Source organism: Chitinophaga sedimenti (assembly GCF_023156195.1).
GTDB classification, from domain to species: domain Bacteria; phylum Bacteroidota; class Bacteroidia; order Chitinophagales; family Chitinophagaceae; genus Chitinophaga; species Chitinophaga sedimenti.
Genome location: NZ_JAKUKA010000001.1, coordinates 4,581,697 through 4,639,367 on the forward strand (window position 1 = coordinate 4,581,697; position 57,671 = coordinate 4,639,367).

Annotated in this window: 52 protein-coding genes and 3 pseudogenes (2 of these 55 only partly in view); 17 read left to right on the forward strand and 38 right to left on the reverse strand. The window is 49.7% G+C overall.

Annotated features, from left to right (window positions below):
* Positions 1-396: the start of a c-type cytochrome gene (locus MKQ70_RS26175; RefSeq protein WP_308199188.1), read on the reverse strand. It extends 483 nt beyond the left edge of the window; the window shows 396 of its 879 coding nt (coding positions 1-396); the start codon lies at positions 394-396; its stop codon lies beyond the left edge, outside the window.
* A 528-nt stretch (positions 397-924) separates the two neighbouring features.
* Here MKQ70_RS26175 and purN point away from each other — a divergent pair.
* Positions 925-1,497: a phosphoribosylglycinamide formyltransferase gene (purN, locus tag MKQ70_RS26180; protein WP_248075472.1), complete on the forward strand. Its 573-nt coding sequence runs from the start codon at positions 925-927 to the stop codon at positions 1,495-1,497.
* A 319-nt stretch (positions 1,498-1,816) separates the two neighbouring features.
* Positions 1,817-2,203, forward strand: coding sequence for a hypothetical protein (locus MKQ70_RS26185; RefSeq protein ID WP_248075475.1), 387 nt, complete (start codon positions 1,817-1,819; stop codon positions 2,201-2,203).
* 358 nt (positions 2,204-2,561) lie between these two features.
* Here MKQ70_RS26185 and MKQ70_RS26190 read toward each other — a convergent pair whose 3' ends face one another.
* From MKQ70_RS26190 to MKQ70_RS26205, 4 genes are read right to left on the reverse strand one after another with little or no spacing between them, the layout of a single operon-like run.
* Positions 2,562-2,903 (reverse strand): hypothetical protein, encoded by a 342-nt coding sequence (locus MKQ70_RS26190; RefSeq protein ID WP_248075477.1) that lies wholly within the window; start codon positions 2,901-2,903, stop codon positions 2,562-2,564.
* 20 nt (positions 2,904-2,923) lie between these two features.
* The gene (locus tag MKQ70_RS26195) at positions 2,924-3,079 is read right to left on the reverse strand and encodes a hypothetical protein (protein ID WP_248075479.1); all 156 of its coding nucleotides are present in this window, start codon (positions 3,077-3,079) and stop codon (positions 2,924-2,926) included.
* A gap of 2 nt (positions 3,080-3,081) precedes the next feature.
* Entirely contained in the window at positions 3,082-4,338 is a 1,257-nt protein-coding gene (locus MKQ70_RS26200; protein ID WP_248075481.1) for a TonB-dependent receptor plug domain-containing protein, read from the reverse strand.
* A gap of 10 nt (positions 4,339-4,348) precedes the next feature.
* The gene (locus MKQ70_RS26205) at positions 4,349-4,813 is read right to left on the reverse strand and encodes a carboxypeptidase-like regulatory domain-containing protein (protein WP_248075483.1); all 465 of its coding nucleotides are present in this window, start codon (positions 4,811-4,813) and stop codon (positions 4,349-4,351) included.
* Positions 4,814-5,264: 451 nt separating this feature from the next.
* On the opposite strand from MKQ70_RS26205, the gene MKQ70_RS26210 reads away from it, so the two are divergent.
* Positions 5,265-5,705 carry an SCO family protein gene (locus MKQ70_RS26210; RefSeq protein ID WP_248081671.1) on the forward strand — a complete coding sequence of 147 codons (441 nt, stop codon included), beginning with the start codon at positions 5,265-5,267 and terminating at the stop codon, positions 5,703-5,705.
* A gap of 6 nt (positions 5,706-5,711) precedes the next feature.
* The gene (locus MKQ70_RS26215; RefSeq protein ID WP_248075485.1) at positions 5,712-6,101 is read left to right on the forward strand and encodes a hypothetical protein; all 390 of its coding nucleotides are present in this window, start codon (positions 5,712-5,714) and stop codon (positions 6,099-6,101) included.
* Between the two features lie 73 nt (positions 6,102-6,174).
* Here MKQ70_RS26215 and MKQ70_RS39615 read toward each other — a convergent pair whose 3' ends face one another.
* The 5 genes from MKQ70_RS39615 to MKQ70_RS26235 all read right to left on the reverse strand — a co-directional run bounded on the left by MKQ70_RS39615 (position 6,175) and on the right by MKQ70_RS26235 (position 11,294).
* Positions 6,175-6,750, reverse strand: coding sequence for a M3 family metallopeptidase (locus MKQ70_RS39615; RefSeq protein WP_282456730.1), 576 nt, complete (start codon positions 6,748-6,750; stop codon positions 6,175-6,177).
* The gene (locus tag MKQ70_RS39620; protein ID WP_282456731.1) at positions 6,747-7,892 is read right to left on the reverse strand and encodes a M3 family metallopeptidase; all 1,146 of its coding nucleotides are present in this window, start codon (positions 7,890-7,892) and stop codon (positions 6,747-6,749) included. Before MKQ70_RS39620 ends, MKQ70_RS39615 begins: the two co-directional genes overlap by 4 nt.
* A gap of 93 nt (positions 7,893-7,985) precedes the next feature.
* A complete protein-coding gene (locus MKQ70_RS26225; protein ID WP_248075486.1) occupies positions 7,986-8,633 on the reverse strand; it encodes a DUF5606 family protein in 648 nt (215 codons plus the stop codon).
* Between the two features lie 227 nt (positions 8,634-8,860).
* A complete protein-coding gene (locus MKQ70_RS26230; RefSeq protein WP_248075488.1) occupies positions 8,861-9,082 on the reverse strand; it encodes a flagellar hook assembly protein FlgD in 222 nt (73 codons plus the stop codon).
* A gap of 1 nt (position 9,083) precedes the next feature.
* Positions 9,084-11,294 (reverse strand): lamin tail domain-containing protein, encoded by a 2,211-nt coding sequence (locus MKQ70_RS26235; protein WP_248075490.1) that lies wholly within the window; start codon positions 11,292-11,294, stop codon positions 9,084-9,086.
* A gap of 136 nt (positions 11,295-11,430) precedes the next feature.
* Between MKQ70_RS26235 and MKQ70_RS26240 the strand changes: the two genes are divergently transcribed.
* The gene (locus MKQ70_RS26240; RefSeq protein ID WP_248075492.1) at positions 11,431-12,423 is read left to right on the forward strand and encodes an aspartate-semialdehyde dehydrogenase; all 993 of its coding nucleotides are present in this window, start codon (positions 11,431-11,433) and stop codon (positions 12,421-12,423) included.
* A gap of 351 nt (positions 12,424-12,774) precedes the next feature.
* Complete coding sequence (locus tag MKQ70_RS26245; protein ID WP_248075494.1) at positions 12,775-13,026, forward strand: hypothetical protein; 252 nt, start codon at positions 12,775-12,777, stop codon at positions 13,024-13,026.
* A gap of 200 nt (positions 13,027-13,226) precedes the next feature.
* Here the strand turns inward: MKQ70_RS26245 and MKQ70_RS26250 are convergent, their stop codons facing one another.
* From MKQ70_RS26250 to uvrB, 4 genes and pseudogenes are all read right to left on the reverse strand, one after another.
* Positions 13,227-13,886, reverse strand: a complete 660-nt coding sequence (locus MKQ70_RS26250; protein WP_248075496.1) for a DUF2461 domain-containing protein — start codon at positions 13,884-13,886, stop codon at positions 13,227-13,229.
* A 206-nt stretch (positions 13,887-14,092) separates the two neighbouring features.
* Positions 14,093-15,142 (reverse strand): porin, encoded by a 1,050-nt coding sequence (locus MKQ70_RS26255; protein ID WP_248075497.1) that lies wholly within the window; start codon positions 15,140-15,142, stop codon positions 14,093-14,095.
* A 284-nt stretch (positions 15,143-15,426) separates the two neighbouring features.
* Positions 15,427-16,652, reverse strand: a pseudogene (locus MKQ70_RS42735) (ammonium transporter).
* A 599-nt stretch (positions 16,653-17,251) separates the two neighbouring features.
* Entirely contained in the window at positions 17,252-19,309 is a 2,058-nt protein-coding gene (gene uvrB, locus MKQ70_RS26270; RefSeq protein WP_248075502.1) for an excinuclease ABC subunit UvrB, read from the reverse strand.
* Between the two features lie 110 nt (positions 19,310-19,419).
* Here uvrB and MKQ70_RS26275 point away from each other — a divergent pair, with 110 nt between their 5' ends.
* On the forward strand, positions 19,420-20,130 hold the full coding sequence (locus tag MKQ70_RS26275) for a S1/P1 nuclease (protein ID WP_248075504.1): 711 nt from the start codon (positions 19,420-19,422) through the stop codon (positions 20,128-20,130).
* 176 nt (positions 20,131-20,306) lie between these two features.
* Here MKQ70_RS26275 and MKQ70_RS26280 read toward each other — a convergent pair whose 3' ends face one another.
* The 4 genes from MKQ70_RS26280 to MKQ70_RS26295 are packed head-to-tail and all read right to left on the reverse strand — an operon-like array spanning position 20,307 to position 22,700.
* Complete coding sequence (locus MKQ70_RS26280; RefSeq protein WP_248075513.1) at positions 20,307-20,963, reverse strand: PfkB family carbohydrate kinase; 657 nt, start codon at positions 20,961-20,963, stop codon at positions 20,307-20,309.
* Positions 20,960-21,229 (reverse strand): carbohydrate kinase family protein, encoded by a 270-nt coding sequence (locus MKQ70_RS26285; protein WP_248075515.1) that lies wholly within the window; start codon positions 21,227-21,229, stop codon positions 20,960-20,962. The genes MKQ70_RS26280 and MKQ70_RS26285 overlap by 4 nt, the downstream gene beginning before the upstream one ends.
* 57 nt (positions 21,230-21,286) lie before the next feature.
* The gene (locus MKQ70_RS26290) at positions 21,287-21,775 is read right to left on the reverse strand and encodes an MATE family efflux transporter (protein ID WP_248081673.1); all 489 of its coding nucleotides are present in this window, start codon (positions 21,773-21,775) and stop codon (positions 21,287-21,289) included.
* Positions 21,663-22,700 carry an MATE family efflux transporter gene (locus MKQ70_RS26295; RefSeq protein WP_248075516.1) on the reverse strand — a complete coding sequence of 346 codons (1,038 nt, stop codon included), beginning with the start codon at positions 22,698-22,700 and terminating at the stop codon, positions 21,663-21,665. Before MKQ70_RS26295 ends, MKQ70_RS26290 begins: the two co-directional genes overlap by 113 nt.
* Before the next feature lie 465 nt (positions 22,701-23,165).
* On the opposite strand from MKQ70_RS26295, the gene MKQ70_RS26300 reads away from it, so the two are divergent.
* Positions 23,166-23,642: a hypothetical protein gene (locus MKQ70_RS26300; RefSeq protein ID WP_248075517.1), complete on the forward strand. Its 477-nt coding sequence runs from the start codon at positions 23,166-23,168 to the stop codon at positions 23,640-23,642.
* A 163-nt stretch (positions 23,643-23,805) separates the two neighbouring features.
* Here MKQ70_RS26300 and MKQ70_RS41520 read toward each other — a convergent pair whose 3' ends face one another.
* From MKQ70_RS41520 to MKQ70_RS26335, 7 genes are all read right to left on the reverse strand, one after another.
* Entirely contained in the window at positions 23,806-24,459 is a 654-nt protein-coding gene (locus tag MKQ70_RS41520; RefSeq protein WP_248075518.1) for an OmpA family protein, read from the reverse strand.
* Positions 24,456-25,478, reverse strand: coding sequence for a TolB family protein (locus MKQ70_RS26310; RefSeq protein ID WP_248075519.1), 1,023 nt, complete (start codon positions 25,476-25,478; stop codon positions 24,456-24,458). The genes MKQ70_RS41520 and MKQ70_RS26310 overlap by 4 nt, the downstream gene beginning before the upstream one ends.
* Positions 25,418-25,795 carry a hypothetical protein gene (locus MKQ70_RS26315; protein ID WP_248075520.1) on the reverse strand — a complete coding sequence of 126 codons (378 nt, stop codon included), beginning with the start codon at positions 25,793-25,795 and terminating at the stop codon, positions 25,418-25,420. Before MKQ70_RS26315 ends, MKQ70_RS26310 begins: the two co-directional genes overlap by 61 nt.
* Before the next feature lie 50 nt (positions 25,796-25,845).
* On the reverse strand, positions 25,846-26,856 hold the full coding sequence (locus MKQ70_RS26320) for a PorP/SprF family type IX secretion system membrane protein (protein WP_248075525.1): 1,011 nt from the start codon (positions 26,854-26,856) through the stop codon (positions 25,846-25,848).
* 100 nt (positions 26,857-26,956) lie between these two features.
* A complete protein-coding gene (locus MKQ70_RS26325; RefSeq protein WP_248075527.1) occupies positions 26,957-27,316 on the reverse strand; it encodes a T9SS type B sorting domain-containing protein in 360 nt (119 codons plus the stop codon).
* Complete coding sequence (locus MKQ70_RS26330; RefSeq protein ID WP_248075529.1) at positions 27,313-32,304, reverse strand: immunoglobulin domain-containing protein; 4,992 nt, start codon at positions 32,302-32,304, stop codon at positions 27,313-27,315. The genes MKQ70_RS26325 and MKQ70_RS26330 overlap by 4 nt, the downstream gene beginning before the upstream one ends.
* On the reverse strand, positions 32,241-34,613 hold the full coding sequence (locus tag MKQ70_RS26335; protein ID WP_248075531.1) for an immunoglobulin domain-containing protein: 2,373 nt from the start codon (positions 34,611-34,613) through the stop codon (positions 32,241-32,243). The genes MKQ70_RS26330 and MKQ70_RS26335 overlap by 64 nt, the downstream gene beginning before the upstream one ends.
* Before the next feature lie 771 nt (positions 34,614-35,384).
* Here MKQ70_RS26335 and MKQ70_RS26340 point away from each other — a divergent pair.
* The 3 genes from MKQ70_RS26340 (at position 35,385) to MKQ70_RS26350 (ending at position 39,079) form a co-directional block, all read left to right on the forward strand.
* Positions 35,385-37,973, forward strand: coding sequence for an NACHT domain-containing protein (locus MKQ70_RS26340; protein ID WP_248075533.1), 2,589 nt, complete (start codon positions 35,385-35,387; stop codon positions 37,971-37,973).
* A 195-nt stretch (positions 37,974-38,168) separates the two neighbouring features.
* Positions 38,169-38,813, forward strand: a complete 645-nt coding sequence (locus MKQ70_RS26345) for a hypothetical protein (protein ID WP_248075535.1) — start codon at positions 38,169-38,171, stop codon at positions 38,811-38,813.
* Complete coding sequence (locus MKQ70_RS26350; RefSeq protein WP_248075537.1) at positions 38,813-39,079, forward strand: hypothetical protein; 267 nt, start codon at positions 38,813-38,815, stop codon at positions 39,077-39,079. The genes MKQ70_RS26345 and MKQ70_RS26350 overlap by 1 nt, the downstream gene beginning before the upstream one ends.
* Here MKQ70_RS26350 and MKQ70_RS26355 read toward each other — a convergent pair.
* Both MKQ70_RS26355 and MKQ70_RS26360 read right to left on the reverse strand, forming a co-directional pair.
* Complete coding sequence (locus tag MKQ70_RS26355) at positions 39,076-39,549, reverse strand: OmpA family protein (protein ID WP_248075539.1); 474 nt, start codon at positions 39,547-39,549, stop codon at positions 39,076-39,078. The two genes, MKQ70_RS26350 and MKQ70_RS26355, sit on opposite strands and share 4 nt — an antisense overlap.
* 5 nt (positions 39,550-39,554) lie before the next feature.
* A complete protein-coding gene (locus tag MKQ70_RS26360; protein WP_248075541.1) occupies positions 39,555-40,664 on the reverse strand; it encodes an OmpA family protein in 1,110 nt (369 codons plus the stop codon).
* Positions 40,665-40,779: 115 nt separating this feature from the next.
* On the opposite strand from MKQ70_RS26360, the pseudogene MKQ70_RS26365 reads away from it, so the two are divergent.
* Positions 40,780-41,304: pseudogene (locus MKQ70_RS26365) on the forward strand (SDR family NAD(P)-dependent oxidoreductase); the annotation flags it as partial.
* An 86-nt stretch (positions 41,305-41,390) separates the two neighbouring features.
* The gene (locus tag MKQ70_RS42740) at positions 41,391-41,531 is read left to right on the forward strand and encodes an SDR family oxidoreductase (RefSeq protein ID WP_372490038.1); all 141 of its coding nucleotides are present in this window, start codon (positions 41,391-41,393) and stop codon (positions 41,529-41,531) included.
* Between the two features lie 734 nt (positions 41,532-42,265).
* Here MKQ70_RS42740 and MKQ70_RS26370 read toward each other — a convergent pair.
* From MKQ70_RS26370 to MKQ70_RS26400, 7 genes and pseudogenes are all read right to left on the reverse strand, one after another.
* Positions 42,266-43,867, reverse strand: a complete 1,602-nt coding sequence (locus MKQ70_RS26370; RefSeq protein WP_248075543.1) for a RagB/SusD family nutrient uptake outer membrane protein — start codon at positions 43,865-43,867, stop codon at positions 42,266-42,268.
* Positions 43,868-43,887: 20 nt separating this feature from the next.
* A complete protein-coding gene (locus MKQ70_RS26375) occupies positions 43,888-46,059 on the reverse strand; it encodes a SusC/RagA family TonB-linked outer membrane protein (RefSeq protein WP_248075545.1) in 2,172 nt (723 codons plus the stop codon).
* Positions 45,960-46,457, reverse strand: a complete 498-nt coding sequence (locus MKQ70_RS26380) for a TonB-dependent receptor plug domain-containing protein (RefSeq protein WP_248081674.1) — start codon at positions 46,455-46,457, stop codon at positions 45,960-45,962. Before MKQ70_RS26380 ends, MKQ70_RS26375 begins: the two co-directional genes overlap by 100 nt.
* 53 nt (positions 46,458-46,510) lie before the next feature.
* Positions 46,511-47,098, reverse strand: a pseudogene (locus MKQ70_RS41525) (DUF4974 domain-containing protein); the annotation flags it as partial.
* A gap of 23 nt (positions 47,099-47,121) precedes the next feature.
* Positions 47,122-48,081, reverse strand: coding sequence for a FecR family protein (locus MKQ70_RS26390; RefSeq protein WP_248075547.1), 960 nt, complete (start codon positions 48,079-48,081; stop codon positions 47,122-47,124).
* Positions 48,082-48,160: 79 nt separating this feature from the next.
* Positions 48,161-48,715 carry an RNA polymerase sigma-70 factor gene (locus MKQ70_RS26395; RefSeq protein ID WP_248075549.1) on the reverse strand — a complete coding sequence of 185 codons (555 nt, stop codon included), beginning with the start codon at positions 48,713-48,715 and terminating at the stop codon, positions 48,161-48,163.
* A 193-nt stretch (positions 48,716-48,908) separates the two neighbouring features.
* Positions 48,909-49,757: a hypothetical protein gene (locus MKQ70_RS26400; RefSeq protein WP_248075551.1), complete on the reverse strand. Its 849-nt coding sequence runs from the start codon at positions 49,755-49,757 to the stop codon at positions 48,909-48,911.
* A gap of 247 nt (positions 49,758-50,004) precedes the next feature.
* On the opposite strand from MKQ70_RS26400, the gene MKQ70_RS26405 reads away from it, so the two are divergent.
* From MKQ70_RS26405 to MKQ70_RS26415, 3 genes are all read left to right on the forward strand, one after another.
* Positions 50,005-51,060 (forward strand): sensor histidine kinase, encoded by a 1,056-nt coding sequence (locus tag MKQ70_RS26405; RefSeq protein ID WP_248075553.1) that lies wholly within the window; start codon positions 50,005-50,007, stop codon positions 51,058-51,060.
* Between the two features lie 8 nt (positions 51,061-51,068).
* Positions 51,069-52,118, forward strand: coding sequence for a sensor histidine kinase (locus MKQ70_RS26410; protein ID WP_248075555.1), 1,050 nt, complete (start codon positions 51,069-51,071; stop codon positions 52,116-52,118).
* A gap of 122 nt (positions 52,119-52,240) precedes the next feature.
* Positions 52,241-52,939, forward strand: a complete 699-nt coding sequence (locus MKQ70_RS26415; RefSeq protein ID WP_248075557.1) for a LytR/AlgR family response regulator transcription factor — start codon at positions 52,241-52,243, stop codon at positions 52,937-52,939.
* Here MKQ70_RS26415 and MKQ70_RS26420 read toward each other — a convergent pair whose 3' ends face one another.
* On the reverse strand, positions 52,940-53,926 hold the full coding sequence (locus MKQ70_RS26420) for an ATP-binding protein (RefSeq protein WP_248075565.1): 987 nt from the start codon (positions 53,924-53,926) through the stop codon (positions 52,940-52,942).
* On the reverse strand, positions 53,917-55,989 hold the full coding sequence (locus tag MKQ70_RS26425) for a ligand-binding sensor domain-containing protein (protein ID WP_248075568.1): 2,073 nt from the start codon (positions 55,987-55,989) through the stop codon (positions 53,917-53,919). The genes MKQ70_RS26420 and MKQ70_RS26425 overlap by 10 nt, the downstream gene beginning before the upstream one ends.
* A 145-nt stretch (positions 55,990-56,134) precedes the next feature.
* On the opposite strand from MKQ70_RS26425, the gene MKQ70_RS26430 reads away from it, so the two are divergent.
* Positions 56,135-56,914, forward strand: a complete 780-nt coding sequence (locus tag MKQ70_RS26430; RefSeq protein ID WP_248075570.1) for a DUF5602 domain-containing protein — start codon at positions 56,135-56,137, stop codon at positions 56,912-56,914.
* A gap of 48 nt (positions 56,915-56,962) precedes the next feature.
* Here the strand turns inward: MKQ70_RS26430 and MKQ70_RS26435 are convergent, their stop codons facing one another.
* Complete coding sequence (locus tag MKQ70_RS26435; RefSeq protein ID WP_248075572.1) at positions 56,963-57,370, reverse strand: hypothetical protein; 408 nt, start codon at positions 57,368-57,370, stop codon at positions 56,963-56,965.
* Positions 57,307-57,671 carry the 3' portion of a DUF58 domain-containing protein gene (locus MKQ70_RS26440; RefSeq protein WP_248075573.1) on the reverse strand. It continues 634 nt past the right edge of the window, so the window shows 365 of its 999 coding nt (coding positions 635-999); its start codon lies off the right edge, out of view — the gene reads right to left on this strand; its stop codon occupies positions 57,307-57,309. The genes MKQ70_RS26435 and MKQ70_RS26440 overlap by 64 nt, the downstream gene beginning before the upstream one ends.

A 57,671-nucleotide genomic window follows, 5' to 3' on the forward strand; every position in this document is an offset into this window, starting at 1 on the left:
TGTTTTAGGACCTTTCACCTGCTCGTCCGCTACATACGCCAGGATGTTGTCCACATCAGCATCTGTAAAGGTCGGGAACGCAGGCATCGCGGTTCCGTTATACTCTTTAAACAGGTTATTGGCATAAGCGTCACCTGTGGCAAGAACACTCGCAGAGTTCTTGATCCACTTGTGAAGCAAGGCTTTATCCGCCCACCGCTCTTCAATCCCAGCCAGCGCAGGACCTGTCAATTTCTTATGAACATTATGGCACGAAGCGCAATTTGCCTGAAACAAGGCCTTACCAGCAGCAGGATCTGCAGCGCGGGCAGGTGCAAAAGATAACACCAAACCAACGCATAGGATAAGAACACTCACAAATTGCTTGCGCAAAAGAATGGAAACACGACAATACACAGCCTATATAAATTTAGATTTGACCTTAAGTTTCTTTAAAAGTGCTCGCAAAAATAAGACAGAATGTTGACAATCCACCAACAATCGAAAAAAATTCTTGATTGCATTCAAAGAAACCTTGATATATAATTCAATTTCGATTAAACTTCCTTAATTCAATGCTGATAAGCCTTTCAGCAGATTTTTTTATAAGCACCCGGGCCTTTTGCCCCAATTTATGATAAAAATCATGTTTTATAACACGACCGCCGACGATGTTAATATCCATCGGCCCCGTACTGTATTTGGCTGAAAGATAAAATCTAAAAAATTCTAATGCAAGTAAATGTGAAAGGAATTGATGCTGAAGGTTTTCAATTTTTTGCTCCCGATGAATACGGTCTCGTCTGCTACCGGCACTCCTTATATATGTAACCCTCACCTCCAACAATTCTAAAAGCAAAAGGTTCGTCGCAAACTTAGATATTTTTTACCGTAACCCACTGCCTGAAACATTATTTTTGCAGCTGGCTAATCATCATTAAACAAGTGACCGCTTTGAAAAACATCGCCATCTTCGCTTCAGGGGCAGGTAGTAACGCTCAGAAAATCATCGACCACTTCCGCCGCTCGGAAGCCATTACTGTAAAAATTATTCTTTGTAATAAACCGGGCGCCGGCGTACTCGACATCGCCGCCCGTGAAAATATCCCTTCCGTTATCATCGAAAAGGAAGCCTTCTTCCGTTCCGAAGAATATGTGCAGCTGTTGCAGCGCAACAACATCGACCTTATCGTACTGGCCGGTTTCCTATGGAAAGTACCCTCCAACCTGGTGGCGGCGTTCCCGGACAAAATCATCAACATTCACCCCGCCCTGCTACCCAAGTTCGGCGGCAAAGGCATGTACGGCAACTTTGTACACACCGCCGTGATAGCGGCCGGCGAAACCGAAAGCGGCATTACCATCCACTTTGTAAATGATCATTACGACGAGGGCCGCATCATCCTGCAGGAGCGCTGCACCATCGATGCAAACGATACGCCGGACACGCTCGCACAAAAGATCCATGCACTCGAACACCGTTTTTACCCGGCAATTGTGGAACGATTATTGACCTGATTAATTAGCATATCGCGTTGATCCAAAGCTCATTTATCCATATGAAAAGAGTATTACTCATCCTGCTGGCCTTTGCCGCAAGCGCTACCGCCAGCGCGCAGGACAACATGCAGCCACCATCAAAAAACCTCCGCACTTTTATCAAAATAAACCCAACCAGCTTTATCAGCTCGCTGGATATCACCGTGGAGCAAATGCTGTCTGACAAACTGAGCGTCGAGCTCGGCGTCATGGGTATATACACCGATTACCCCGATTACCTGCTGGCGAAGCGGGTAGACTGGGGGCAAAAAAACCGCGGATCAGCACCGAGCAATTCGTGGAAGCCACGGGCCTGGGTTTCAGGGCAGGCCTCCGCTGGTACCTGGGCCGCGAGTCCGGCGTACTGCATGCACAGGGCACCTATTTCCAGCCTTCGCTGTTCTATAAAAAGGTATTCTATCCTAAAGAAGAATTTATCATTAACGACCAGGCTTATCATGGCGACGCCACCAAAAACGTGTATGGTACCCAGCTGCTGCTCGGCCGCCAGTTTTCCCGCGGCCACCTCGTGCTGGACCCTTACATCGGCGTTGGCCTCCGCGCCAAGGTGTACGACTATCTCACCTACGAAAACAAAAACGGCATAGCCACCCCCGATGATGGCCGCCTCGTACAGGTGTTACCCAGCCTCCACCTTGGTATCAAAATCGGCCTGGGTTTTTAATTTGTAACCAACTATCACCTCTTTTTTCAGCCGCCGTTGTCACTCACTTCGGCGGTTTTTTCTTTCCTCACCCTGCAAAAATACACCCTCACATCCCCGGAAAATTTGCCAGGATGGAGGAAAAGTTTGCCGAGATGGAGAAAATTTTGAACGCGCTGATAGTATTTTATCAAAAACGCTCAAAGCATGGATAAAGCATGGTGAAGACATGGTGAAAGCATGGTGAAGAGGTAGAGAAGAAGGCGAATATAATACCATCCTTACTACATCTTTCGCTGATCCTTCGCTCATCCTACGTTGTTTCGGCCATAGCAGCGGCTTTAGCGAAGGATGAGCGAAGGATCAGCGAAAGACCCAGTTACTTTCCAAGTAACATGTACCTCGCCCCGAGGAATGCTCGGATGCCCTGGTTAGGTGCAAAAACGTAGCTCGGGTCAAATGTAAGGCGATATGGATTATCCGGCGTGGCCACAACACGGCCGTTGCCATCGAACTGCACCTGTTTATCGAAAGGATCGTGCGGGCGGGCAATGGAGTTGGAGGGCGGGGTGAAGTTGAGCAGGTTCTTTACGCCGCCATAAACTTCCCAGCCTTTGCCAAACTTTTTCGTCACCTGTATGTTCTGAATACTCCATACCGGCGACTCCGCCGGACGCGGATCTTCTTCGCTCAGCCTCGGCAACAGCATCGGGCCGTACAAGTTGCCCGTATAATCCAGCGTTAGGCCCGCACGGCGAAAAGCATAAGAGGCGCTCCGGTACCCATGATCTTTTCCGTCAGCATCGGGCGCGATTTTACGCCTTCGTCTACCTGGTATACGTCCGAGTAAGTGGCGCCCGCAATGAGCTTTAGTGGGAAGGAGAACGCCACATCCACATTCAGGCTTGCGCCGCGCGAAATGGCGTGACCGTCGAGGTTATCGTAAATAATTTTTGCGGGTCGGTAGTATAATCCGGTACAATCCGATTGCCGAAGTGGGTGTAAAACACGGTACCGTCCAGTCCCAGGAAGGCATTGTTCAACGGTATCTTCTTCACATAATTCAGGTTCACGTTCCAGCTGCGTTCGGGATCCAGGCGACCATTGATCACCACTTCCCGGGCGCCGGTCAGCGCCGCATGATCTTCAGTGAAAATGGACACTACCCGGTAACCCGTGCCCGCGTTGAGGCGCAGCACATTGTTATGGTCCGGCGACCATTTGTAGGCCAGGCGGGGCGTAAGGATGTTGCCGTGCAGGGAGTTATAATCGTACCGCATGCCGAGCAACATCGTGTGGCCCTTAGCCAGGCTGATCTCATCCTGCACAAAAACACCCGGCAGGTAAGTATGGTCGGCCGTTGGCGTGGCCGTGGTATTGTCGTTGTAATAAGTATAACGGAACGGCAAACCAGCTACCAGTCCGTGGCGGCCGATCTGCTTATCCCAGGTAAGCTGTGCAAAAGCGATGTGCTGCTGCGCTAAAAAGCTGGTAGCGCCGTATACAGAATTCTGATCATGCAGGTTCAGCGAATACTGCAACATGACCTTTTCCTTTACGGGCAGCTGGTAATTACCGATCAGTTCAAAACGGGAGGTAAAGATGCTTTCGCCATATACGCTGTCTGTGCCACGCCACTGCTTGCCCCATTGCATTTGTCCGCCCCAGCGGTCTTCGTAAAAGTAGCGGGCGGCAATCGTGAACACGCGGTCTTCTTTACGATTAAAGCGCCATTTATTAAAGATAGATACACGGTGTTGCAAGGTTACATCGGTAAAACCGTCGCCGTTTTTGTCTAGCGGATGCTGGTAATTATAATAATTCACCCCCATCAATGAACTGGCCTTCTTGCCCGCATGAAAACGGAACCCCAGATCAAGGCTGTATTCCTGCCAGCTGGTCGTCATCACATCGGCAGTAACCGCTGGCGCTGTTGCGGGATCTTTTGTAATAATGTTGATTAAACCCGCTACCGCCTCGGAGCCATATAATGCGGATGCCGGTCCCTTTACAATCTCAACCCGGTCTACCAGGCTGTTCGGGATCCCGGACAGTCCGTACACGGTAGACAGTGCACTCACGATGGGCATGCCGTCGATCATGACCATAGTGTAAGGTCCTTCGAGACCGTTAATGTGATATCGCCTGTGTTGCACACGTTACAGTTCAATTGCGGCCGCACGCCATTGATATTTTGCAGCGCATCGAAAATACTGGGGTCGGATTCCTCCTGAAAAAAACGGGGGCATATACTTCCACCGGCACGGGACTTTCCATTTTGCTTACCGCCTTCAGGGTGCCGGAAACCACCACTTCGTTCAGTGACGCGGAGGTAGCTTCGAGGACGATATCCTGTATGTTATCGCCGGATTTGATGCGCAGGGGCTGTACTTTCCGAACATACCCCACTGCGGTTACCTGCAGGGTGTGCTGCCCTGCCGGCAGCCCGGTTAACCGAAACTCGCCCTGTTCGTCAGTGGTAACGCCCATCTTCAGATTGGCGAAGCCTACGCTCGCGAACGGCACCGGCTTTCCGTCGGAAGTTACGCGGCCACGCAGACTGGTATTGGTTTGGGCAGTAACAGTAGTAGTAGAGAAAAGGAAATATAATAGTAGATGTTTTAAGCGCATATTAACATTTATGCAGATAAAGTTAAAATCAAAACAAATATCAATCTAAATATATTTTTAGACTAGTCTAAATAACTGAAAATGGATAGATGGTGGTGTAAAAGCGTAACGCCCTGGTCTCCAATTACTAAGGCCAAATACAAGATTTGGCCATGACGTCACTATTACGTATTTTTGAAACAAAGTTGCAATGCCCAGACAGTAAATTTTTAGGCCGGGACTAAAACTGTACTACCTTTGCATATTGTTCAACAGCCAGCGTTAGATATGTCGAAGAAAACGATTTTTTACACGGTGTTTTTGTGGTGCTGAGTGGGATTTTCCTCGGTTATGCCTCTATGGTTATTAAAGGGGAGACCGGCACTTATTTCGGAAAGGAGAAATTGCCGGTGCTCGGCTCACCGGGCCATAAGATCAGGGGTTCTCCTTCACTAACCAGGAAGGCAAAACGATTACGCAGGACAGTGTTCGCGGTAAATTCTATGTAGCCGAGTTCTTTTTCACTACGTGCACCAGCATCTGCCCGAAGATGAATGCGAACATGGAAAAGGTGTATGCGAAATATAAAAACAACCCGGACTTCCTGATTCTCTCCCACACCGTAGACCCGGAAATTGACAGTGTACCGGTATTGAAGGCATATGCCGCCAAACATGGCGCCGATGCTAAAAACTGGTGGTTCCTCACCGGCAGCAAGCGAGACCTGTACAGAATGGCCCGCGAAAGTTATATGCTGGATGATGGCACGTATCTTGGTCCGGACGACTTCATACACACGCAATGGTTTGCGCTCGTAGATGGTGAGGGCCGCGTACGTGGATTATACCAGGGTACTTTAAAAGAAGATATCAACAAACTGATTGACGATATTGACCGTTTAATAGAAGAATAACCTACCATGACAGCGAAACAACAGGAACGTATAGAACAGGTGTTGCGCGATAATAAACTGAGCGTAACGGACACCCGCATTAAAATGCTGGAAATGTTCATGCAAAGCAAAAATGCCCTGGAGCATGCCAGCTTCGAAAAGCTGAACGGCAAAGCATTTGACCGTGTTACGATTTACCGTACGCTACAGACTTTCTGGATAAAGGCATCGTGCATAAAATACCGACCACGGATACTTCTGTGCGGTATGCATTGTGCAAATCGGACTGTAAGGAGCACGAGCATCACGATCATCATGTGCACTTCCAGTGCGAGGAATGCGGTGGCACCACCTGCCTGGATGAAACGAATGTTCCCGATATTAAACTCCCCAGCGGATTTGCGGCGCATAACGTAGAAGTGGTGGTCAGCGGGGTTTGTAAAGATTGTAAATAAGAGAAAGGGGCGGTTTTAAAACCACCCCTTTCTTTTTATCCTAATGCTGCTATTTCTTTTTGAACGAAATCGGCCAGCTCTTTTACGTATTCCGGGGAGAAGTCGAACCTGATGCCTGCGGCATCGTACAACTCGCGCAATGTTTTAGTGTAACCCAGTGACAATGCCTTTTCGTAATTGTCCAGCGCCTGCTGCGGGTTTTCCTTATACTGCTTCCACATCGCGATGGCACCCAGTTGTGCAATACCGTACTCAATGTAGTAGAAAGGCACTTCGAACAGGTGCAGCTGTTTTTGCCAGCTGATGGCACGATGTTGCTCAAAGCCTGTCCAGTCAACGGTATTACCAGAAAACTCATTTAATATCTCTACCCACTTTGCCGTACGTTCCTCCACGGTGTGCTGCGGATGTTCGTATACCCAGTGCTGGAATTTATCGATGGTGGCGATCCAGGGGAAGATGGTGATAGAACGCTTCAGCTGCTGCTGTTTTGCACGCAGCAATTCTTCGGGATTACTGAAGAAAATATGCCAGTGATCCATGCTGATCAGCTCCATGCTCATGCTGGCCACTTCAGCAATTTCCATCGGGTACTCTTTGAATGCGCTCAACTCCGGTGGTGGCTCAGGAACGAGTGGATGGCGTGTCCGCCTTCGTGCACCATGGTGATGAGATCCTTCATTTGTCCGGCGGCGTTCATAAAAATGAAAGGCACACCGGTTTCGGCGAGCGGACAATTATAACCACCGGGCGCCTTACCCTTGCGGCTTTCCAGGTCTACCCGGCCCATTTGTTTCATTACTCTTAAACAATCGCCAAAGAACGGACGCAGTTCATCGAAGCAGGTAATAGCGCCATCGATCAGTTCTTCACCGGTTTTGAACGGCTCCAGTGGTTTTACACCTTCCGGCTCGGCCTCTGTGTCCCAGGGACGAAGCGGATCCACGCCCAGTCTTTCCTTCTGCTTTTCCAACACCTGCGTAACAATGGGCAGGATATGTTCTTTGATCGCGGTATGAAAGCGGAAGCAATCTTCCTTGGTGTATTCGAAGCGGCCAAGCTCTTCAAACTTGTAATCGCGGTAGTTTGCAAAGCCCGCATTCTTCGCTACCTGGTCGCGCTTTTGCACGAGGGCGGTGTACAGTTCGTCGAGTGTATCGCGGTCCTGCATACGGCGTTCGGCGGTTTTACGAAATACCTCTTCGCGCTTCGGACGGTCGTTGCTCTCCGGGAACTTGGCGGCCTGTTGCAGGGTGTATTCCTTACCATCCAGTTCGATGGTCATTTTGCCATTGATCACGCCGTACTGTTGCGCCATTACGCTCAATTCAGCCTGCAGCGGAATATTTTTCTCGTTAAATAACTTGATCTGCTTGTTCACGTTACGCAGGTAGGTGAAATACAGTTGCTGATCCAGCTCCTTCGTGTATTCGCAGGCTACCAGCTTACGGTTCAGCGCATCTGCGTAGGGCTGCAGCTTAGGCTGAATTTCCATGCAGAAATAAGTGAATGCTTCCTCCAGCGTTTTGTCGGTGGTATCGCAGGTCATTTTGATCTGGCGCCAGCAGGCATCTTCGCTGATTACCGCCTCCAGCTCGCTCATATCGCGCAGCCATTGCGCCAGTGCTTTTGCGCTGGTGAGCGGGCGCCCGTTCAATTCTTCAAAATAAGGTTGTAACACCTCCCAGCTGGTCACTTCAAAATCTTCCGGTAAAAAGTGCCTGGGCAGCTTTTGTATGTTTGCGTTAGCCATGTACTAATCCAGTTTACGGGGTAAAGAAAGTTCCGGTTTCCCTTTTGCAAGGAAAGCCCGGAACTTCAAATATGACTTAAAAAACGGAGAAAACTACTCTTCCGCCTTTTTCTTGGTCGCTTTTTTAGCTTTAGGCGCTTCTTCGCCCGCGGCACCTTCGGCTGCCGCCTTTTTGGAGCGCGCTTTTTTAGGCTTTTCTTCAGCAGCTACTTCACCTTCTTCCCCTTCTGCAGGTTCAGCGGCTTTTTTAGCTTTTGCTTTAGCCTTGGGCTTAGCTTCCTCTACTACCTCAGCTGCTGCGGATTCTTCCACGGCAACAGCCTCGCCTTCTTCACCACCTTCTGCCAGGATCTCTTCGAACTTCAGCAGTCCGTTCTGTTTGAGGATACCATACCATTTCAGCATTTTCTTCATATCGCTCACATACACACGCTCCTCGTCAAATTCGGGGAATATGCTTTTGAAATAAGCCTTAATGGTATTATTGTCAGACTTGGGATCGATGGGCGCAGACTGCGACTCGTTATCCTGCATGGCTTTAAATACCATCGCCAGGTTAACGTTGTCGCCTGTAGTAAATACCTCGATGCTTTCCAAGGGGGTAAAGTTGTGTACGCGGGAAGACACAAAGCGGGTGCTTTGGTCCTCGAGCGACCTTACAATAGCGCCGTCCTGTTTACTGGCTACCAGCTGGAATAAACCACCTAAACCGGTCACTGCGACAATTTCTCTGTACTGCATGTTCTATTTTTTAAGAAGGGCAAATATAAAAAATTAGAAATAGATTGACGTGTTGGTAAATTTAATTCTGTCCCCAATGGGGATAAAATCGATGAAATTGCTGTCCAGTGGCGGGTTTAGGTAGATGAAGACGGTTGTGATGGCGGGGCGATTCTTGACCGCCCCTGCGGTTCGCCGGCCTGTTAGCGCTTCGGCGCCTGATAATTGCCATCGGTGGCCGAGCCCGATTACCGGCCTGTCCCGGCCAGCGCAACCGGCAATTTCCAGCGCTCCACCTTACCATCTGCCCCAAAAGTTTCCACATAAACGACATACATTCCGGGGCGTAAGGCTGTTTTCCCATCGGATAGCCCATCCCAAACCAGGCTGCCCGTATTACCCAGCAGCTCATTCCTGCACAGGGCGCGCACTGCCCGCCCGCCGGCATCGAATACCGTAACGTTCGCCACTTTACCGGGGAGGTAAAGTTATAACGCACAAACGCCAGATCATCGCGGCCGTCGTTATCAGGCGAAAAACGCGCGGTACTACAGAGAGTTGGCTCCCGGCATTTACCTGCGGCAGTTGCTGAGAATTGGCGTATCCCGGTGTGGCGCCGCCTGCCGCGGAATGCCAGTATGTACTATCCAGCCGCTCGAGGGAAATTCCTTTGCGGTTGCTGATCAGCGGGAAGTGCATTTTTTCGGAGTAGGCAAATTCGTTCAATACATTACCCCGGGCATCGAGGACCAGAACGGAGCCGGCATCGTTGGGAAAGGACGGCATGGATAACACTTGCAGGAGGTTTTCCTGTGCCTTGCAGGCGTAATACCGGCAAAGTGCATCACGCTGCGTGGTGACCGCGAGGTAACCACCCGGAAGCAACTGCCTGCCAAGCGCGTGGATCCGGGTGATGTTATCAATGTTGCCACCGGCTCGCCGGTTGGCCAGGTAAAGTTGCGAGCAGTCGATGACCTTATTGCTGCGGTTATACAGTTCTACAAAATCTTCCGCACCGGCGGGCGGATTAAAGAGGACTTCATTAATAACGACGTCGTTGGGCGCGGGCGGTTCCGGCAGGCCAAATAACATGGCTGCCTTATCCGGTGCTGTATTGGCGCAGGTTTGGGCGGCAACGACGTTTAATGCATACAGTTGCCGCGTGCGCATGGCGGTTGGCAATACCACACGGGCAGATTGAAACAATGGCGGCTCGGGGGTGGCGCGGACAGGCAGTCCGTCTACGAGCACCTCCACCGAATCAACACTTATATTAAAGAATGCCTGCACCTGCATGCTGTCGGTGACGGCGAGCATCACGAGCGAGGGAGTTGCCGCGGCGATAGTTCCGGCAACCGAGTTAGGGGCGCCGGGTGTGCCACCCGCCGCAGCGATGGATGCTTTAAATGTTGCGGCACAGGCTGCGTTCACGTCGATCATCTCCAGGCTCCAGCCACCGTTTTCTTTGAAGGTGCTGCCGTACCAGGATTTATCGTACGCCACAGCGTGCATCACCGCGCCGTCGTTGTCATATAATACCAGTTGATCCTGCTCATTCGCCAGTGACGGCAAACCGGTGGAAGATGATAGCACGAAGTAGGCCTTCGGCTGCAAAGTGTGCACGGGCAACGTGACCGCACCGGCGGACGCCTGCAACTTCCAACCTTTCAATTGAACCGGGAACGCACTGCGATTATACAGCTCAACATATTCAACAGGTGGCAGCCCTACCGGAGGTGTTGGATCCGGGAAAATTTCGTGGATCAGCACATCACGCCGTTGAGCGCGATAATACAACAGCGAGGTATCGCGGGCGGGCATGTAATTCCCTGATTCATCTTTGATATCCCGCAAGGAAAAATTAAATGGAAGTCCTGACGGAAATGGCGATACATAAGATAACGTGTACCCTCCCGGCGCATCCGGATCTGCTATAATTTGCGACGGTTGTGGGGAAAAATTTTCAACCCGAGGCGTATCAACACTTTCGGAAAATAATACGAAAATATGTTGTGCATCCCTAACCTCCAGCCGCGTAAGGTCGGGCGCGGTAATATCGCGCTGAAACCCGGTACAGACGATATCATCGAAGAAATGCCGGCCCCAGAATGTACTGGTGGATTGGCGGACGAGCATTCCGAAATAACCCGCCGGTATCTTAGTACTATCGACTACCTTTCCTTCGCGTGCAAATGTGCCGCCGGGCGATTTTGTGAACAGCTGCCATTCGTTTTCCGCTGTACGCACCACTTTCACCATCAGTGTAGTTGATGCCCCCGCGGTGAGCCCGTCTTTTCCGTCGATTAATTTTGTGACGACGCCACCGGGTTGCTTCTTGTAAAGACTGACTTCGTCCTGCGTATTGCCGATGCGGACGAAGAAGCCAGATGCGGCAGGCAGCGAATCTGCATCAGCCTGTAAAAAAACATCGGCATAGTTGGTGGACGAAGTATTAAAGTCCAACTTAATCCACCATTCCCATTGTGCGGCTACTGGGGCCACAGCGGGACGGGAAAAATAAAATGTGCCATTGGCGCGGCTGCTGGCAGATTGCAGTACGCCGTTGCTGATCATCCATGCACTGTCGGTACCTTTCCAGGAAGACAGCTCTCGGATATCAGATACATTAAAATTTTCGCTAAACTGGCCGGTAGCCAGCAGGGGGCGCATAGGAGCGCACAAACAATACGGGTTAACATAACTGGTTGGTTTTAAATAAAGTTATCAAAAAAAGGAAGTACTCACTTAAAAATCTTCTTAAAAATGAGGCGTTGAAGTATTAATTTTGAACTCCTTATCAAAAAAACAATAAAAAACAATGAAAGTAGCCGTAGTAGGGGCAACCGGTCTGGTAGGCTCCAAAATGTTGCAAGTACTGGAGGAAAGAAATTTCCCTGTAACAGAACTGATTCCTGTAGCGTCTGAAAAGTCTGTAGGCAAGGAAGTAACATTTAAGGGCAAGCCCTATAAGGTGGTGACTGCCGATACAGCTATTTCCATGAAGCCGGCCGTAGCATTGTTTTCTGCGGGCGGAAGCACTTCCCTGGAGTGGGCGCCAAAATTTGCAGCAGCAGGTATCACTGTAATCGATAACTCCTCTGCATGGCGCATGGACCCGGATAAAAAACTGGTAGTACCGGAAATTAACGGCGATGCCCTGACTCCCGAAGATAAAATCATTGCGAATCCTAACTGCTCTACTATCCAGATGGTGCTGGTACTGGAGCCGCTGCATAAACTGTACAACATCAATCGAGTAGTTGTATCTACCTACCAATCTGTTACAGGTACAGGTGTTAAAGCAGTAGAACAATTGATGAACGAACGTAATGGTGTGGAAGGTCCCAAAGCGTACGCACACACTATTGACCTGAACGTCATTCCGCAGATCGACGTGTTCCTCGACAATGGGTACACAAAAGAGGAAATGAAGATGGTGAAAGAGACTAAGAAGATCATGCGCAATGATAATATCAAAGTTACTGCAACAACAGTGCGCATCCCGGTAATGGGTGGCCACAGTGAATCGGTAAACATTGAATTTGATAAAGAGTTTGAGCTGGCCGATGTACGCAAAAGCCTGGAAGCCGCTCCAGGACTGATTGTAGTGGACGAACCCACTGCCGGCAAATACCCCATGCCGAAAGATGCGCATGAGAGAGATGAAGTATTTGTAGGACGTATTCGTCGCGATGAAACGCAGGATAAAACATTAAACCTCTGGATAGTAGCCGACAACCTTCGTAAGGGTGCTGCCACTAATGCGGTGCAGATCGCAGAGTATCTGACTGCTAAACAGTGGATAAGCTAGCGTAAATATCCACATGTGAATAACTTCAAATCCCATAGTGTTATTACTATGGGATTATTTTTTTAAAGAAGTATTGCATTTTCCAAATGTTTAATGTAAATTCACTGTCTCATCAGTAGTTACTGAAAAGGTTACACGAAAAACCGCTGCTACGAGAGTGCCTATGCGTCGCCTATTTTGAAGTGAATAAATGAAAGAGCGTGTAACAATCTGTATGTCCGTTAAAAATTACACAGAAGTAGTATAGAATTGTGCCAGATTAAATTGAATTTTGAAATGAAATCCTATGCAATCTGTTTCAAAAGAGTTTTTAGAGCTTACTTATCAATTACTAAACTAAATACCCTTCCTATGAAAACCAACAGCAATCGTGAGCTGCTTCTAATGCACAAGTTCACCGAAGAGTGGAGTTCAAATTTTTCGTCGCAGGTTTCGCGCATCATGAGCATCGTAGACCAAAAGGATACGTTGGACGGCATCATTCCTATCGTTGAAGTTGCCAACGTATACAATCAGCGTTTCGCTCAAACCCGCACAGATAAAGAAAACTTATTAAAGAACCGTAAAGCGCGTCCATTTGAATTCTTGATACACAAAAATTAATTGCATTTCGTTCTTGTTGTTAGGTGATACTAAACGTCCATGAGCTATTCAGTGGTTCATGGACGGACAACAACTTAGTAACGCAAATGCATATACGAATTAACACAGAATAGCCCCGGCACGAACTTTCCCTATTTATCGTTATCGCACCAGGGCTTATCTTATTCCATTTAATTTAATTTATTTCCTACTGTTAACGCCTAATCAAATGCCCTGTTAAGGAATTTGATAAATGGCTGCATGACTGCGAACGTTTTCAGGATTTCCCTGGTAAGCGCGGGTTGGGTGCATGCTTCATCCGTGAAGTTGCGGCCTACGGTCAGGCTTTTCAGCTTCAGGTATGCCAGGGCCGGATTATCCACCGAATATCCCTGGGGCACGGTTTTCAGCGCGTCGCCCTCCACCTTACCGAAGGTGCGGATAAAATCTTTCTGGGAAATAATCTCACGGAACTCCGAAAAATTGTAATCAATTTCCTGTCTTACCTTTTTGAGTATCGGCGCTTCGGGCATCCAGATGCCGCCACCTGCAAAGCTTTTACCGCCCGGCTCAAAATGAAAGTAATACCCCGCATAAGGCGACTTCTTCCCGCCTTTTACAAACGCCGCTCCCATATTGGTCTTGTAGGGCAATTTGTCTTTGGAAAACCTTACATCTTTATAAATCCTGAACGTACAATCTTTGACCTGTAATCCCTGTACTTCTTCGTCCTGCCTGGAAATGCCGTCTATAATCTGCTGCACCAAACTTTCGTAGTCCGCTTTAGCTTCACGGTATTGCGCTTTGTGCTCGTCGAACCAGGGCTTGTTGTTGTTTTTCTGAAGCTCCTTCAGGAACTTCAGAGAAGATGGGCTCAACATAATGTGTATCAGTTTACGCTTAATTGCTGACAAAATATACAAAATAAAGAAAAGAAGCGCCATTATTATGACGCTCCTTACAAGCAGGTAATAAATTTCAGTTGAGCCCTCAGCAGTAACACTGCGTGGCGAAAGTGTGCGATAAACATCGCACACTTTTAAGCGTAACGCGGTTTTTGATAAACCTTTCTTATATGAGCCAAGTCTTAGAATTTGTAGATGGCCGCCAGCAGGAAGTTGGCAGAAGCTTTCTTCGCCACGTCGCCTTTGGAGAACAGGTCTTCAGAGGCCTGATCCAGCCGGAATTCCGGCACGAGCGTAAAGCCACCCACTTTGTAGTTGCCTGACAGCGTGAACGCCACCACACTACCACCTTCGGTAAACTTCGCCGGATCGGTGAAAATCTTCAATCCGTCTTTATCGGAGAAGTATTCACTGCGCAATGTTAAACCAAAGCTCTCGGTCGGGTCGTAGTTGAGGTACAGTGCAGAACCCCACCAGTCGTGCGTATCGCCGTTTTTGTAGTGGCTTACGGTACCATTGTAGCCAATACCGAACTTAGAAGATGCCTGGTAAGTGATCACCGCATCTACCTGGTCATTACGCACCTGGAAGGTATCGCGGCCGCCGATATAGTTCAGGTAAAACTTAAACGGTGCGCTGGATGGAGAAAAACCCCATTGTGCGCCCACGTATTTGTGATTGGTGAACGAGGCGGATTTGAGGTCGGTGGGGTTAAATACACCTACCATTAAACTGTGCGCGCCGAACGACATGTCGGCTTTAACACCGGTATGGAAGAACGGACCGTAAGAGAACATGTAAGACATGCTGTAGTTACGGTTCAGGTAAGCATCCACGAGCTCGTAACCCACGTGCGTGCCATAAGCACCCAGCGTAAACTTAAGCCAGGAAGCAGGAGAATAATATACGTTCAGTTGTTTGATGGCGAAACGGGTATTGTCGTCATTATAAGAAAATTCTTCTGCACGTTTGCCGAAACCGAGATCGGCTACGAAACCTACATTCTTAAAGGAATGCTCCAATTTCAACGAGGCCATCCCGAGCTCAAAAGAGTTGTGGGAATTAGTGAAGCTTGTCTTATTGTCCGACACATTCTCATTAAAATTGAACTTGTAGTACACATCCGCTGATGCTGAAATCTTTAATCCTTCTGGTAAAAGACGGGTCGAATCCTGCGCCTGGGCATAGAATGCCCATGAAGCAGCCAGTAAAGTCAATACAACTTTCTTCATGCTTTGAATTTTAGGTTGATAAATGGAGGGTAGCTGCTATTTGCTATGCTATAGAAAATGCTGTTGAGATGGTGTTTGAGGTTTTATTACATCCATTACTACTTTCATAAACGTTTAACTGATGATCAATTTACCAGGCTATTGTTTCTTTTTTCCTTGATGTTGTCAACAAACGGATTTCCGTTTAAAAATCACCGCGGAGCGGGCAATAGAAGCCCTACCAACCGCGCCGCGGTGACGAAACAGGAGATATACCTTTTATGTATCTGGATTTGAAAGGCGTATTATCCAGCAATCATTTCTTCTTCTTTCAGCTGACCGTTACCACCAACTTTCATGTTGTTCGGGTGGTATTGTTCGTTGTGCTGGCTGGCATCCAGACCGCTCAGCTCTTCTTCTTCAGTTACACGCAGCGGGTGAATCAGGTTGATCAGTTTAAAGATCAGGAAAGACATCACCAGGCTGTAAGACACTACGATGGCCAGGCCAATCACGTGATTTTTGAACAGCTCGAAGTTACCGTAGAACCAACCGTCGGCCGCAGCGCTGTTTACCGCTTTGGTGGCGAACAGACCGGTCAGCAGCATACCTACCATACCGCCTACACCATGGCAGGGGAACACGTCCAGCGTATCATCGATGGTAGATTTAGATTTCCAATGCACTACCATGTTAGAAACGATAGAGGCAATAAAACCGATAAAGATCGACTGTGGAATACCTACGAAACCAGCTGCAGGCGTGATGGCTACCAGACCAACTACCGCACCGATACAGAAACCGAGTGCTGACGGTTTACGGCCGCGGATCACATCGAAGAATAACCAGGAGAGACCGGCAGCTGCAGAAGCAGTATTAGTGGTAGCGAAGGCAGAAGCAGCCAGACCGTTAGCGCCCATAGCAGAACCTGCGTTGAAACCGAACCAGCCGAACCAGAGCAAACCGGTACCCAGCAGTACGAAAGGAATATTCGCAGGCTGCAGTTCTTTTTCTCTACGTGATCTTTACGGCGTTTCAGCACCGGGGCACCCACGAGCGCAGCGCAACCAGCAGAAATGTGTACCACGGTACCACCTGCAAAGTCAAGTACACCCAGTTTGAACAGGAAGCCTTCCGGATGCCATGTCCAGTGCGCGATAGGCGCGTATACCAGGAGACTGAACAGCACCATGAACAGTACATAAGAAGTAAAGCGGATCCTTTCGGCCACGGCACCTACTACCAGGGCGGGCGTAATGATCGCAAACTTCATCTGGAACAGTGCGAACAGCAATAAAGGAATGGTGGGAGCCAAAGGCCACGGACCGCTGGAAGGCACACCTTTAAAGAAAAGGAAGGTACCAGGGTTGCCAATGAAACCGCCGATAGAATCACCAAAGGCGAGCGAGAAACCTACTACTACCCAGAGAACGCTGATAACGCCGGCGGCGATAAAGCTTTGCATCAGGGTAGAAATTACGTTCTTACGGTTTACCATACCTCCGTAAAAGAAAGACAAACCGGGGGTCATCAGGAATACGAGTGAAGAAGCCACCAGAATCCGGGCAATATCGCCGTAGTTATATTTACCCTCCGGATCTGAAAAACTTGCCGGTACCTCGAAAAAATTCCCGCAACAGCAATTATTGCCAGAAAAATAAATGGGAGATAATCCTGAAATGATTTTTTTTCTTCATAGCGTTTGATTTTAAATTTCGTAATAAAAGTATACTTACGGTTTAAAAAATCAAATACAAGCCATGAAATTTGGAAAAAATCGAAAATGTTGGGGCAAATGTGGGACTTAAGTCAATCACATATAAAATAGAAATAATATAAATAATGTTTTCGGGGTGCTTATGATTGGCTTAACACGCCATTTTAGGATCATAAATAGTTATATATCAGTGTTTTAACTTTCAGTTAACATTGAAATCAAAAATTTTCAAAATTTACATCTTTCGCGTTACTGGTGTTTCGATATATTGCTCCATAATTATTGTATACCAATATTATAAATATTAGGTTCGATAATATTCATAGCACAATCATACAATCGAAACACATTCATATTAAAAATAATTCTATGTTGATTTTACAAATCTTCGCCCTAAATAAACGTGGATTAACCTACTTACGTTTCATTCCTTCCAGCTCCTGCTGCATACCGAACATTTGATCACGCAAACGGGCTGCCTCCATAAAGTCCAGGTCCTTGGCCGCCTTCTCCATATCCTTGCGCACTTTCGCGATTGCCTTCTCCATCTGCGGAATGGTTTTTACCACATCTTTATTATAAGCTGCGCCATCTTCGGCCACCTGCAACACCGGCGAGGCCTCGTCGTGTACGGCGTAGGGAGAGTTTTCATCGTAAGTTTTGATCTCGAGCACAGAAGTTTGTCCCATAATCTGCTCCACTGTCTTCTTTACCGTGCGCGGCACAATGCCGTTCGCCGGGTTATGCGCATGTTGCTTCTCGCGGCGACGGTCGGTTTCGTCGATTGTACGTTGCATGCTCTCGGTCATCTTATCTGCATAAAAGATGACCGGGCCATCCACGTTACGTGCCGCCCGGCCGGCGGTCTGCGTCAGCGAACGTTCGTCACGGAGGAAGCCCTCCTTGTCTGCATCCAATATCGCCACCAGCGAAACCTCCGGCAGGTCAAGGCCCTCCCTCAGCAGGTTTACGCCCACCAGCACATCGATATTGCCTAAACGAAGGTCGCGCAGGATTTCCACGCGCTCCAGCGTATGCACCTCCGAGTGGATGTATCTTGATTTTATATTGATACGGTGCAGGTATTTGTCCATTTCCTCGGCCATGCGTTTAGTGAGGGTGGTTACCAGCACACGGTCACCTTTCAGGATGCGTTTGTCGATTTCTTCGAGCAGGTCATCCACCTGGTTTTTACTCGGACGGATCTCAATAGGCGGATCGAGCAGTCCCGTTGGGCGTACGATTTGCTCCACCACCACACCTTCGGTCTGTTTCAATTCGTATTCACCGGGAGTCGCACTAACGAAAATCACCTGGTTCAGCATGTTCTCGAACTCGTAGAAGTTGAGCGGACGGTTGTCCATCGCAGACGGCAGCCGGAACCCAAAGTCCACCAGCGTAAGTTTGCGGGAACGGTCACCGCCATACATACCGCTTACCTGTGGAATGGTTACATGGCTCTCATCTACTACCAGCAGGAAGTCTTCCGGGAAGTAATCGAGCAGGCAGAACGGCCGGGTACCGGGCAAACGCCTGTCCGGGAAGCGCGAATAGTTTTCGATACCGGAACAATAGCCCAGCTCGCGGATCATCTCGATATCGTAGTTCACGCGGTCGTTCAGGCGCTGGGCTTCTATCAACTTACCATTGGCTTTAAAATATTCCACCTGGGCCAGCAGTTCGTCCCGGATCTCGAACAACACCTGCTGCATAATATCTTTGGATGCCACGTACAGGTTAGCCGGGAAGATGGCCGCATTTTCCATTGTGCCGATGCGTTTGCCATTGGTAACGTCGAAGCTCTCGATCTCCTCTATCTCATCGCCAAAAAAGGTAACTCTATAGCCATAATCCACATATGGCAGGTTAATATCCACCGTATCGCCCTGTACCCGGAAGTTACCACGGTTAAAATCACCGGTGGTACGGGAGTAAAGGGAATTCACCAGTCCATGCAGGAGCGTGTTGCGGGCCAGGGTTTGTCCTTTATAAATACGGATAATGCTGTTCGCGTATTCCGTAGGGTTACCCATACCATATATACATGATACCGATGCCACCACGATAATGTCACGGCGGCCGGAGAGAAGGCTGGTTGTGGCCCTGAGGCGCAGTTTATCCAGCTCCTCGTTGATGGCGAGGTCCTTTTCTATATAAGTATCGCTCACGGGCATATAGGCCTCGGGTTGATAGTAATCGTAGTACGACACGAAGTACTCCACCGCATTATCGGGGAAGAACTGTTTGAGTTCCCCGTACAGCTGGGCGACCAGGGTTTTATTATGCGTGAGCACCAGGGTCGGTTTCTGCACATTCTGCACCACATTGGCCACAGTAAAGGTTTTACCGGAGCCGGTCACACCAAGCAGTGTTTGAAACCGGTCACCTTCATTTACACCTTCGGTGAGTCTGCGGATAGCTTCCGGCTGATCGCCGGCGGGTTCGTAGGGGGCGTTTATCTTAAATTTCATGTGGTAATAACGTTTTTCGTGGTGCAAAGGCCCTTGCATGGTTTCAAAAAAGGTCGGCCTTTACATACAATTCATATTTTTGTTCGACTTTCGATCAAAATTACTCATTCATGAACAAATACATCCAATATTGTGCAAAGCTGTGTAGCCTGGCTGTAATATCGTTGCTCTTTGCCGGCAAAGCCCATGCCTGGGGACCGATCGGACACCGTGTAATAGGGGAAATCGCCAGCAACCACCTGAGCGAAAAAGCGAAAAAAGGCGTGGCCAGCCTCATTGGCCGCGAAACCCTGGCCATGATATCCAACTGGCCGGATTTTATTAAATCGGATACCACCAACAAGTACAATCATACCTCCAAATGGCATTATGTGGATTTCACCGGGAACATTTCCCGCGCGGAATTTGAAAAGGAACTGCGGGCGATGAAAGGAGAAAACCTGTATACACAGCTTCTTTCCATGAGCCAGCAGCTGAAAAACCCTTCCATCTCTAAAGAAAAAAAGGTAGAAGCCCTGAAATGGCTGGTACACCTGGTGGGCGACCTGCACCAACCGTTGCACGTAGGCCGTGACGAGGACCAGGGAGGCAATAAGATCCAGATCTTCTGGTTCGACCGCCCTTCTAACCTGCACCGTCTTTGGGACGAGCACCTGATAGAATTTCAGCAGTATAGTTATACCGAATACACTAAAATACTGGACATCGCGCCCGCTACACAGGTAAAGTCTTACCAGGCCGGCACTATCATCGACTGGCTGTACGAATCGCACATCCTGAGCGATAAAGTGTATGCCCGTACCAGGACCAGGAAAAACTGAGCTACCGTTACAATTACATTTTTGTGAACGACCTCAACACCCAGCTGCTGAAAGGCGGCCTGCGGCTGGCGGCACTGCTTAACAACATATACGGTCAGTAATTATATTAATATATACAAACGAAAAGGGCGTGCCGTAACGGTACGCCCTTTTTTATATCCACTTAAAAGATAAAACTATACCAGGTCGATATCGAAGTTTACCAGCTGAACGAACTGCTCGATGCGGCTGGCGATGTCTTCCTGCGTGATTTCGCGGAGACGCTGTACGCCAAATTTCTCTACGCAGAAGGAAGCCATGGCAGAAGCCACGATGATCGCGGTTTTCATGTTCTCAAAGGAGATGTCGCGCGTTTTAGCGAGGTGACCAATAAAGCCGCCTGCAAAAGTATCGCCGGCACCTGTTGGGTCAAATACGTCTTCGAGCGGCAGCGCCGGTGCGAAGAATACGTGGTTCTCGTGGAACAGCAGTGCACCATGTTCACCTTTTTTGATGATGAGGTAACGGGGCCCCATGGACAGCACCTTCCTGGCTGCCTTCACAAGCGAAAATTCACCGCTGAGCTGGCGGGCCTCACTATCATTGATCATGAGTACGTCTACTTCTTTCAGTACTTTCTTCAGATCATCGAGCGCCACCTCCATCCAAAAGTTCATGGTATCCATCACGATCAGCTTCGGACGTTTTTTCATTTGCTTGATGACGTCGAGCTGTACCTGTGGGGTAAGGTTACCGAGAATCAGGAAGTCGCTGTTCTGGTAGCTTTCCGGTAGTTTAGGTGCAAAATCAGCCAGTACGTTCAGCTCCGTTACCGTGGTATCGCGGGTATTCATATCCATATGATACCTGCCGGCCCAGTAAAAGGATTTTTCATCTTTTTGATTTCCACGCCTTCAAGTGCAACACCACGGGCGGTCAGCGCATCCAGTTCGGCCTGCGGGAAGTCGCCGCCAACCACAGAAACCTGGTGAATGGGCTTTACGAAGTTAGATGCGGCCCAGGCAATAAATGTGGCCGATCCACCGATGATCCTGTCTGACTTTCCAAAGGGCGTTTCAATATCGTCGAACGCCATAGTACCTACAACCGTGAGGGACATGTAATAGTATTTTGATGATTAAATCCTTATGAACGCTGGCAAAGGTAAGGCTTATCCCTATACTTTCACCTGCTTCCAGCGTCCCTTGCGGAAAATCACGATGGCCACCAGTGCAATGGCCGACTCCGCCACCGAAATGGCAACAAACACGCCGGCCGGGCCCATCTCCAGCATTACCGCCAGCGCGTAGGCCAGCGGGATCTGGAAAAACCAGAACCCGAACAGGTTGATGATCGTTGGGGTGCGGGTATCGCCTGCGCCGTTGAACGACTGCGATATCACCATGCCATACCCGAAAATGATGTAACCGAGCGTTACCAGTCGAAGACACTGCACACCGTATTCCAGCACTTTCGGATCATCACTGAAGAAGGTCATCATGACCGGCGCACCTATTAAATACCCGAGCGACACAATACCCAGGAAGACCATATTAAAGAAGGCAGCCCGCCAGGCTGACTTCTCGGCCCGGTCCGGCTGCCGTGCACCGAGATTTTGCCCCACCAGTGTAGCAGCCGCATTGGCCAGTCCCCAGGCGGGCAACATGGTAAAAACGATCATGCGGATAGCGATCGTATAACCGGCGAGCCTCTTCTCCGAAAACAGAGATTATGCGCACCAGGAAAATCCAACTGGCCGAGCCGATGAGATATTGCGCCGTTCCGCCGGAAGCGATTTTTACCGTACGTTTTACAATTTCCGGGTCAAAACCAAGGTGCCGCGCCGCAATGTGAATACCACTCTTTTTAATGAACAGGTGATATAATTGGTAAAGCACACCAACACTGCGGCCAATCGTGGTGCCGATAGCGGCGCCATCCAGGCCCAGCGCGGGTATTGGTCCAAAGCCATAAATCAGTGCGGGGCATAAAATAATGTTCAGCACATTGGCAATGATGAGTGAGCGCATCGCGATGGTGGCATTGCCTGCCCCGCGAAAAATACCGTTGATCAGGAAAAGCAGCATGATCACAATATTACCTGTGAGCATAATCCGTGCGTAGTTGTGCCCTGCACTCACCACATCGGCGCTGGCACCCATGAGCGCGAGTATCTTATCTGCAAAGAAAAATCCGGCGATACTTACCAGGATGGATATGCCGGTCATGATGTAAATAGCCTGCATGGCGGAGTGCGCCGCGCCGTCGGGGTCCTTTTCGCCGGTGCGCCTTGCTACTACCGCTGTTGCGGCCATGCTTAAACCCATCGCGATGGAATAAACAATCATAAGGACTGACTCCGTCAGGCCCACACTGGCCACGGCGGCCTTGCCCAAACGGCCCACGAAGAATATATCGACCAGTGCAAAGGTGCTCTCCATCAACATTTCGAGTACCATGGGAACAGCGAGCAAAAAGATCGCTTTATCGATGCTGCCCGAAGTATATTCCTTTTCCTGACCGGTAACTGCCTCTTTTAATAGTTTGAAAAAATTACCCGTGCGGGATGTTGATTCCGTGACTTGTTGCATTGTCTGCAAATATTTATGTTGAATAATGTAGCTCCCGTATTATGCGCAAACGCGCTACCAGCTGCATATAGCAGTAGTTTGATGACGTAGCTGTAAATAAAATTGATCCGAAGCATAACTCCGGTATTTGTAAGGGGTGGCACTTAGGCGGTGACCGGGAAGTACCCGGTCTGAATTAGCAGATCATATTCATTGTATTGTGGTAAACGAAGGTAATTATAAAAATTTACAAAAAACAATACCCCTGTTTTAGATGTTGCACCATGCTTTGGCAGGAGTAACAGGAAAACAAAAAAATATTTATCCCTCTGAAATGCTTTACAGCGCTACATTTACCTCAACATAAAGAAGGTGCTTTATACATTTTTTTAACCTTCGCTGTAACATTCTTTTCTTAACCCTCGTTTAACACATGGATTAAAACGATCCACTAAACGGAAAACAAACTTATTTAAAACGGAAATCATGCTTATGTTTAAGAACCACGCCCTGAAATTGGGATTGCTGGCTACTGCCGTATTTGGAGTTACACTTGCTGCCTGCAGCAAAGATGACAGCCCTTCTGCAAGAAACAAGAAATACGCGCTCGTTGCTGCTGGTGGCGCTTCTGCTGACATCACTGCTACTGAAAACGCGGATTCTTCTTTCAACCTGAAGATCACTTTGACCAAAACGACTAAAGACACTACTTACTTCTTTAACGTTATCAAAGGTTCTATCGGTACGCCGACTACAGACACGCTGTTCAAGTTCTCTCCCTTCAAGAGCACTGCAACAGGTTCTACAATCAGCGCTACACTGAGCAACATCAAAACGCTCAACGGTACTAAATTCACTTTCGACTCACTGGTGAAACGCCCTGCGTTTGCAATCATTTCGTTTAAGAAAGCGGCTGGCACAGACAGCGTTGCTGCAAAAGCGAACATGTACCAGGCTCAATAATCGCAACAGAAGAGATTTTAGTTAAACGGAACCCAAATTGTTTCCCCAAAAAGATAATAGCCGGAATTAACTTCCGGCTATTATTATGATGGTCTCATTCAAAGGATATGGTTGGCTTTTCCAGCCAGCTTCTTTGTGCGTGACGATCTCTTTCGGGTTTCGTCTAATTACGTAATACCTTGAATTCAGTTCTCCTGTTCAGCTGTCGGCCGTCAGGGTTGTCTTTGCCGTTCGGCAGGTTATTGGGGGCAATAGGTTTGGACTCACCATAACCTTTACTTTCAAGCCTGGAGCGGGCAATACCTTTACTGATAAGGTAATTTACGCACGACTGCGCCCTTGCTTCTGACAGTTTGAGGTTATAAGCATCGGTGCCCTTACTGTCGGTATGTGCACTTAGCTCAATGGTGATGGCCGGGTTATCAATCATAATCTGGTATAAGGTATCGAGTACAACCAGCGACTGCTGACGCAAATCTGCTTTATTATAATCGTAGAAAATATCTTTCAGGATGATCGCCTTCCCTATTTCGTAGCGGTTAAGACACAACGAAGGACTCATCAGCGTATCCATATTTTCCAATGGATTCGTGCTTACCTGCATGCCCTTGCTGAAATAATTTTCCTTTTCCACCAGCACCTTGTAGCGCTTCTTCACTTCCACTTCAAAGGTGTACAGGCCTGATGCATCTATCGTTTGCTGATCGATGATTTTATTGTTGATCGTATCGAGCAACGTTACGCGGGCGCCGCTGAGCGGCTGGCGGGTTTCGCAGTCAAGTACCATACCACCGAGCATTTTGGATTTGCGCTTCACGCTGTAAATTTCCAGGCAGCAGACAGACGCGCGGTCGGAGCTGATATAGCCTTTGCGCATACCCAGGTCGCTATCGGCCGACGCATAATACACATCATCTTTTTGTGAGTTGAGTGGTGTTCCCATGTTCTCGGGGACACTCCAGTTGCCGAACTCCCCTTGCTTTGGAAAAAATCAAGTCCACCAAAGCCAATGCGCCCATCTGTACTAAATACCAACACCTTGGCCTTCGCATCATAAAAGGGCGCCTGCTCTTCATCTTTTGTGTTGATGGTGGTGCCCATATTCTGCGCGGTGCCGATTCTTCCATCGACAATCGTACTGAACCACAGGTCGAATTTCCCCATACCACCCGGACGGTTGGAAGCAAATACAAGGTATTTGCCATCGGGCGTTACGAAAGGTTCTTTGGAACTGTAGCCCGCCACGTTCACGGCAGCATCCAGCGGCTTGGGCTCGGCCCAGGTATCGCCCTGTTTTGACGAACTGAAAATTGTAGCGAGCTTCACGCCGTCTTTAGTGGTCCAGCGGGTAAGATACAGCGTGTTTCCATCGGGACTGAATGCAGGTGTTCCCTGGTCAAAACCCTTGGCGACCGGAATTTGTGCTTTCTTTTCGCCGCTGTAACTATCGTTTTCACCGGCAACAGCTTCGTAAATATTATTTACGAAGGGGCTGTTCTTCTTTTCCAGTTCGGCCTGATCCAGGCGCGAAGAGGTAAAGTATAACGTACCGCGGTCCGGTTGCGCGGCTGCGTAGTTCGCGCCGCCCTGGTTAATATTACCGGCCATCTTCGTTACTTCAAAACGGCTGGGCTTTTTCATTTCATTAGAGGCAAATTCGCAGCATGCGATCTCAAGGTTTACACGATTACTGTAATCATCCAATACTTTATATTCCTGTTTAAATTGTTGAAACTGGCTGAGCGCCTCATCATATTTCGCATTGGCGCGCAGTGTTACGCCGTACCAGAACCTGGCCAGTGGAAACATGGTCGAAGCGTTTGGCATAGCCAGCACCTCGGCATACGTTTTTCGGCGTTACCGTAATCGAAGTACATGCGGTAAGACTCCGCCAGGCGAAACATCATCTGCTCATGATCTTTAAACTTGCGCCCTTTCCTGGGCGCCATTTTTTCGGGCAGGTATGGTTTTACCTCGGGCGAGGCGCCTTTAAAAGAACCAAGCGCACGATTATAATACTGGGCGGCCGAATAGTAATCTCTTGTTTCAAAATAATTATCGGCAGTACGTTTGTAGTCCATTACGTACTGTGCGTTTGCATAACTCCCCGAAAGCAACAACAGAAACAGCCAGATGCGTGTAAATTTTTTCATAGTCTGAGGTCATTTGTGATCGATTCCCTTTCCTTGTGTTGTAACGTGTTTTACAATCTTGGGCAGATAAAATATTCCGGCTGCAGTATCCGGCGTTTACGGCCAATAAACGACAGCGACAACTCAAATGCGTTGTTGGCGTTGGAGAAACGGCGATAGTCGGATGCATTTACATCATAGCTTAGGCCCAGTGTAATACCTTTGTACTGGAACCCAGCGAAGGGCACCACAGCATCATGCAGACGATAGTTGAAACCGCCCATAAGATCGCACTCCGGGTTAATTTTGATTTGCGCATAAGCACCTCCGACAATTTCTTCGGCATTACCCTGGCGCATATATAATACATGTGGTGTTACACCAATCAGATCTGTTACTTTAATGCGGGTACCTCCGTGTACAAGGTAGCGCATCGGAAGATTTGGGCTTTCTTCATCCGCCGCTACAAAGGGATCTTCAGGTTGTGTGAGCCGGGCCACAGCAACACCTGCAAAAGGGTTGAACATATGCTGCGGATCACCGTCAAAGTAAAGCGCGCCCGCACTGGCGTCGAACACAGAAGAGGAAGTTGCTTTCAATGCTTCTCCGGAAGGAATGTTTGGATCAAATCCGGAAATTGGATTATACTGACTGCCCAACTGAAATTTCGTTTGATCAACCCGCCTGTTGATCAAACCGGCTTGTATACCAAATACCACACGCTGCGAGTTCTCGCGGCCGAATTTGATACCGCTGTAAGACACGGACGCCATAGCATTAAAGTAATTATAACCTGCTTGTCCTGCCGCCATGTTTAAAAGCGTCAGCCCCACACCGATGTTTTTGTTAGTAGCTGCGTCCGCAGAAATGGCGGTAGTGGAATAAGGCTTACCAATATTGGTACCCTGTGTGCGATGGTTTACCGTAATACGGTAGTCGCCGTCGATAATACCCGCCAATGCAGGGTTCAGCCATAAGGGATAGGCATAATACTGTGCAAAGTGAGGATCTACCTGTGCCGAAGCGAGTTTGGGCAGGCAGGAAACAACGGTCAACATTACGAAGATGGCTACTCTTCTCATAAAAATGCTTTTTCTTGGTTTTCAGAATATGCCGGAATGGAACTGCCTGCAGAGGCTTGCCCATTCCGGCTTTATAAGATGATCGCTTTGTAATGCGGGATTAACGTATAATCGTGATAGTACCACGTTTATTGATCTTCGTGCCGTCGGTCATCGTCGACATGAATTCATAAACATATACACCCACCGGCTGGCGCTGACCACTCATGGTACCATCCCATCCTTTCGCCTTGTCTTTCGATTCAAACACCAGTTGTCCCCACTGGTTGAAGATGCGCAGCGACATCTTGGCTATCGTGTTGCCATAGACATACAGGATATCATTGCTGCCATCATTATTCGGCGTAAAGGCATTCGGGATGAACACTACATTGCCGTTCGGATTATCGGAAGTTCCGGATGCACCCAGGAACCAGCCACTATTCGAACAAGGTGTGAGTCCAATTGCACGAACGGTCATGTCACCGTTTGACCAGGCACCAGGTTTTGTATGGTATGTGAAGTACCGGTCAGACCAGAGCTTGGCGTTTGCACGGTAATACCACCATCGGTCGACACCTGGTAGGCAATAGCGCCTGCTACCGCATTCCACTGGAAGGTAATCGATGTCGGTTCTGTATCGAGTACTGTTACGGTCGGCATCGCAAGCGGCTGTGCCACTTCAACAATAACCGGCGTACGGATGGCACTTACACAGCCGCCCGGTAATGCCGCATCCACATAATAAGTGGTGGTCGCTGTCAGTAACGGCGTGATGAACACATTACCGGTGAATATCGGCGTAGTCTCTGTAAGACTGCTATACCAGCGGAAACTAACGCCCGGCGTGAGTGATGTAGCGGTCAGGGTATCCCTGTTGTTCGCACAAATCGCTGCATCATGCCCTGCGATCACCGGCGCTACAGGCGCCACTGTTATATTAGCAGTAGCCTGCGCTCTTGTGCTGCTGACACAGGTTCCGCTCAGCACAGTTTCTACATAGTAGGTAGCCGGGCCGGAGAGGACGCCTGTCACAAATGACGCACCGGTGTATACCAGGTTGCCTCCGGTCGGCGCATCATACCAACGATAGGTGGCGCCAGGCAGGATGTTTTGTACCGAGAACGTAGCCGTTGCTCCCGCGCAGGCTGATACGATGCCGGCGTTTGCCAGTACCGGTGCTGCCGGCTGCTCAACCACATTTACTTTTACCGCTGTCCGGGAGGCACTCACGCAGGTACCGCTGGTAGTGGCTGCATCTACATAATAAGTCGTCGTAGCATTCATGGCCGGCGTGGTAAACTGTCCGCCGGAACCTACCTGGTTACCGCCTGTTGGCGCATCGTACCAACGATAGATGTAGTTGACATCTTCACCGTCTACGGCCAGTACGGTAGTATTACCACGACATACAGTCACCTCTGGCGCTTGTACAGCCGGTGGTGTTGGCGGATCTATAATATTGGCGATTGCCGTAGTGCGGCTTGGGCTGTTACAGCCGGTAGCACTGATGCCTTCTACAAAATAGGAGCTTCTGCCAGTGAGCGAAGGTGTTGTGAAATCTGCACCGGTACCAACCAGGTTGCCGCCCGTGAGCGCATCGTACCAACGATATGTAACCCCAGGTTGCGGATTTTGTACGCTGAAGGTCACGGTTGTGCCGCGACAAGCAGTCAGGCTGTTATTCACCAGCGTCACCGTCCCGGCAGTGGTAGATACTGTAACCGTTATGCTCACCCTTGAGCTGCTTGCACAAGTTCCCGCAGATGCCTGCACGTAGTAAGTAGTCGTAGCGTTAAGGGCAGGTGTGGTAAAGAATACACTGTCTTCCGCCAGTTGATTACCACCAGTAACTGCATCAAACCAGCTGTACAGAATGCCTGCCTGCGGATTAATCACCTGCAGTCTTGCACTATTGCCGGCGCATATGGTTGGTCCCGCAGATACGGCCGGCATCGACGGACCGTCGGTAATACTTACCGTTGCCACAGCCCTTGCGTTGCTCACACAACCGCCAGGCTGGCTGGCTTCTACATAGTATGAGGTATTCGCATTGATCGCAGGTGTTGCGAAAGATGTTCCGGTGAACACCACATTTCCGCCAACGCTTGCATCGTACCAGGTGTAGGTAACGCCCGCCACTGCATTGGCTACCTGCAGGGTAGTACTGCTGCCGCGGCAAACGGTCACGTTCGCATCTGTAAGCGCAGGTGTATTCGGTGTCGCATTTGCGGTGATAGTGACCGATGCGCGGCCATTGCTCGCACAATTATTACTGTTCACGGCAGATACATAGTAAGTAGTGGTGCCTGTAAGGGCGGGGGTATTAAACGTGGTGCCTATCGCCAGCGGTGTGCCGCCTGTAGCAACATTGTACCAGGTGTAAGTAACCCCAGCGACAGGGTTTTGAATTGACAATTGGGCAGATGTACCGATACAAGTAATCGGCGTTGGGTTCACTACTACGGGCAATGCAGGAGCTGCGCTCACGTTGATCACAGCCTGCACGCGGGTGCTGCCCCCTGCGCAGGTGCCGCCCGTTGTGGTGGCCTCTACATAGTAGATAGTGCTGGCAGTAAGCACCGGTGTGGTAAAGGTAGGCCCTGTCGCCACTGGTGTACCTCCCGTAAGTGATGTGTACCAGGTGTAGGTATAACCAGCTACCGGCGACACGACATTCACTACCGCATTGCTGCCAACGCATACAGATTGGTTAGCATTATCCAGCACGGGCGGAATCACATTCGCACCGACTGTAACCGTTACCGCAACTCGCGCACCACTATTGGAGCAAGTACCGTTATAAGCCTCTGCATAATAGATGGTGGTCGAGTTCAGTGCCGGCGTGATGAAGGTGCTGTCGGTCGCCAGCAATGTGCCGTTAACAGGCGCATCGTACCAGCGCACCTGGCTGCCATCAGTAGTGGTTGCCCTCAGTGTGGCAGTTTGTCCTGCGCAGATGCTCGGGTTTGCACTGGTAATTACCGGCGGTTGCGGCACCGGACGTACGTTCACCATTACCTGTGTGCGGATCGGGTTCGCACAACCATTAGCAGTGCGTACCGCCTCTACATAGTACGTAGTGATAGCGTTCAATTGTGGTGTGGTATAGCTTGCGCCGGTGGTTAGTAAGGTACCTCCGGTCGGAGCATCGTACCAGTTAATGGTCGCCTCCGCGGAAGCAGTAGCGGTGAAGGTCACCGTTGAACCTGCACAGATAGTTGCAGAAGGCGGTGTTACTACCGGAGCAGTAATCACGCGATTCGCGTAGTAAACGCGCAGGTCGGACAGCGCGAGCGCCAGACCCGAATTCAGCCTGAGCTCAACCCTGTCGAACGAAGCCGCCGGAGCAAAAGTGACAATCACCTGCCCGGTAGCGCCACCCAGCACATCTACTTTAATCAGATTATCATTCAGGAGGATGCGATCATTGTTATACGTGGCACCATTGTAAGAAGCAATCGAGATGGCGCCTAAAAGACCAGCATTCACCACAGAACCTGGTAATTCCAGTTTCAATCTTACAGAATCGCCGGGACCTGAAGCGAACGGGAAGCGCAGGGTTTGTGAGGAATAAGCACCTGCAACACCCAATGTTACGTGGAGGTTCGAGTAGTTATTGAGATCATTGTCAACCGCATTATCAGGGTTGGTTACGTTGCAGGCTACGCAAATACCGCCAACAGCGTTATCCTGTGCATTCGCCACATCGCAACCCGGATCGAAGTTGCGATCCACGGTCACGGTAACGGCCGTGCGTGCATTGCTGGCGCAACCGCTCACGTTAGATACTGCCTCTACAAAATACCTTGTGGTATTCGACAGGGCAGGTGTGGTAAAGCTGTTGCCCGTAGCAAGCGGTGACGTACTGGTTGAATCGCTGTACCAGCGGAACGTAACATTCGGCGTGGCAGAAGTTGCGGTCAGCGTTGCCGTCTGGCCATATGGCACTTGTCCGGCAGGCGCTATGGTTGCCGTTGGTGCCGCTGGCCGTGCAGATACCGTTACCGTTACCGCGGTGCGGCTGGAGCTGGAACACTGTCCGGCATCCACACCCGCATAGTAAGTTGTTGTCGCTGTTAGCGCTGGTGTAGTGAAGCTGTTGCCGGTGGCAATAGCCGTATCGCCCGATGCGTTGGCGTACCACTTGATAGTAGCGCCAGGCACGTTACTGGAAGCCGACAGTGTTACAGCACTACCTTCACAGGCTACCGGGGAGGTGGTATTAATTACCGGCGCCGGTGGTTCGGCAGTTACGTTCACCTGTACCGCTGTACGGTTCGCGCTCGCGCAACCACCTGCATTTACAGCTTCTACATAATAAAGAACGGAGCTATCCAGTGCAGCGGTTGTATACACTGCGCCAGTGAACAGCGCAGTGCCGCCTGTTTGTTGTGCGTACCACCTAAAGGTTGCACCCGCAGGGCCGGTGGCTGTTAACGTAGCAGGATTACCGGCACAAACAGTTACCGCCGATGCAGCAACGGTAGGCGCGGGCACGGATGCCGCAACCGCAACGCGTACAGCGGAACGTACCGGGTTCACGCAACCGGATACCGTGCGTACTGATTCTACATAGAAAGTTGTATCGCGGGTAAGCACGGCTGTCTGGTAGCTGTTACCAGTATAGAACGGCGTACCGCCTGTAGCCGATGTATACCAATTAAAGGTCACGCCAGCGGGAGGAGCGGTCACATTCAGGATGGCCGTGTTACCGGTACAGATCGTTACCGTATCCGCCTGGAAGGTGGGCACGGCTACTTTACGCGCTGCATAGTTCAGGTAAACAGACGTAAGCGCACCGGCAACACCTGAGTTGAGACGGATTTCTACGCGGTCGTAAGCCGCCGTAGCAGGCAGCGTGAATATTGCCGTACGATTATCGCCCAGCAAACGCAGTTGCAGCAGGTTACTGTTTACTGACTGCAGGTCATTATTAAAGGTAGCACCATTATAAGTTGCTACTTGTACGGTACTCAACAGGCCCACATCAGCCAATGAGGATGGCACCGAGATAGAGAAGATGATACTATCGCCCGTATTACCTGCAGACGGGAAGATCAAAGTTTGTTGTGCGTAGGCACCCAGCAAACCTACGCCTACACGCAGGTCTGTACCGGTGGAAGCATCCGTATCAATCGCGAGCTGGGGATTATTTACAGCACACAGCAGGCAAACGCCATTCACACCGTTCGTTTGTGCAGTAGCCACATCGCAGGGCACGTCGTTCGCACCGCCGCCGCCAACTATCACAGTAGCAGGGGAACGTGTGATGGTATTACAGCCTGAAGTATTGGATATCCCTTCTACATAATAAGTAGTATTTGCTACGAGTGCTGGTGTTACGAAGTTTGAACCGGTAAATATGGAAGTACCGCCAGCAGGTTGGTTAAACCAGTTAAAGGTCAGGTCCGGTGTGGTTGACGATGCCGCGAAGCTGGCGGTTTGTCCCAGTACAATGTTAGCCACTGGTGGAGTTCCGTTACGCTGGCTGGCGCATCGTTTACAGTAGCTGTTACCGCGAAACGGGCCGCGCTTACACAACTATTATTCGCAGCTTCCACGTAGAACATAGTGGTAGCGCTCAGACCTGGAGTGGTGAACGTTACACCACTGTCGATCGGGCTGCCGCCGGTTGCCGCTGTATACCAATAGAAGGTTGCACCTGCGGGACCGTTTGCCACAAAAGTCACACTATCACCTGCACAGGCAGTAAGATTTGACGTGTTTACGGTTGGTGTTGCCGGCGGCGTATTGACCGTAACGATTACCGGTACCCGCAATCCGTTCTCACAACCATACTTGCCGGTGGCAACATAGTAAGTGCGGGAAGCGGTCAACACCGGCGTTGTATAAGTTGTTGTATTACCAACAACCAGGTTGCCGCCAGCTGGCGCATCGTACCAATTAACGGTAGCACTTGCTGGAGCGGTAACGGTAAGCGTAGCGGAAGAACCCGTACAAATATTAAGGCTGGCGCTGGTTGGAACGGCCTGTGGCACGGTTACTGCGGCATAGTACACACGCAGTTGCGGCAATGCACTCAACAGACCGTTAATAGACACAAGCACCCCGTTAAAATTATTGCCCGCAACAAATGACACACGGTATTTATTGGTGCCGCTGATTAGCTGCAGATTGATTAATCCCGCGTTTAACCCGCGCGTATCGTTATTAGATGTAGTGCCCGAATAGGTAGTAACCGTAATAGAAGACAAGGCACTTAAAGCCAGGAGCGTACCCGGCGTTTCAAGCACCAGCACAATACTGTCAGTTGCCGCATAGTTATTCGGGAACTGCAACAATTGTCCAGAGCTACCCAATGCGCCCACGGTTGCAAATATTGTGGAAGCAGAACTGGTGTCAGTGTCCACCGCTAATGTTGGATCACTTACCCCGCAAAGCAGGCACACTCCATTAATAACAGGGCTCACCTGTTGGGTGGCGAAGCTGCACGGCACATTGTTCTGCACATTCACATTTGCAGTTACCTGCGTACGGGTAAGACTGGCACAACCCTGGTTAGAGCGTGCTTCTACGTAATAGCTGGTAGTCGCGAATAACGCGGGAGTAGTGAAGCTGGTGCCGGTAGCCAAAGCAGTACCACCTGTTGACAGGTTATACCAGGTATAAGTGGCAGACGGATCAGGGTTTTGTACGCTGAATGCAGCAGTTGAACCGCCCTGTATGGTGATAGACGTTGGTGTAATAGTTGGCGCCGCAGGTGTAGGATTAACAGTAGCAGTTACCGGTACACGGCTGGTGCTGGCACAACCAGTGGCAATTTGCACTGCTTCGGCATAGTACACCGTAGTGCTGCTCAGCGTCGGCGTGGTAAAGGAGGTGCCCGTACCCACTTCGGTACCGCCAGACGGCACCGTATACCACCTGTAGGTGACACCCGCAACAGGGGCAGATACGCTGAAGGTAGCCTGCTGTCCGCCGCAGATCACCTGGTTCGTTACCGCAATGACCGGCGCGGCCGGCAGCGGGTTTACATTTACAGTGATTGCGGAGCGGGTTGTATTAGTACAGTTGTCGAGCGACACCTGCGCATAATAAGTAGTAGTGGCCGTTGGTGAAACAGAGATGGAAGTTCCCTGTGGATTACCTGGTGTAGGCAGCTGGTTGCCCCCGGTGGGCGCATCGTACCAGGAAATAACCGCACCCGGTGTAGTGGTGGAGGCCTGCAAAGTAACAGGACTGCCGCTACAAGTAGATATGCTGCTGCCGGTCGTAATGTTCGGTGGGGTCAGTTGCACCTGGTTACGATAGGCATAGTACAGGCGAAAGTTGCTTAGTGCTCCTAACAATCCGCCGTTGAGCGTAATGCGCACCCGATCGAATCGTTGGGTAGGCCGCAAAACAATTTCGCCGCGCTGCGAACCTGCCAGCAGGCGCAACAACGAAGTAGAAGCGGGGAATGTTTCCAGCGGGGTGGTATTGTTTCCGTTGTAGGTGCTCACAGTTACGCCGCCTAACAAGTTGGCTGCCAGCACATCATTGCTGCTGCCAATACCGATTACCAGCGAGTCACATCCCTGGTTGGGATTTACCGCCGGGAAGTTGAGCACCTGGTAAACAGAGGCCGCAAGTCCTACGGTTACATTAAACTGCGCGTAATCGTCCAGATTACCGCTGCCTACGGAGTTAGTTGGATTGTCTACGTTACAGGCCAGGCACAACAGACCGGTAACGCCGTTTGTTTGGCTGGAGGCATATACGCGCTGGGAATAAGCGTCGGATGCCGGCAAAAAGGCCAGCAACAAGCAATTCATAACGACAGTAAATACGCGCCAAAGGCTTTTAGGAGTAGCTTTTGAACTCATAGCGAACAATGGTTAAAAAGAATAATGAACGGATGTACCACAGCAACCAAGATGGCAGCTATAGCTTAATTCGGGTATCAGGGAAGAAATATTCAGTCAAAACAGCAGGTGTATGCGACGGTTATCAATCTATAAAAAGATGCTTTCCTGAACATTCAACTTTGGTTTTTTCAGCTGTCTTCCAACAACACGCCTACACGAAAGTAGGCTGCATATTGTGTTCGGTAAGCGTTCTTTCTCGTTCATTCGGGGCCTTTCGCCGCTCATCTATTCAGTGCTGTTTTTTTGTTCATTTTTATTCATTTTGAGAAAATATTTATTCATTTTTCCTATTTTCCGATCACCCCAGCAGGCTGATTTTGCGTCTTTATAAATAGGTGAATAGATGAAACGACCAATTTGAAGCAGTGTAAATATGACATTTAAGCGAAGCCGTCGAAGCCTGTGTGGCATCCGTAAAACATTGATTTTCATAGTTTGATAACCGGATTAGCAGCAGCCCGCCAGCACTTAATAAATGATTCCATACTAATGAAGGAATTGTTTGTATGTTTTTTGAAACCTTAAACAAACACGATTGATGATTGTGTGCCTTTTTTATGAAGAGAAACGTGTCCATTCCTACAAAAACCGAAAATCCATTGTACCGCGTTAGCCGTACATATGACATTAAAGCCCTGATTGCAAATCCAATTGTGAAAATCCATTAATTGTCCCCGTATGATTGATCTATCGTATGACTTCATCGTAACGCTGCAGAACGAGGTGCTGCGTAGGTTTGGTGTCAATCAGCTACTTCCGGGTCATTGCAAATTTTTATCCCAGGCCATCCTGGACGCCACAGGAAAACTGATCAGCGAGACCACACTCAAGCGTTTTTTCGGTTTTGCGCTCGCCCAGCATAGCTTTTCACGCTATACGCTGAATACGCTCGCGCAATATTGCCAGTACAAAGACTGGGATGATTTTCAGACACATTATTATCGGCGCACTGCCTCTACGGATACCGCAGAGCAGCCCGCCGACCAGGAAAAGTGGACGGAAATCCGCGCCAAGGCTAATGCTGTTTCGCATTATACCTTGATGACGTTAAAGAACCGCTCCGGCATCCCGTTTTTGCATACCGTCCCCAGACAGTACTGCCTCTCGCACGTCGAGCGCTTTCTCGAAAGTAATTGCGTAGCCACCGTGTTCATTGCACCTTCGGGCTGGGGTAAATCGCTAGCGTTGGTACATACCGCCGAACACTTCTGGCTGGGAAAAGATGCAGCGCATAAGAAAGATATTTGCTGGTTCATTCATGCACATGCCGCCGGCAACCTCCTGCTGAAAGGCTTCTCACTATCTTCCTGGCTAGACAACCAGCTGCACCTGGGCAATGGCGAAACATTCCGCGATTACTTCTCTCACTATTTCGAAGAAAAAGGCGGCCGGCTGGTACTTGTCATAGACGGATTCGATGAAATTGCATTAGGTGCTGATAAGTTGAAACTGCTATATACTAAACTCGAAGACTTTGTATATTCCAACGGATTGCACCCGTGGCTGAAAGTAATACTCAGCATCCGTTCGAGCACCTGGGGCGAAGTCTTCCAACAGGCGCAGCAGTACCCGGCGTTCCGCCGGTATTGGTACCTGGGACAGGAAATGGATGAGGAATGTAATATTAATATACCGCAATTATCCGAACAGGATGTAAAAACGGTACTCTACAACTGCCGCTTCGAACCGGCTACGGTACGCACCTTCAGCGATGGATTCCTGCAAAAGCTACGGCATCCTTACTATCTGCAACTGTTCTGCCAGCTCAACGAATCACCAGAACAAACGTTCGTCGATGAAAACCTGAGCCTTTTCGAGATTACATCGCGGTTTATACAAAACAGGGTGTTCAACTCGTCCAGCAACAGCTTCAAAGTACAGATCATTTATAAGCTCCTCGAACTGCTGGACATGGGCCGCAACGGCCAGTATGCGGATAAAAGCATCCTGCTTAATAAAAATGCCGACCTGTTTCCCGCCTATAAGGAATTGATCGCGGACAACATCCTGGTGGAAGAGAATTTAAGCCAGGAGATCATGTTCCACGTGAAGGTGCGTTTTGCGCACAACTTCCTGCTGGAATACTTCACTGCCATGCATTTTATCCTGGAGAACAATATGCAGATCTCCGAAGAAATGCTGCAAAGGGTAGTGAATTACTTCCCGCAGTCGCCTTTCCGGATTGCAGTATTCAAATGGCTGCTGCGGTATGCGATCACACAACAGAACATTATCGGGATTCAACAAATATTCGTACTGCCGCTGATGGTGGTGGAAAAAGCAAACCTCCTGGAATACACGGTGTTGCATTATCAACATGAAGATAATAAGCATGCCATGTTGAAAAACATCTTCCCGCCGGAGTATTTCCGCAAACACCCGATCAGCTCATTTATCAGTGATGACTTCGTGCATTTCAAAAAGCGCAAGGTGCTGAATTCATTGATGGGGCTCGCCGAGGCTTCCGACGATAAGCTGAAGATCAAGAGCAACCTGTTTGTAATGGCGCTTATTCAGCTGGATGCAGAGCAATGTGAAATTGAGCTGAACAATATTAAAAAGATATGCGCCAGTGAGCCATCAATGAGTGAGCTGTGGCTTACACCATACGAGGTGTTCCTGTTCATCTACGAGTACCTGAAATTCGGCATCTGTAATGAAGAGGTAAAAGAAAAGGTCTGCAACTACGCCCGTCACTGGAGTTTCTCGGCTAAAAAACCGTTTTCGGTGCCGGAAGAGATCGTGTATCGCGCCATGTGTTACATCTTTTTACTACTGGGCGACAATGAACAGATGTTGCACTTTACGCAGCGACTGTTTCAGCATTATCCTTCGATCTTGTTTTCGAAGACAGACCCCTTCCGTTTAATGATGCTGTGCTGGAAAGCACAGGCACATATGGCAACAGGCAACCTGGCGCCCGCTAAACGCATCAGTTCGCATGTTGAAAAAATCTTAAAGCAATATTACTCGGCTGATTTCTTTAACGCCAAACTGGTCGATATCCTGCATAAGATCATTTACGCGCAAATCTGTTTCCACGAAAAAGATTACAGCAAGGCAATCCGTATTTCGGAAACCGCTATGGACAGCGCACAACGACTTGACTTTAAATTGTTTTCGCTGAAGAACTTCGCCACGCTGCACAAAATTTACCACCAGCTGGAAATGGACAAACAAAAGCGCGACGCCCTGCAAAAAGTGGAAATTATCCGGGAGGGTACCACATTTAAGCAGGCGGTAAATTACCTGGTAGGCAATTTCTGATCGTTTTGTTGTAACCACTATACGAAGCTCCCCGCTCCTCCAAAAGGACGGGGAGTTTTTTTATAGTGGCGGCCGGTCAATAATGCCTTCATAATGAGCAAGCAACGTTCTTTAGAGTTAATTTCACGTCAGTTATAAATTATTTACTTTTGACTAGTAAGCATTTTCTGGCATAATTTTAAGGTTTTACAGGCCATGGCATTAGACGAAAGGAAATATACCACCATACAGACCTTCCTGCTCAACTTCCTGAGCTTACTGACATTGTTGCCAATGGCGCCGTACATTAACCGGTTTATTCCGCCGATTAAGCTGGGCACTCTCCATATAGACCTTTTCCTGTCTATTTTAACGGCGTTTTTGTTTACCCGGCTCCTGCTGTGGATTTTTAAGCCGCTGATTATCCCGGCGTTCGTGCTGGTATTTGGGGTACTGGTGATCAACCTGTTCCGCGACAGCTACAGCTTCGGCAACGTATTGAACGATTACAAGGGTATGGTACAGGGTAATTGGGGCTCGCGCGACAATAAACAGCTGGACATCCTGAGCTTTTACCCGAGAAAGGTGGAGACTTACCGGGACAAAACGGTGAAAGGCATCCGCGCAAAGATGACCTACAAGGATTCTGTCGTGCGCAACTTCGCAGTACAACACTCACTCGACTACTTCGACGATTATTTTCCCAAATATGGTAAGATCGTCCGCTACCTGTCGCTGTACAAATACATTCGCCAGAACTTTAAATATGTGAATGATGTGTTACGCGATGAATACTTCGCTACTCCCCAGGAAACGATCCAGAACGGGCTGGGGGCGACTGCGACGACCACTCTATTTTAATGGCGTCGTGCCTGGAAGCCATCGGGGCGCGTTGCAGGATCGTACTTATCCGCGGGCACGCGTATCCGGAGCTGTATTGTGGTAATAAAGAAGATTTTGAACTCATCAAACAGGCGATCGTACACCTGTTTAATCACCCGCCAGTACGCGAAATATCATATCATGAAATGAAAGGCGAATATTGGATCAACCTCGATTACAGCGCCATGAACCCTGGTGGACCGTACCTGAACGACCAGGTATATGCCTTAATCGAAACGGATTAATCCACTATTTTATGAATGATAATCTCCACCCGCCTGTTCCGCTGCCGGCCTTCCGGCGTGGCATTGGTAGCTACGGGCCGGCGTTCTCCTTCGCCATGAATGTACCGCACTTTATCTCCATATCCTTTCATGCCAAGGAAAGTGGAGACGGTACTGGCCCTGCGCCGCGATAAGTCGTCGTTGTACGCGTCGGTGCCTTCATTATCGGTGTGACCGATCACCTGCAACTCCACCTTATCTTTCGGAATCTTTTGTATCATTGAATCCAGCTTCGCCATAAAACGTGGCTCCAGTGCGGCGCTGGCGGTTTTAAACAGCACGTCCGGAATCACCAGCGTATCCGCCTTTGGCGGTGCGGGCGGTACTTCAGACAAAAATACCGGCGGCGAGCAAACAATAATCTCTACCCGTTCATTATCCTGCCGGCCTTTTAGCGTGCCGGTATCGTACCGCGGCTTACTGCGGCCCATGCCCGTTACTTCAAAATCATCGTAACTAAACCCGGCGCGGTATACAGGTGTTTTACCACCTCCTTTGCCCTGTCGACCGACAGCAATTCGTTAAACCGGTCGGTGCCCGGCTGGTTCACGTGCCCGATCACTTTTATCTTACCGGACCTGCCGCTTTCGTAATACTGCAGGGCGCTATCCAGCACAAACCCGAAATCCGTATTCAGTCCCGCCCCATTATTAATAAAAATGCCACTGCCGATGATCAGCGTATCGCAATGCGAGCTGCCGTTCTGCAGCAATTCCCGCATTTTAGGATCGATGGTCACCCTGCCGCCGCGGGAATGCAGCTTTTGCGACAAATCCTGCCACTTTCTCCACGCACTGGTGTCTGTGGGAGCGGTGGGTACCATACGGACCAGGTCAAGCCCGTGATCGCGAAGAAAAGCATCTGGCAGGGTATGCCGGTGATGTTCGTTGTACACGTTCCTCACCATGGCGGGATCGAGTTTTTCTTTGGCTTCGATTGGTTCTACGCAGATGCTGTCCACGCAGAGATACTTTGGCCCTGATTCTTCATGGTTACGCGGCACACGGGAAGGTGAGAAGTCGCCTAAGATAAGGTTCGTATATCGTTTGTCTGGTATATACTCCAACTGATAAACATGCCAGGGCTTGTTGAATTTGATCTGCTGGGCTTTACGCAGCTCAATGGTCGGCGTGTAATCGAGGCGTTGTACAAACATGGCGTAAACATCATGCTCGGCAAACAGCAGGTCTATACCCGGTGCGGCATCGTCGCGCGAGCCCGCGTACACCGTGATCAGGTACTTCTTACCCGGCTTCATCGGCGCCAATAGTCGCGTTTGCATATACTCGCGGCGCTGTTGCGCCATCATGCCGCTTTCCAGTTGTATATAACTCTCGCCGCTGCCCGCTCCGCTGGGATTAAAAATCGGCGAAGCGCGCCGGACATGCGGCGCAACCCGCCACCAGGCAGCCGGCTCGCAGGGCGAAGCATATTCTGTACAAATGTTGATGTCGGAAAAACTTGGATTGGGAACGAGGTTTTGTGCAGACAGGCCGCGCGAAAGGAACAGGACAAAAGAAAAGAATAAGGTTCTGCACACAGGCATAACGGGAAAAATTTAACGTTTAAGCCGACAAACAATATAACTACACCTGTGTTATTTTATTGTTTGCCAACCCATACCGGAACAAATATCGATTCTTTCACCTAAAAAATACGCAATGGAAAAACTATTTGAAGGCAAAGTGGCCCTGGTAACGGGCGGCGGCTCGGGCATCGGGGAAGCTACGGCATTGTTGTATGCCAACCACGGGGCAAAAGTGGTGGTGTCGGACATTAACGAGCAACATGGACAGGCGGTGACCGGGAAAATCAAAGAGCTGGGCGGACAGGCGATTTTTGTGAAATGCAACGTGGCCAGCCCGCAGGACTGCGAACAGCTGGTTGCGGCTACCGTAAAGGCTTATGGCCGGCTCGACGCGGCCTGCAACAACGCGGGTATCGCCGGTGACGTTAAGCCGACAGGCGAGTTGAGCGTGGAAAACTTCGACAAGGTAATCAGCATTAACCTGAGCAGCGTGTTTTACTGCATGCGCGCCCAGATTCCGCAGATGGAGAAACAGGGCGGCGGGTCTATCGTTAACATGGCATCGATACTGGGACAGGTGGGTTTTGCCAACTCCTGTGCCTATGTGGCAGCCAAACATGGCGTAGTGGGCCTGTCTCAGAACGCAGCACTGGAGTATTCCGCGAAGGGCATTCGCGTAAACGCTGTGGGACCCGGCTTTATCGCCACCCCTTGCTGGATATCATGGATGATGCGGCTAAGCAGATGCTTATTTCACTGCATCCCATCGGGCGGCTGGGTAAAGCCGAAGAGGTGGCAGAACTCGTTATCTGGCTTACCTCTGACAAGGCTTCTTTTGTAACGGGCAGCTACTACCCGATAGATGGCGCCTATCTCGCCAAGTAACTTCTCAAAAAGCGTTGATATACAACGCTTTTTCTATTTCAACTGCTTTGCCCACCCGCTCCTGCGTCCGCCCGCTTTCCACCGGTAGGGAAAGGGCAGGCAAAGGGCAGTTAAAGGGCAGCGAAAGGGCCAGGGTTGCTCCTGGCTTGCTTCTTCCCTATACTATTCTTCGGAGATGCCTGGTTTTACTATGGTTTCGGCGAGGTGCATTTATACCAAAATACCCCCATTTCAGTAAGGATGGTCAAATGATCTCTATAGGATGCGGTTATCTTCCATAACTCCTTGCCCGCTCTCCTGTGTATTTTTCTGGAATTTTACACAAACCCTTATCCCTATTGACCGATGCGTATAAATACGCAAGGGAAAATTGCGTATTTCCCCTCGTGCATGAATAAAAAATCCATTATATTTTTGAACTACCATTTAGCCCCAAAATTATTTAGTAAGCCACTGGTGTTCAAGGACGGCCTTTCATTCATAAGCCCCTATAACCAAATACCGCTAACATGCGGCTACCGGTTACAAACCCCGGCTAGCTCGCGCAACGACAGTTGCAGACCGCCTTTCATCCCCTATCAAATACCACTGCTAATCAACGATTCACTTCCCTTTATCGGATAATAATATTCATCATTTACGTTTCCCCGCCGCAGTTGCTGTTGCCCGGTCTGTCTTAATTCATTTTATCTATGAAAAAGAAGAGCGGAACGTATGTCCCGCTCTTTCTTTATTTATTTAATATAACCAGTGTTTTGCGTGAGGTTGCCGCCGCTGAGCACAATCTCATTATTCGGGATCGGGTACAACCGACGGTAACTTTCATCATTATCTTTAAAGCCCCATTTGTCTTCAAACTTACCAAAGCGAATCAGGTCGTTACGGCGCCAGCCCTCCCAGGCCATTTCGCGGGCACGCTCCTCGAGCAGGTCATTGAGGGTAACACCGGTTGCTGCCGTGGTTTTAGCGCGGGTACGGATTTTAGTCACCAGCACGTCGGCTGTTTGCATTTCGCCGTTAATCACGGTAGGTGCTGCCCCACGCAGGATCGCTTCCGCTTTCATAAGCATCACGTCCGCCAGTCGCAATACGGGGAAGTCGTTGCCCCTGGTAACGGTCTTGTGTATTGGCATTTTTGTCAGGATAAAACTTGATGGAGCGCACTCCCTGTGCCTTGCCCAGTTCGTCGTTCCCAATGTCCATGTTAGGCACATCTTCCAAGGTAAGTTCCGGGATAAACTCCAGCTGCCAAACGATCGTGGCACTACCGTCGGTACCGGCATAGTTTGGTCCAGCCCCTTTTTAGTAGTGGTTATATTGATAGGTGCACCACTGAAATCAAACTGCTTGCCCGCCAGCCAGGTGGCATTACGCGTATCGTTCGGCAGGTTAAACTTCTGGTAGAAGGAAGCGATCGTGCTCAGTGCAATACTCGGACGGAAAGGAATGCTGTATTTCGCCTGTAGCGAGGTATGCAAGCCAAAGCGTGTAAAGTGGTTGCCTTTAATATAGTTAGGATCGTAAGGCACCGCAAAAATGGTTTCCTTGATCTGCGGGCCGTTTTCCGGGGCAAAGATGCTCATGTAATCGCCATCCAGTGAAAAGTAGGTGCGTTTCAGCACGCTGTCGGCCATGGCCACGGTTTCGGGGTACATGGTTTTAGCGGCGTATTGCGGCGCGTTCAGGTACATTTTGGTAAGGAGCGCAAACACCATTGACTTAGTCGGACGCGCATAGTTCTTCGCGGTAGTTGGACCATCGTTCAGGTCGGGCAATGCCTCCTTCAATTCCTTTTCAATGAAGGTGAATACTTCTGCGCGGGTGCTTTGTTTCGGCGTTTCGGTAGCGCCAAATTTGGTGATAATAGGTACGTTGCCGTACAGGTCCATCATCAGGAAATGAAAAAAGGCGCGCATCACCCTAATTTCCGCCAGCGCCGTCTGTTTGGCAGCACCGTCCGGAGCACGCTCGAACAATACAAGAATACTGTTACATTTGTTGATGCCGCTGTAACCCCATTTCCAGCAGCCGTTGATGTTGGTGTGATCAGCGGTCCAGGTATGTTTATGGAGGTCGCGGTACTGCCCGCCGTCGTTGTAGTTACCGCCCCGCGCCGGAATGATTGCCTCATCGGTGCTTAGCTCCTGCATTCTCCAATATTCTACTGCGTAAATGCTGGCCAGCTGTGTATAAGCCGGGCCGGAAGCAGCTGCAAAGCCTTCCTGTGTAGTAGGAAAGTTGCTGCTCGTCAGTTCTGATTCCACAGGCACGTCCAGATCGGTACAAGCAGTCATTACACTACAAACCGCTGCGCCTATTAACCATATCTTTTTCATATCTGAGAAGAATAAAAAATTTAGAAATTAACGTTTACACCCAAGAGGAAGGAGCGGGTTTTAGGATAAAAGTTGTTGTTATCAACACCAGGCTCCAGCCCGCCCATATTGATTTCAGGATCGATACCACGATACTTTGTAACAACAAACACATTGTTGGCTGAAGCGTAAATGCGCAGACCTTTAATGTAGTTGTTATGCACCGGCACTTTGTAACCAATGGTCGCATTATCCATCCGCAGGTAAGCACCATTTTCTACGTAACGCGTGCTCAGCACGTGTGCATTCGCATCGCCGTAATCTTCTGTTAAAGAGAATACAGGAATGTTAATGTTCTCGCCATCGTTCGGGCTGTTCAGGTTCGCCAGTGTTCCATTGAGAATTTTATTACCCGTTACACCGCGGAAAAAGAAGTTCAGGTCAAAACTGCGGTAAGAGAAAGCGTTGTTCCAACCGAAAATCAGCTTTGGTTGCGCGTTGCCGGCATATACATAATCGCTGGCCAGCGGAACTGCGATAGACAGGGTGCCGTCTTTTTTCACGAACTGGGATTTGCCATTCGCATCTTTACCCGCATACTGTGCTACATAAATAGCACCCAGTGGCTTGCCTTCGCGCACCTGCTGCGATGGATTGCCATTGCCTTTGCCACCCAGGTAAGCGCTTGGGATTGAGTCGATCGCAAAAGTGCTGTTGCTCAGCGACTCCACGGTATTTTTATTATGCGCCAGGTTCAGGCTGGTGCGCCAGGTGAAGCCGTTTGCCGCCACAGGAACCGCATCCAACTGCAACTCTATACCCTTGTTGCTGATCTTACCTACGTTGGCCGTCAGCACATCCACGAGGTACATGGTAGAAGGCACCGCGTATGTCCAGATCAGGTCAGCAGTATTTTTCACGTAGTAATCCACTGCCACATTCAACCGGCCGTTCAGGAAACTCAGGTCCACACCGGCGTTCAGCATGTCTGTACGTTCCCACTTCAGGTTGGGATTGTCGTTTTGCAGGGGACTGATGGCATTGATATAACGGTTATCATAAAAGAAGCGGCCTTCTGTACCGTAACGCAATACAGCGATCAGCGGATCGAAGCCCCGGGCGTTACCGGTAATACCATAACCTACGCGCACTTTTGCATCATCCAGCCAGCTTACATTTTTCAGGAAGTTCTCCTGCTTCACGCGCCATGCGCCGGAAAGTGCCGGGAACAGGCCCCAACGGTTGTTCGCGCCAAATGCGGAGGAGCCGTCGCGGCGGAGGGAGGCAGACACAATATATTTATCTGCATAGCTGTAACTGGCGCGGCCATAGAAGGAAATGAAGCGCAGGGTTTTAATATTGGTATTGCCATAGTCGGGCAGGAATCCGGCGGGCGGATCGCTGAGGCCCATGTTATTGTAGGTGATACCGTCGGTTACAAAACCTCTTGCAGAAGCCTGGAAACCATCGCCGTTACGATCCTCCTGCCAGGAATAACCGGCAAGTAATTTCAGGTCGTGCTGACCGAAAGTACGATCGTAGTTCAGGAAGGTTTCAAGGATCTTTTTGGTATTGGTGTAGGCGTTGCGGACGGCGAGACCGTTCGTGTTCTGCGCCAGACCGGAATAACGGTTATTGTAGATGTTGCGGTTCAGCTGCTCGTCCTGCATAGACATGCTCAACGTATAACGCAGTCCGTCCACTATTTTTAGTTCTGCACGGGCGCTGCCGAGCATCAGCTTTGTTTTGAGATGGTCCAGGTTATTGTAAATGAGCGATACCGGGTTCAGGTAGTTGCGCGTACGGCTGAAATCCTCCTTATAAGTACCATCCGCGTTTTTGATATTCACGGTAGGCAGGTAAGTGTACATATTCTGGAACACCAGCTGGGGAATGTTTTCCTGGTTGGAGATGCTGTTACTCACAGATACGCCGATTTTCAGGCGGTCGTTGAAGGCCAGCTGCTCCAGGTTACCGCGGAGAATAATACGGTTCAGCGCAGAGCCTTTCATGATACCTTCGTTGTTCAGATAGTTCACGCTTGCATCGTAATTCGTCTTCTTATTATTTCCCCCGAAGGATATATTATGGTTGTGAGAAAAACCGCTGCGGGTTACTTCCTTAAACCAGTCGGTGTTAACGCCGTCGTTATTGCCCGGCGCCAGGCTCCTGTTGTATTTCTCGAGGTATGCCCGCAGCTGATCGCCGGACAAAACATCAATCGTATTAGATGTTTTTCGGTAGCCGCGTAAGCATTGTAGCTTAACCAGGACTGGCCGTCTTTTGCTTTACGGGTGGTGATCATGATTACACCGTTGGTGGCACGTGCACCGTAGATCGCGGTAGACGAAGCATCTTTCAGTACGTCGATAGATACGATATCGTCCGGCGCCACAAGCTGGATAGACGCCCCCGGCACCCCATCGATTACATAAAACGGTTCCTGCGCCGCGCCGCCGCGCATGGTAGAAGGACCGCGCAGAATGATAGCAGGCGTTGCATTAGGATCGCCGCTGCGGGTGATATTAAGACCGGCCACTTTACCCTGCAACAGCTGTTCAGGAGACGAAAATACACCGCTGTTAAAGTCTTCGCGCCGTACGCTGGAAATAGCGCCGGTGAGGTCGCCTTTTTCGTTTGACCATAACCAATTACCACCACGCTGTTGAGCGTGCTGGCGTCGGCTTTCAGTCGTACCGTAATGGCGGAGCGGCCTTTAACCGGTTCTTCCAGGCTTTTATAACCAATGTAACTAAACACCAGCACCGCTCTGGAAGCATCATCCACCATAATGGAAAAATTACCCGCTGCGTCTGTGGCTACGCCATTGCCGCTGCCTTTCAGCTGTACACTTACGCCCGGCAGTGCGTTCCCGTTTTCGGCATCCAGCACCGCACCTTTGATCGCGGTCTTCGGCGCCTGCTGCTGTAAGGGCTTAATCATAATTACCCCTTCTTTTTCGGAGAACTGGAGGTTGCTGCCTTTTAATAAAGTTTTCAGCACGTCTTCCACCTCCCGGTTGCGAAACTCCTGTTCTTTTACCGTGTAGCGGTTTAATACGGCGGCATCGTAAACAATGTCTACAGAAGCCTGCCGTTGCAGCTGGCGCAACGCATCGGCCAGGGGACCTGCTTTTACGTTCAACTGCCGCACCAGTCCTTTGTCCTGGGCGAGCGCGTTAGCCGTTACCCAGGCCAGGAGTAAACCTGCCACGAGTAAGGCTCTTGCGGAATGAGTAATACATCTTTTCATATCTGGTATGTTGATAGGTTGTTCTACTGTTGAATAGTTACTGTATAGATGCCTTTATTTGTTGCTTTAAAATGAACACGACCGGTAAACTCTTCGAGGATGCTCATGATGTTTTCCGGTTTCATGCGGAGATTAAAAGAGCCGCTGATACGGATATCCTGGGCCATCTCGCCCACAGTTTCGAAACGCACGGGGTAGTAATCTTCCAGGCGATGCAGCACTTCGGCGAGTGGGGTATTATCGAAGAACAGGCGGTCGTTTTTCCATGCCTCGATATTTTCTGCTGCGATCTGATGGCGGCTTATTTCATAAGATCCTTTGGCGACGAGGATTTGCTGTTGCTCCGTAAGTGTACCCAGTTCCCGCACACCATGCATCACCCTGATTTTACCATTGCTCACCGCCACTGCTACCGACGGTGCATTTTTATAGGCGCGGATGTTAAAGGCGGTGCCGAGTACGTCCACCTGCAGGCTTTCTACTTTTACCGAGAAAGGATGTTCGGGCTGGCGGGCTACGTCGAAGTAAGCCTCGCCTGACAGCAGGGTTACCTGCCGGCCGTCGCGGAAAGTTTCCGGGTAGCGGAGCCGGGAATTAGGCGCGAGCCAGATACGGCTGCTGTCGCCCAGGTGAATCATTTTCTGCTCGCCTATACCGGTGCTGAGCACCGGGTATTGTACGGATTCGGGCTTGCTGCGCGAAGTAAACCACCAGGCAGCCACGGCAGGGGGGAGCACCACGGCAGCAGCAGCCACCCAACGGCGCCAGGATTTAATTTGCGGCAGCTGGCCGGTACGCTTCCGGATGGCGAGAAACATCTTGCGGCGCAGCAGCTCTTTTTCTTCGGGAGAAAGGTCACCACCGGGCATAGTACCCTTCGCGGCCATCGCGTCGAGCCACTGGTCTACCAGGGCGGCTTCTTCGGTGGTAGCCTGTCCGGACAGGTACTTGTTAACTAATGTCTGAAATTGCGACTGGTTCAACTGCGTTGTTTATGATAAGTTGCAGTCGCGGTCCGTTTTAACTATCGGGAAGGCGGGATTAACATTTTGGTAATATTGACTAGAGGAACATGAGAAGCTTACCCAGGATGGGCCGTGCTTTCTGGTAGGCATTCCCGAGCTGGTTGCGCACGGTTTGTTCGGCCGTGCCGTTCCGGCTGGCTATTTCGCGGATGCTCAATTCGTCAAAATGATACCATTCGAACACCTGCCGTTCTTTCTCGGGTAACCGTTGCAAATCGTTCTGCAGCTGGCGGCGGATATCTTTATTAATGACTTTGCTGAGGGTAAGCTCCGAACGGAGCTCGCCATGGAGAATGAATTGCTCCAGATGTTTCTCTTTTAAACCATCGTCGCGGAACTTGCAGAGGATTTTTTTGCGGGTGGCACTAAAGAGGTAGTTGCGGATGTGGGTACTTACATCGAGGTTTTCGCGGCGTTCCCAGAGATTTACGAACAAATCCTGCACCACGTCCTGCGCATCTTCCTGGCTGCCGAGAATACGGGCGGCGTACTGGAATAACTCATCCCAATAGGTATTGAACAGCCATTCAAATGTTTCGAAGTGGCCACTCCGCAGTTGCTCGCATATATTGCCGGATTGGAGGTCGGACATAGTAAAGCCTTGTAGCGCAGTAAAGGTAGAATAGCGGGGCAGCAAAAATCAACCTGCCTATAAAAGATAGCGATAGATTAACATTGACGTTAACCCGGGGAAAGGCGTTTTTTCATTACGTGGTATTTATGTCAATATAAATAAAAAAGCGCCGGACACAACACCGGCGCTTAAAACATCCATATCAAACTTACTACTTCAACTCTTTCAACCAGTTTTGGGCAAAGACCCGGGCAGTGGTTGTTACTTCCTTACCGGCGCGGAAAGCCATTTTCCAATTATTAGACTTGCCTTCGTAAGCCTTATTTACAAAATACTTTTTACCATTACGCTCGCTAAGCTGGGCGCCGAAATCCACATTTTCGGTGGCTTCCAGCATTTCCCGGAGGCGTTGTTTCACGTAACCGTCCGGGCTTTCGGGATAGGCCTCCTTCCAGGCGGCCAGGTCGTTAACATATTGCGTTTTGTTGTATTCGGCATTGGACTTCTCACCTTCGATGATCATATTCAACATCTCACTTTTGTTCTTTTCGGCTTCTTCCAGGTTCTTACGGAACATTTCCAGCGACTCGTTCAGCGCCTTTTTCATTTCTGCGTCCTTCATGGTTTTGAGGCCATCTTCCAGGTTTTTAACCGCCTTCTTTGTTTCTTCTATATAATTAGCGCGGATTTCCTGCTCGGTTTTGGCCGGCTTCGGCTCCTGCGGTTTGTTGCTGGCGCGGTGGTCCAGGTAAGCCTTTTTGAATTCCTCACTCTGCACATATTCTTTGGTATAGGCAAGCAGATCGCGGGTAACGGCTTCGCGGTCGCCCTGGGCGATGCTTTTCATATTACGGGCGCCGTAGTATTGAAGGTATCCCTGCAGGAAGCTGTTTTTAATACTGGAAGTGGCAGTAGCTTTGCTGAGGCCCAGTTGTGCGAATACATCGTCGTACAGCTTTTCGGCCTTAAAAGCCACCAGGGCGCCGGTCGCGAGCAGCCACACCGCTATTACCAGCACTTTTGCGGCGGTAAAAAGCCTTAAAATCAATTTCTTTTTCATTTCTTTGGGGTATTGATGGGGTGTTTAAGAATGATAACACCACAAAGTTGCGGGACATAATGATGCCGGGAAAGCGGATCTTATATGAACTGTAGAAATTCCCATATGAAGTGTATACGGCAAACGGAGCGCATTTTTACCGTCCCAATTCATGCGTGCGATTGCCCAATTCATGCGTATTTATCCCCAATATAGCCTGCCGCGGCATACGGCAGGCGCGGAAAATGACTATTTTTCAATTTCTAACATGATTCATCTGCCTCAATACACCCGTAAGGACCTGCTGATCTTTAGCGGGATGATGCCTGTAATGATCGTGGTGTTGAACGCCGTGATGTTCGACAAACGATACTTTACGGAGTGGTATGTGTTTATAGGGTCCAGTTTGATTATGACGGTACTGATCAGCATCCTGTGGATGGGCCTCACCTGGATCGCCGTTACCCTTCGCGACCGGTTTCCGCTGCACGAGCAGATGATGAAACGACTCAGCATTGCTATTTTCTTATTTATCGTTTCCACCGCCCTTTTAATTACGCTGATGTTCTGGGGCTACGACCACTTCCGGCTGTTTGGTTACCGGATGAACGAAGCCCGCTACGAATGGACCATCCTGGCAGGCATGGTCTTTAATATCACCATTACCTTTATTCATGAGGGCGCCGATGGATTTGACAAGTGGAAATTGACATTAAGGGAAACATCGCAGCTGAAAAAGGAGTACATGCAAAGCCGCCTGCTGGGCCTCAAGAGCCAGGTGAATCCCCATTTTCTCTTCAACTGCTTCAATACCCTTTCCAGTTTGATCCACGAAAACCGCGAGCAGGCGGAGGAGTTCCTCGACGAATTGAGTAAGGTGTACAGGTATTTGCTGCGGGGAACGGACGAGCGTTTTGTTTCGCTGGATACTGAACTGCAGTTCACCAATTCGTACTTCCGGCTGCTGAAAGCGCGGTACGGCGAGGCCATACGAATGGAAGTGAACGTAACGGCCGGCGCGGGTGAACAGGTATTACCGCCGCTTACGCTGCAAATGATCCCGGAGAATACTTACCAGTCGAACGTCATGAGCCGCGATCAGCCGCTGACGATACAAATTACCAGCCTGCCGAACGGCTGGCTCGAAATACGCAACAACCTGGCGCCTAAACTCGGCGGCAGCACTGAAGAAACAGATGCCGGCATCGACAACGTACTCAATAAATATAAATTACTCTGCCACCGCGAAATCGTGATCGCGGCCACAGAAACCGAGCGGGTAGTATTATTGCCCTTAATAAATGAAGACAGCCTGAGGAGATGAAAGCATGGATGAAACCCATACGGTCCGAATGGATCACCGTGTTCGCACTGATACCCGTTATCAGTGTGCTGCTGAACCATTTGCTATACGGCCGGCAACTATGGACCGAGCCGCGTATCTGGTTTTACTCCGTGCCCGTATTGATGATAACCGGCTTCCTGTCATGGTATTTATGCCTGGCCATTATGCACTGGCTGCGTGTACGCTTCCCGGAAATGCCGCAAACCGGCAAACGGCTGCTGCTGCTGGCGCTCACCTACATCCTGTTTACCTCCTGCACCTTCCTGAGCATCTTTTATGTATACGATCGTTTTCATATACTCGGCTATTCGTTTCAATGGAACCAACTACCGGTGCCGGTATTTATTTCTATTTCGATGACGCTGATCGCCACGGCGTTCTGGGAGGCTGAATATGTACTGGCACGGTGGAAGGACAGTCTGGCGGAGAAAGAGCAATTGCAACAGCAATCTATTTTCCAGGAATTTGAATCGTTGAAAAACCAGGTAAACCCGCATTTCCTGTTCAACTGTTTTAATACATTATCGTCGCTGATCAGCGAAGACCCTCGGCAGGCGGATGCCTTTCTGAACGAGTTGAGTAAGGTATACCGTTACTTGTTGCGCAGCAACGAAGATGGACTATCATCTTTAGATAATGAACTGAAATTTATCCGCTCTTATTTTGAATTACTGCGTCAACGCTACGGCGATGCGATACAGTTGCAGATAGAAGTAGATAAAAAATACGCGGCTTACCTGTTACCCTCCCTCAGCCTGCAGTTGCTGGTGGAAAACGCGGTGAAGCATAATATCGTGTCACGCCAGCAGCCACTGGTTATCGACATTTTCACCACGGCGGGCAACCGGCTGGCGGTAAACAATAACCTCCAGTTAAAACTGATCAAAGCGCCTTCAAATAAAATCGGGATCCGGAACATCCGGAGAAATACCAGTTGTTGCAAACAGAAGGCTTCCGGTGTTGGAAGACGCACGCAACTTTACGGTAGTGCTGCCGTTAATTTGGGCGCACCCGGACAACCGTCCCATCGGCTTTGAAAAAACTTCCCATACTGCTACCCCTAAAAATGCTGATTTATGAAAATTCTGATTGTTGAAGATGAGGACCTGGCCGTAAAAAAATACGTAAAACACTGGCCAGTGTTGACACCGCCGCCGAAGTGGCGGGAGTAACCGATAGCATCGTTGCCACCGTGGAATGGTTGGAAAATAACCCGGCGCCCGATCTTATCCTTATGGACATAGAACTGAGCGACGGACAGAGCTTCGAAATATTTAACCGCATTAAAGTGACCAGCGCCGTAGTGTTCACCACTTCGTACGACGAATATGCGTTAAAAGCGTTTAAGGTAAATAGTATCGATTACCTGCTGAAACCCGTGCAGAAAGAAGACCTGGAAGCGGCATTGCAAAAGTACCACCAGCTGAAAGATCACTATGCGGCCGCGACTAATGCTACGCCTGCGGTAAACATGGACAACCTGGCCCGCGAGCTATTTATGAAGCTTCAGCAGAAAGAATTCCGCAAGCGGTTCCCGGTAAAAAATGCGCAGAAGTTAGTGTCTATTGAGGTAGAAGACATCGCCTACTTCTTCAGCGACGGCCGCCTTAACTTCTTCAAAACCTTCGACAATAAAAAGTTCGTGGTCGATTATACGATGGACGAATTGGAAGAAATGCTGAATCCGGAGCGCTACTTCCGCATCAGCCGATCTTTTTATATTTCGGTGACCAGCGTGGCGCAGATCCACGAGTATTTTGGGAACCGCCTTATGCTGCAACTGAAACCGGAGGTGGACAAAGAAGCGATCGTAAGCCGGGAAAAGGTGGCCGACTTCAAAAAGTGGATGGGCAAATAATTATCTTACCGGTACCTGTAAAATGATCGAGATGCCGCGCTTATCGGCCTGTATATCCAAGAGCGCGGGAAGTTGCGCGGCACGCTGCTGCATAGCCTCAAAGTACCGCTGATCGGCAACGGCCTCCACCACCGTAAACGGACCGGGCGCATGTATCTTCAGCAGGAGCCGGGTTTTCACCAGGTCCATATTAACGAGTACGGTGGTGCCTTCGGCGTATTGCGCGATGTAGGTCAGCGCATCTTTATATAAAAAGTAGATATCCTGCCTGATCTTCATATCCAGCGCCAGTACGGTGATCTTATCGTCTACCTCCATTTTTACAATAACACCATGGCTGCTCTGCAACCCATCGCTGAACTCGTTCATGCGAAGCAATGTTTTGGGCATGCTGTCATTTTCCGGCTGAATGGTCCAGAGCATATCGTCCATGGCACCGATCATTTCGCGGCTCTTTTCACTGATCTGCTCTATGTATTCTTTAGACAGGCTGCTGTCTTTATCTGCCTTTATTTTCGCCATTTCACTTAACAGGTTGATATTGTTGAGCGTGGTGTTTACCGCAGCATGCAGGTTGCCCGCAATCTGTGTCCGCATCTTCTGCAGGCCTATCAACCGTTTAATACGTTCGCGATCTATCCAGTATAATATGCCCATGAATAACATGGCCAATGCGCCGTAAAACCACCAACTGCGCCAGAACGGGGCGGTCACATGAATTTTGAGCGTCGTGATTTCTTTACTGAAGATGCCATCGCTATTCTGTGTTCTTACTTTAAAGAGATAATCGCCGGGCGCCAGGTAATTATAAATTGCCTGCAGCCGGTTATCGGCCTTTACCCAGTCATCGTCCTGCCCTTCGAGTTGATAATAGTAGGCCAGTTGTTGCTGTTTCGTGTATGTCAGCGCGCTGAAACCAATTGTAATCGATGTGCGGTCGTGGGCCAGCAGCACATTGTCCAGGGCCGTCAGCGAATCTACCAGCAATGATTTATTTTCCAGGGTAAAGTGGGTGATGGCGGCGTTGCGGGGGCGGCAGGCTGCGTCATTTTCATGGGATCCACTACCACGAAGTTATGATCGGTGGTGAATACCAGGTTGCCATCCGGCAGCTTCGTGGATCCGATCGCGGAAAAATTATCGTGGCGGATGCCGTCGCGGCGATCGAATAAAGTAAAGATGTTTTTTTGCAGGTTCCAGCGGCAAAGGCCGTTAGCGAGACCCAGCCACACGTCGCCCTGTTCATCTTTTTCCATTTCGTACACCGTATTGCCCGGCAAACCATGTTGCGTTGTAATATTACGGATAGCGCCCGTACGTGTATTTAACACATTAAGTGCGCCGGTGCTGATGATGAACGTGGTATCGTCGTATTGCAGAATATCGTGTGGTACGTTTTCGTATAAGCGCCTGCCCACGCCTCCTTCCGAGTTATAGCGGGCCAATATTTTATGGGTGCGGGTATCCATTTTAAAACAACCATAGCCCATTGATGCTACCCACAGGTATCCTTCTTTGTCGATGTACAGCTCGTGCACCAACCCTTCTTTCATCACGAGTTCATATCCTTTGGTAATATCGCCGCCGGCAGCTTTACGGTTCCATTTTACGAGGTAACCGCCCTGCGCGCCCATCCAGATGTTGCCATCTTTATCTTCTGCCAGCTCGCGTATGGTACTGCCTTTTAATACCGGGGGACGAAAATAGCGACCTTTTTTAGTGGCACGATCGTAGACCAGTACTTCACCGGCCTGCATGCCCACCCATACCCGTTCTCCATCTCGTTGTTCCCGGATGTGCCACACCATGTGCGCGTTCCGTGGATCGAGACCCGGCGGCGGCGGCGCGGGGTGCATGTCTTTATCATAAAAATATAATCCGCCGCCCCAACAGCCTACCCAGGTACTGCCATCGCGCATGCGTACTACGGCCTGTACTCCATCTTCTGCTGGTTTGCCGCCATAACGTTGGGGATAAACGTTTTTAAATACTTCGGCATCGGGGTTAAAAATATAGAGCCCATTATCCGTGGCCACCCATATGTTTTGCTCCCGGTCCTCGAAAAGACGCTCTACCCGGTCGAAGCGGATGCTCTGTTCCGTGACGTATTCGTTGCGAATGGGAATAAACGGCTGTATACTGTCGCCGGTAAACTCCGCCAGGAACGGGAGCCCGTGGTACCAAAGGCGGCCGTTCCGCTGTTCCATCGGGCCAAATATTTCGTGGTAACCAAGCCCTATTTCTTTACCCAGGTTATATTCCTTGCTGATATTGTTTTTCAGGTCAAACACGCAAATGAGCGGATAAGGCTTTTGCGCCTCCCAGGTTACAAATGATAACCGTTGCTGCTGATCGATGTGCAACCAATGTGCGCTGGTTAAAGCACCGTATCGCTCAATCACCGGGTTCTTATCGGGGTTATGCCCGCGGTAATTCAGGTTGCCTGTGCGTTCATTGATCACCGCCAGGCCGTCGAAGCTGCTGATCCAGAGCAGGCCGCGTTCTTTATCGTCGAGGTACGATTGCAACCGCCAGCCAGGCGGCGCCACTAAATCTTCGGCGAGGTTAAACTCCTGTTTCACGCTGTCGTAGCGGTATACACCATTGTCCTGTGTATTCATCAGCCATTGCCCGCGGAATTCAAAAAATCCTTTATTGATGTAGATGTTCGCATACTTCCACCAGTGAACGCGCACTTCTTTAAATTTAAAAGTCTGCGGATCAAAGGTGCCTACCTTGTTATCGCCCGTACCTACCCACAATTGCTTTTTCGAATCCTCGTACACGAAGCCCACATAATCATTTTCGAAAGCAGGAATATTACCCGGCTGGTTATTAAACGTGAGGAAGCGGTTGCCATCGTAGCGTTGCAGGCCGTTGTTGCTCGACAGCCAGATGTACCCCCGGGCATCCTGCAAAATACCGGTAATGCTGTTGGACGAAAGTCCGTTGTAAGTGGTGAGCCGCTCAAATACATATTGCCCTGCCTGTTGTGCGTTCGCAGCTGAGGCAAGGACAAACAAAAGGGCGGAAAACAGGTAGTGTTTCAAGGTATTCAAAGATACTACGGAGTGTTCAAATACAAAACCAGTCCATACAACGAATCTGACAACTGATACCATTTGCGGTTCCGGCGGCATGGCGGCCGGGCCATCTTTGCATCAACATATTAATCACCTCAAAAAAATTGTTTGTATGAAAAAGATCCCGGCAGCGCTGGTGCTGCTGGCGGCTATGTTTACCTCCTGCGATAAAGATGACAGCAAGGGAGGCACTTTTAAAGGCCCCGAATTACAACTCCACGACGGCAAAGCCCGGTCATGGGTAAAACTGGATGAAAAAGGCAACCCGTTACAAATTGGCGTTACCATTACCGATGCCGCTTTCAACAGCGTACCGTTCCCCGCCGGCGAAATGCCCGGACACAACATGGCTAACAGCCTGTCGCTGCAACTGCCCAAACAGGCGTCGTCCATGCCGTTTAAACACATCGGCCTGGATTGGAACCCTGCCGGCCACGAGCCGCCCGGTATTTACGACAAGCCGCATTTCGATTTTCACTTTTATATGATCAGCCAGGCGGAAAGGATGCAGATCCCAACGTACGATCAGGACAGCCTGAAGTTCAAAAACTCACCTGCCCCGGCTTACCTGCCGGCCAGTTACGCCAACTTCGGCGGTGGTGTACCGCAGATGGGGGCGCACTGGGTAGACCTGAATACGCCGGAAATAAAGCCGCCGTTTAACTTTACGGAAACGTTCTTTTACGGTAGCTACAACGGCAAGGTTATTTTCCTCGAACCGATGATCACACACGATTTCATCAAAAATGTAAATGCTTCCTTTACCCGCGATATTCCGCAGCCGGCAAAATTCCAGGTGTCGGGGTATTATCCGACTAAATCTTCGGTGGTACGTAAAAACGGTGTTACGGAAGTGATCCTGGAGGGCCTGGTGTACAAAACCGCTTCTTAGAACAGTTCCCATCACAATTAAGAAAGGGCCCGGTGCGGGCCCTTTCTTTTATATGATCATTCTCGATTTTAACTCCAGGTAACGGTTAATAAGGTCGACCGTCAGGTTGGCGGGTGTACTGATCAGCGACATAATTCCGTACTTGGATAACTCCCGCGCGATTACTTTCTTCTCATAAGAAAATTTCTGCGCTATAATCTGGGTATAGATATCCTCGACCGAATGCGCCTCCTGTGCGGTGATTTTCTGTATTTCGGTGTTTTCGAAAAACACCACCAGCAGCAGGTGATGGCGGGCCAGCGCGCGCAGGTAGGGCAACTGGCGTTGCAGGTTGCTTACCGATTCAAAATTAGTAAAGAGGATGAACAGCGAACGTTGCGACACCGACGTTCTTAACGTAACCGCCAGGCGCTCGTAGTCGCTTTCCTGCCACTGGGTTTGCTGTGCGTACAGCATTTCCAAAATTTTATTGAGCTGCACTTTTTACTATCTGCCGGAAGCACATCTACCTTCTGTTCCGCGAAAGTTACCAGTCCTGCTTTGTCACCTTTGTTCAATGCTACCTTAGAGAAGATGAGCGAGGAGTTGATAGCGTAGTCCAGCAGGGTAAGCCCGTCGAACGGCATTTTCATGCTGCGTCCTTTGTCGATGAGGCAATAAATTTGTTGCGCCCTTTCTTCCATAAAGTTGTTCACCATCAGGTTACCGCGGCGGGCTGTGGCTTTCCAGTTAATGGAACGCACATCATCGCCCTGCG

Coding starts and splice junctions, on each gene's coding strand:
- MKQ70_RS26250 (WP_248075496.1), bottom strand. CDS start 13,886: ATGTTGAGCCCATCTTCTCTGAAGTTCCTGAAGGAGCTTCAGAAAAAC.
- MKQ70_RS26290 (WP_248081673.1), bottom strand. CDS start 21,775: ATGTTGCCCGCCTGGGGACTGGCCAATGCGGCTGCTACACTGGTGGGG.
- MKQ70_RS26225 (WP_248075486.1), bottom strand. CDS start 8,633: ATGCAGTACAGAGAAATTGTCGCAGTGACCGGTTTAGGTGGTTTATTC.
- MKQ70_RS26255 (WP_248075497.1), bottom strand. CDS start 15,142: ATGAAGAAAGTTGTATTGACTTTACTGGCTGCTTCATGGGCATTCTAT.
- MKQ70_RS26340 (WP_248075533.1), top strand. CDS start 35,385: ATGATTGATCTATCGTATGACTTCATCGTAACGCTGCAGAACGAGGTG.
- MKQ70_RS26215 (WP_248075485.1), top strand. CDS start 5,712: ATGACAGCGAAACAACAGGAACGTATAGAACAGGTGTTGCGCGATAAT.
- MKQ70_RS26295 (WP_248075516.1), bottom strand. CDS start 22,700: ATGCAACAAGTCACGGAATCAACATCCCGCACGGGTAATTTTTTCAAA.
- MKQ70_RS26430 (WP_248075570.1), top strand. CDS start 56,135: ATGAAAAAGATCCCGGCAGCGCTGGTGCTGCTGGCGGCTATGTTTACC.
- MKQ70_RS26360 (WP_248075541.1), bottom strand. CDS start 40,664: ATGCCTGTGTGCAGAACCTTATTCTTTTCTTTTGTCCTGTTCCTTTCG.
- MKQ70_RS26410 (WP_248075555.1), top strand. CDS start 51,069: ATGAAACCCATACGGTCCGAATGGATCACCGTGTTCGCACTGATACCC.
- MKQ70_RS26245 (WP_248075494.1), top strand. CDS start 12,775: ATGAAAACCAACAGCAATCGTGAGCTGCTTCTAATGCACAAGTTCACC.
- MKQ70_RS26405 (WP_248075553.1), top strand. CDS start 50,005: ATGATTCATCTGCCTCAATACACCCGTAAGGACCTGCTGATCTTTAGC.
- MKQ70_RS26320 (WP_248075525.1), bottom strand. CDS start 26,856: ATGAGAAGAGTAGCCATCTTCGTAATGTTGACCGTTGTTTCCTGCCTG.
- MKQ70_RS26435 (WP_248075572.1), bottom strand. CDS start 57,370: ATGCTGTACGCACAGCAAACCCAGTGGCAGGAAAGCGACTACGAGCGC.
- MKQ70_RS26325 (WP_248075527.1), bottom strand. CDS start 27,316: ATGACCGTTCGTGCAATTGGACTCACACCTTGTTCGAATAGTGGCTGG.
- MKQ70_RS26315 (WP_248075520.1), bottom strand. CDS start 25,795: ATGAAAAAATTTACACGCATCTGGCTGTTTCTGTTGTTGCTTTCGGGG.
- MKQ70_RS26240 (WP_248075492.1), top strand. CDS start 11,431: ATGAAAGTAGCCGTAGTAGGGGCAACCGGTCTGGTAGGCTCCAAAATG.
- MKQ70_RS26395 (WP_248075549.1), bottom strand. CDS start 48,715: ATGTCCGACCTCCAATCCGGCAATATATGCGAGCAACTGCGGAGTGGC.
- MKQ70_RS42740 (WP_372490038.1), top strand. CDS start 41,391: ATGCTTATTTCACTGCATCCCATCGGGCGGCTGGGTAAAGCCGAAGAG.
- MKQ70_RS26345 (WP_248075535.1), top strand. CDS start 38,169: ATGGCATTAGACGAAAGGAAATATACCACCATACAGACCTTCCTGCTC.
- MKQ70_RS26370 (WP_248075543.1), bottom strand. CDS start 43,867: ATGAAAAAGATATGGTTAATAGGCGCAGCGGTTTGTAGTGTAATGACT.
- MKQ70_RS26285 (WP_248075515.1), bottom strand. CDS start 21,229: ATGTCCCTCACGGTTGTAGGTACTATGGCGTTCGACGATATTGAAACG.
- MKQ70_RS26300 (WP_248075517.1), top strand. CDS start 23,166: ATGCTTATGTTTAAGAACCACGCCCTGAAATTGGGATTGCTGGCTACT.
- MKQ70_RS26355 (WP_248075539.1), bottom strand. CDS start 39,549: ATGGGCCGCAGTAAGCCGCGGTACGATACCGGCACGCTAAAAGGCCGG.
- MKQ70_RS26205 (WP_248075483.1), bottom strand. CDS start 4,813: ATGCGCTTAAAACATCTACTATTATATTTCCTTTTCTCTACTACTACT.
- MKQ70_RS39620 (WP_282456731.1), bottom strand. CDS start 7,892: ATGGCTAACGCAAACATACAAAAGCTGCCCAGGCACTTTTTACCGGAA.
- MKQ70_RS26275 (WP_248075504.1), top strand. CDS start 19,420: ATGAACAAATACATCCAATATTGTGCAAAGCTGTGTAGCCTGGCTGTA.
- uvrB (WP_248075502.1), bottom strand. CDS start 19,309: ATGAAATTTAAGATAAACGCCCCCTACGAACCCGCCGGCGATCAGCCG.
- MKQ70_RS26400 (WP_248075551.1), bottom strand. CDS start 49,757: ATGAAAAAGAAATTGATTTTAAGGCTTTTTACCGCCGCAAAAGTGCTG.
- MKQ70_RS26280 (WP_248075513.1), bottom strand. CDS start 20,963: ATGAATACCCGCGATACCACGGTAACGGAGCTGAACGTACTGGCTGAT.
- MKQ70_RS26335 (WP_248075531.1), bottom strand. CDS start 34,613: ATGAATTGCTTGTTGCTGGCCTTTTTGCCGGCATCCGACGCTTATTCC.
- MKQ70_RS26350 (WP_248075537.1), top strand. CDS start 38,813: ATGGCGTCGTGCCTGGAAGCCATCGGGGCGCGTTGCAGGATCGTACTT.